This is a genomic window from Stenotrophomonas sp. STEN038, from assembly GCF_056759895.1.
In genome coordinates, this window is sequence record NZ_JBRRDW010000026.1 from 1 (window position 1) to 55,533 (window position 55,533).

The window sequence follows — 55,533 nt, forward strand, 5'->3', positions numbered from 1 at the left end:
AATTTGTAGGCTTGCCGGGTCTTGCTGGTGATCTTGCCTGCAGACATGACTGTCTCCCAATGCTACCCCCAACAGAGGCTAGCTCTGTCTAGGAAATCCTGGGAACTCCAGAGCGGCATTGCTAATATCATCAAGAGTGATGGAATTTAGGTTCGATGGCTACTGCTAATTGCATCTTGGTTAGAAACAAAATTTCGCTTAATCCGCGGGTCTCCAGTGCAATTGTAGTGTTTGATCGTTTGATGTTGGAGTCAATCGAATTTAACACTAGGTCCAGGCGTTCGGCGATTTCATTCTTCTATTTTTTTATGCATTTCATTCTGGGCTTCTTAACCTTGTGGTTGATATTTACCCAGTTCAAGGAGATGCAGCGCAAAGTTCAGCTTGGTCACGAAATGCACGGGTGGATTCTTGACTACAAGGCGGTCTACTCAATGTTGCAAAGAAGCGAATTTGGCGTTAATGCGGCTATAGAGACTTTTTATTTGGTGGTGTGTGTGCTCTGGGGTAGCCTGGGCTGGGATCGCGTTAAAGAGCTTAGAGATGCTGGTGCTGCTGTGGGCTACCAGATGTGGGAGAGCTTTTCTTTTTCCCTCTTCATATTGGCTTTGGCTGTGCAGGTCGTCTGGATCAATAGCTCTGTTTCAGGGAAGATGTTCTCATCGATTCTTTCGTTCACATTGGCTGCGCTGTGTTTCGCTCGCTATTTGTATTTGCTATCCCCCCAGTTTCGGCTGAGATATAGGGCCTTCTGGGGCATGCGGAGCGACACGTTGGCTACGTCGCTGATATGAATTCTTTTGGGGGCAAGCAATTTGTCACCAAGTTGGAAGCAGGAGTTGGAAGCAGGGGCAGAGTGAACCGCCCCGGATTTCACGGATAAGGTAGTCAGGGGACACTCCCGACCTGTTGATATTGCTTCTCGATCTGTAAAGGTGTGGTATAGCCGAGGGCTGTATGGAGCCGGGCTCGGTTATAGATCAGTTCGAAGAAAACAGGTGTCAGAGTCGGGTTTTCGCACTGGCTCTTTGTGATCTTGGCGGCGAGGTAGTGCGGATGTCGACTCCCCGTAAACTCGATCTGTCGATTCTTACGATCTCGGATGCGCCGCGCTTTCCAGTGCTCCCAAAGGTGCGTTTCCCAAGGGCAAAATTGGATATGATCCAGCGCCGGGCACATCTCCAGGCCCTTGGGGAAGGGGTGATGCAGCACCGGCATTCCATTTCAACCAGGGGGATGTATGCGGCATGTTCTTATCGCGCTGTTCGTAGTTTGCATGTTGCCTGCCTGTGTCAGCACAAAAACGGTGAAGGCAGATATGCCAGCGTTGCAGCAGGCTGGGCATCAGACGGTGATCGTCAGCAAGCGGGAGTTGCCATCGTTTGGTGCAATGACTGCCGGCAAAGCGACGTTTGGCTTGATCGGTGCTGCCGCGATGATTTCCGCCGGCAATACGATTGTCAGAGAGAACCAGATCGAAGACCCGGCGGTGGCGATCGCCGATGGGCTCAGTCGGGCGCTGGCGGAGAAATTGTCCGTGCCAGTGCGATTGGCGGATGGCCTGCTGGATTCGACCAACCCTGCTGCCATGGCCAAGCAGTACCCCGGCGCGGGTTTGCTGCTGGATGTCCAGACCGTCAACTGGAGCTTCGCGTACTTCCCGGCCGATTGGAACAACTATCGGGTTATCTACAGCGTGAAACTGCGCTTGATCGACACGCGTACGGGCAAGCTTGTGGCGGAGGGCTTCTGCGCGCGGGTTCCGGAGTACAGCGATGATGCCCCCAGCCACGAGCAGTTGCTTGGAAACAGTGCCGCCGAGCTCAAGGCGCGCTTGAAGCGTTCTGGTGAGCAGTGCCAGGAAGAGCTGAAGTCGCAAACTCTTGGCTTGACCTGATCTAGGTTGATCAGTCGCGGCAATCTGGAGCCAGGGCGAGTTTTTCGCTCTGGCTCAGTTTGAAAAATTGGGATAGGACAGGGGCAGAGTGGCGTTTCCACTGTTTAGCGAGCTTTGAACTTCCAGTAAGAGCTGGGTCAGCTCCAAAGGAAGGCGACAGGACAATTGTTCCGCTCAAGGCAGCACGTAAAGCATCTGCGCCGGATAGTCCGCCACCATCTTCAAACGACCGAACGCGGATCCGCCGATGGCACCTTCCACCGGCGCATCGGTCATCGATGACATGTACTCGGTGAAGTTGCGGTCTGGGCGCGCAGCAAACCACGCTGGGCCGGTATCAGTGCCGGCGATGCGCACATTGGGCACCTGGATCATCGGCATGCCTCCATCGCCCATCAGTGCCACCGGCCAATCCGCGTGTGCGTCGCGCCACTTGCGGTACTGGCGGGCGGTGATGAAGCTGCCTGCCACGCGCGCACCTTCGACATGCCCAAGCGCCTTGGCGCCATCTGGGCCCAGCCGCAGTTCGGCGCCCGTATCGAACAGCATGTCGAGTTGCTCACCATCAATCTCGACCTGGATGCGCGGCCAGTACATGTTGCGGTCTGGCAGCATCGTCAGCGGCGTGCTGCGGGCGCCGGCCGGCGCGGTCCAGCCCTGCAGCAGGCTGAGCGTACCTGCTGGGTAATCGAACTCCCACACGCGCCCGGCAAACCAGCGACTGCCAAGGAAGCCCTCATTGAGCATCGGGCCCTCGCCGAAGCCTTCGGCCGGGACTACCGCCAGCCGCCCTTGCAGGAAGCGGTCGTGATCAGGAGACGGGATGCTGGCGCGATTTGCGAACGCGGGCCATTCGACTGTCTTGATCGGAGCTTGCCCTTCTTCTTCCACGTCGGCGCCGGGGCTGAGGCCAAGCCGCTGCGCGACGTCGTCGCGGACCATGTTCAAGCCACCGCCGCTGTCGGTGTAGAAAAGCATGCTGGCGCCATCGGCGAGGCGAGCCGTAACCAGGATGCGCTGATGCTCGAAGCGGGTAGGGACGAGTATCCGCGCAGTGGTTGGTTGCGACGCCTCAGCCTTGGGCTGCGATGCGCTGACCGCGGGCGGCGCAGTAAGCAGCAATGCAACGACGAGAGTCGTGCAGCTTGAGAACAGCTTCATGCAGAACTTCCTTGTCGACGGTTGTTGGCTGATCCTCGCAGATCCACGCCGACCTGAGAACCGGGGTCGGAGTTGGGTTTCCGCACTGCGCTTTATTCGGTAGAGCAGCCTGGAGCCCCGGGAGTCATTGGTTCTGCTTTACAGGGGGCGGCCGCGCAGGCAGACGCCATAGCGGCCATAACATGAACGCTTCGGATTCGAACTAACGCTGGTGGAACATCACCGTGGCACTATTCTCGGACAACGCAATCCGCTGCTTTGATCTGATGAGAAGGTGGTTCTTCAGTGGTGCTGGTGCATCCTGCCTTCCGCTCAGATGAGCAGCAATCTGATCATTGTGTAGTCGCAGGAACGATCAGAATTTTGCGGTTCTCTGTCGCTCGGCAAAGCCGTTTCATGGCGCGGTGTAGCCCAAGCGTTGAAGGACTGCATGATGTCCCTGAAATGTCCGTGACGCGGTTGCCAATCGTGGCTGTCCTTGATCCGCAGCTGCGCCGTTCCACTGTTTTCACTTGTGCCCGGAAAGGAAGAAACTGATGAAGTGCCCCATCTGCACGGATGTGAATTTGACCATGTCCGACCGGCAAGGAATTGAAATCGACTATTGCCCACAGTGCCGCGGGGTTTGGCTGGACCGGGGCGAGCTGGACAAATTGATCGAGCGATCCGTTGCCGATACGCCCCAGGTCCGTCCACCGGAGCCGCGTAACGTCAGTCCGCCTCAATACGATTCGCGTGACAGTGGCTATTACAAGCACAAGAAGAAGAAAGGCCTGCTCGGCGAGCTTTTCGACTTCTAGCTGGAAAACCGGGGTCAGAACTGGGTTTCCGCCCTGGCCTTGGTTCGTTAGGTGGTCTTGGGTTTCCCCAGATCAACTGGATCTGCAGCAGAGAGCGCGCAGTATCGGGATTAAATCGTAAAGAAATAAACCGGATATGGCGTTCATGTTTTGAACAATACGTATTTAAATCAGTGTATTGCAGTTGTCATTGTCATCTAGTATCGTTTCTTGAATCGTAAATAAATGAGCGCTGGTCATGGCCCGTCCTTCCTCCGCTAGCGTCCTGCAGCTGCTTGATCTGCTTCAGAGCGGCGATCCGGTGCCGGCGGGCGAGTTGGTCGCAAAGCTCGCCGTCTCCCGTCCCGTGCTATCGCGGTTGGTAGCCGAAGCCGGTGATCAGGTACGCCGTGTTGGCAAGGCACGCGCCACGGCCTATGTAGCTACAGCTCTGGTCCGGCCAAACACGTGGCCGCTTTACCGGATGAGCCCGGACGCCAACATGGAAGAGCTGGGCAGCTTGCATGCGCTGCGTGGAGACGGCTTCCTTTTTGAACCTACGGGTGATCATCCGAACCTCATGCGCCAAGTGGATGGCCCGGCGGGCTGCTTCCCGGGGCTGCCCTGGTTTCTGGATGACGTGCGCCCGCAAGGCTTCCTCGGCCGTTCCATGGCCCATCGATTGGGCCGGGCATTGGGTGTGCCGGTGGACCTGAAGCGCTGGCAGTCGCGCGACAACCTGCTCGGCATCCTGCATGGTGGTACCAGTATCGGTGACCTGCTGTTGGGGCAGGCCGCCATCGACCGTGCGCTGCTGGATGTGGATGCGCCACCTGACCAGGTGGACATGGGCAGCCGGCAAGAGGTCTACGCCATACGCGCCAGGGAAGCCCTCGATGGCGAGGACGTGGGCTCATCTCCAGGCGGTGAGCAGCCGAAGTTCACTGCCACCGTGGTTACCGCTACTGGTCGTTACGCTGCATTGGTCAAGTTCGCGCTGCCATCGCAGAGCCCGCTGGGCGCACGTTGGGCAGATCTGCTTACCTGCGAACACCTGGCACTGACCACGCTGCGCGAGGCAGGCTTTCAGGCTGCCCGCACGCAGTTGCTGCGCAGCGACGAACACGTATTCCTTGAAGTGGAAAGGTTTGATCGCACTGCGGACATATTGGGCAGGCGCGGCTTTGTTTCGTTGTTGGCGCTGGATGCGGCCTTCATTGGTGAGGGATCGCGCGACTGGGGTCTGGCCGGAGAACAGCTCGTTGGCGAGCGATTGATCAGCCGCGATACCGCAGAGAACATGGCACGGCTGCACTGGTTCGGCAGATTCATCGGCAATACCGACATGCATCTCGGCAACATCGGTTTCCACCTGATCGACAGCGGCCCGCTCCCCCTGTGCCCGGCTTACGACATGTTGCCGATGTATATGGCCCCATCGGCGCAAACCGGAAATGTTCGTGCACTCGCACCGATAAGCATCAATGCGCCTAGCCGGGCCGGGCAAGCGGCATTCGTTGCGTGGGCCGCACAGTTGGCTGTGCAGTTCTGGCAGCGGGTAGCGGAATCAGAGGTTGCCCCGGACATTCAGGCCGTGGCGCAGCAGAACAGCGATGTAGTCAGCCGCTACGCCCAGCGCTTCGGCAGCTGAAAGAAAACCGGGGTCAGAGTCGGGTTTTGGATGTTGCATAGTTGGCAATGCGAAGTGCATCCACGCCATCAACTCAACTTGCGTACCCGAGTATCCGCAGGTGCCAACAGCACTCCATCCGAACCCTGCAGCCGCATCAACGGAACCGGCTTGCCGGTACGGTTGTCGAGCAGTTGTGAGTGACGTTCGCCGCGTTGGTAGAGATGCTGTTCGCCCCACTGGCGCAGCGCAACCAGGATGGGGAACAGGCTCTCGCCCTTGGGCGTGAGCACGTACTCCTGATAAGCCGTGCCGTCCGATGCGGCATGCAGCTGCAGGATGTCTGCGTCCACCAGCTTGCGCAGGCGGTCGGTGAGGATGTTGCGGGCCACGCCCAGGCCGCGCTGAAAGTCGCCAAAGCGGCGCACGCCGTCGAATGCGTCGCGCAGGATGAGCAGTGACCAGCGATCGCCGACAAGGTCGAGGCTACGCGCCACCGGGCAAGGGGAGTCGTGTTCTGGGCTGCGGCGGGACATGGCGGCTCCTGTGGCTGCGCCCATTGTAGTTGCATTTTAAAACCACTGCCCGCTAGCATCTTACTGGTTGCAATTTGCAACTGGATTGGGTCGGTCGTGAATTTGCCTTTGGAAAGCTCCCTGGAACACCGCGAGGCCACCATGCAGGCGCCGGGCGATGCGCTGCCGGCAGGTCTGGTATGGCTGTTCGCGATCGCCAGCGGGCTGTGCGTGGCCAATGTGTATTACGCGCAGCCCATGTTGGACCTGCTGGCGGCATCACTGGGCATCAGCCTGGCCGCTGTCGGCAGCGTGGTGACTGCAACCCAGATTGGTAGTGCCTTGGCCTTGCTGCTGCTGGTGCCACTGGGTGACAGGATGGAGCGACGCCGCTTGATGCTGGCTCAACTACTGGGTTTGGTGGTTGCGCTGCTGTGGGTCGCCTGGGCGCAATCGCCGTGGCTGTTGTTGACGGGCATGTTGGCGATTGGTTTGCTTGGCACTGCGATGACGCAGGGGCTGATCGCCTATGCCGCGAGTGTTGCTGGCGACAACGAACGCGGACGGGTGGTCGGTGCCGCGCAGGCGGGGGTGTTCATTGGCTTGCTGATGGCGCGGGTGGTCGCTGGCGGTGTCGCCGATCTGGGCGGCTGGCGTAGCGTCTATGTCGTTTCCGCATTGGTGATGGTGCTGCTGGCAGGCTTCCTCTATCGCAGACTCCCGCGTTTGCCCGCGACCGCGGAGACAATGCGTTACGTGCAGCTGATTGCTTCCATGGCTCGGCTATTGCGGCAGGATCGGGTGCTGCAGATCCGTGGAGTATTGGCATTGCTGATGTTCGCGGCGTTCAACATCTTCTGGAGTGCGCTGGTATTGCCGCTGAGTGCGCCGCCTTATGGCTACTCGCATACGGCTATTGGTGCATTCGGGCTGGTTGGCGTGATCGGTGCGCTGGGTGCCACTGGAGCGGGCCGATGGGTCGATCGCGGGCGAGGTCAAACCGTCACCGCGATGGCATTGTTTGTGCTGCTGCTGGCGTGGTGGCCGCTGTCGTTGATGCCTGTGTCACTGTGGGCACTGGCCGCCGGCATCGTGCTGCTGGATCTGGGCGGGCAGGCGCTGCACGTGAGCAACCAGAGCATGATCCTCCGCGAGCAGTCGCAGGCACATAGCCGACTGGTCGGGCTGTACATGCTGTTCTATGCGATAGGTAGCGGGGCGGGTGCGATTGCCACCACGGCAACCTACGCACGAGCAGGCTGGAGTGGTGTCTGCCTGCTGGGTGCGGTGACCTGTGGCGTTGCGGGAGTATTCTGGCTTGTCACTCGGCGCTACATGTCTGAGCAGCTGCGGTAGCGAGCAGCATCACCCGATGGCTGGTTGCAGTGGCCCGGGTGCGCGACGCCTACCCGGGCCACAACAGCGAAGCTTCAGTGCGTAAATCGGTACGTTGGACTGAGCGGTATCGACCTCAGTTGCCAACACCAATCTGCTTCACGAAAGCGGCGTTGTCCCAGTACAGGAATTCCTCGGTCATCTGCCCCTGTGCGTTCCAGTGCCCAATGGTGACCATCGGCAGGCGGTACTTCTTGTTGGTCGGCTGGATCACGGTGCCGTCGGCAAGAACCATCGGTTTGCTGAAGGTGCCTTCGATGAAGCCAGCGACCGCTGTCCACTCTGCATTTGCCGAGCCGAAGCGCACCGGGTGCTCGGTGATCCGGTTGTCGGGTGCGAAGGTCCACATGAAGTCCAGCTCCTTGATGTGGTCGGGCAAGCCGGTGGTGGTGTGGCCGTCCGGGTAGTGCACGACGATGTCCTTGGCATGACTCAGGTGCAGGTCATCCCATTGCTGCTTTGTGTAGACGCGGAAATCCAGGTCATCGAAGGTGGCGAGGTTCCTGGCCAGGGCCGACGGCATTCCCTGCACTGCGGGTGTTGCTTCGCCCACCTTGCTGGCGGGCCAGCTGTTGGTTGGTGGCTCCGCGGCATGTGCGGTCACAATCGTGGTGAGTGCAACGGAAACAGCGAACGCGATTCGTTTAACGGCATTCATTGAACGGCTCCGGCAAGGTGTGTGCTGAGGTAACGACGTTCGTTGTGTTCCAACCACTGCCGCAAAAAGTCGACCGGCCAGGCTGGAAGCAGAGGAAGAATGAGCCGCACATGGTTTTGAGTGTGTGAAGCGGGCGCGGTGCTGGGTTTCGCCTCATCGCCACCTCAAGTATCGGGATGGATGCCAGCCAGCCCCCCATTCAATTTCAGGACCCAGAAGCTACAATCGGCCGATTCCCACTGCGTGACCGGGAACTACATGGATGCAACGAACTGATTGCTTGGGGTGGAACATGAAAGTCCGGATTCTTGGAGTGTCGTTGCTTGTCGGCTTGCTGCTGGGGTGCAAACAGATGCCGGCAGGTGAAGCTGAGGGCATTGCTGCTGCAGCCACGGTGGCCGAGTCGCCCGTCAAGGCCGGTGCAGATCCTGTTGGGGAGATAGTGGACACGGAGTCCTCGCCTTATGAAGAGGGCGACCCCGAGGGTGATGCCTCGACACCGGCGGCTTCCGATCACGAACCCAGCTGCGAGGAGAACCCGCTGGCGACGCACTTCTTTACCCTTGTGGGCGGCAATACCGTGGACAACTGCGGACGTGCCGATCCCAAGGTGACTGCAGCATTCGATGAGCTACTGAAAGAGGCCGCACAGGGCGACATCGCCGATCCGCATGTCCCACCGCAGCGCGAACGGCTGCTCAGTGGCCCCAGCGCACCCGGTATGCCAAAGACCCTGGGTAGCGAGACATGGTGGTTCTACACGGCTTGCCAGGCGCACCAATGCGACACGCAGCAGCTGGCGATGCTTTACCAGCCGCAGCACGCCAGGATGGTTGGCCGTCTGGTGTCGCGCTGCAGGGTGTGGTGGTTGGGTAGCCCGACAGCCGAACAGCGTGCGCTTATCGATGAAACCAAGCCGGTGGATCCTGCGCTGCTAAGTGATGAGCCCTGCGACGAAGAGCTCTGAGTTCGGCTGTAACCACCGGAGCGCCGCATCATGAAGTCGCCATCCTTGCTGTTCTTTGTGCTGATACAGGGCGCTGGCAGCGCCCTTGCCGCCGCGCCTGACCAACAGAGAGAAGCCGGAAATGACGCTCTGTACTCGGTCGCGTTCTTCCTGGTGTTGTTCATCCTGATTGCTTGGCTGGCAACCCATCTTTCACGGGGGAAAAAGCCGAAGCAAGCGCCGGCGCTGCCACGTGTTCCGGTGCGGATGCATTGGTATGACGGTACCCAGCTGCCAATCGCTGACTGGGAGCGGATTGATGAGGACGCGCCGACGCTGATGGATGCCGAGGCCGTGCATATCCATCGCACCTCGGCGGCGAAGGAGTGGCTGGAGGCGCTGAACCATCAGCTTGGCGAGCACTATCGGATCACCGAGTCCACTGACTTCCTGTTGCTTTCAAACCTGATGGATCGGCCCGGGGAGGTGTTCCTCGCCAGCTGCCAGCGCCTGCTGTCGCGTATCAATCGCAGTTTGGGCGAGCTTGCCGTCGCACAGAACCAGGGCAAGCACGTGGTGATGGTGTTTGCAGACGAGGAGGATTATTACGCCTACGTCTCGCACTACTATCCGGATGGCGGCGAGTACGCGATGTCCTCGGGCATGTTCATCAAGGCGGGATACGGGCACTTCGTGATGCCCTTGGAGATCCTTGATTCGATGGAGCCGGTGATCGCCCATGAGCTCACGCATTGCCTGCTGCAACACCTGCCGATTCCGGCGTGGTTGAACGAGGGCCTGGCGGTGAATACCGAGCACACCTTGTATCCACAGCTGGCCGCACCCGGCGCACAGATGTACTTTCCGCACGAAATCGCTGCGCAACACGCGGCTTACTGGAACGAAGAGAGCATCCAGGCGTTCTGGTCCGGGAAGTCATTCCTGGCTGCGGATGATGGCAACCGGCTCTCCTACGATCTGGCCAAGAAGATCACCGCGCTGGCGGCAGGCGATGAGCGTGCATTCCGCAAGTTCGTGGCCGCCGCGCAGATGAGCGACGGCGGTTTGGCAGCGGAGCAGCACCTGGGGTATCCCATCCAGAACCTGCTCGAGGCGGTACTGGGTGAAGGTGAGTGGACACCGCGGCCGGAGTCGTGGAAGCAGGGTGTGGAACGGGGGCAGTTCTAGGTTGGCTGGATAACCGGCCAAGCAATCGCACAAGGTGATGCACGCCTTGTAGGAGCGACGTCAGTCGCGAAGCTGGGTATCGTTGCGCGCCCGTGCACCATGCAATTGCATGGACTTGGCGGCCTTTGGATTTCCAGCTTCGCGGCTTACGCCGCTCCCACAGAAAGAGGGCGGATCAGGCTACGGCGTTGTACGGTGGGTAGTCGATGTAGCCCTTGCTGGTGCCGCCGTAGAACGTGGTCGGATCTGCCTTGGCCAGCGGGTGGCCGTGACGTAGGCGCTCGACCAGATCCGGGTTGCTGATGAACGGTACGCCGAAGCCGGCCATGTCGATCAAGCCCTCATCTATCAACGTCTCCGCTGATTCGCGGTCCAGTCCGCCGGCCAGGATCAAGGTAGTTTCCGGGAGCTTGCCGCGGATGGTCTTGAGCAGGTTGTTGAAGCCGGCTTGGCTTGGCGCGCTGCTTGAGTAGCCGGCCTGGTTCATCAGGTGCACGAAGCTCAGCTTGCGCTTGCCGATGGCGTCGGCGAGCGCGGTGTAGGTTTCATCGGTCTCCGGGTAGGCCGGCATGTCGAAGATGTTGCCGTACGGCGAAAGGCGTATGCCGGTGCGGTCCGCACCGATGCGCGCGACGATGGCGTCGATCACTTCCAGGGTGAAACGGATGCGGTTCTCCAGCGTGGCCGCCGAGTACTGATCGCTGCGGTCATTGACCAGCGGGTTGAGGAACTGCTCGTGCAGGTAGCCGTTGGCGCCATGGATTTCCACGCCGTCAAAACCTGCATCAATCGCGTTCTGCGCGGCCTGCGCAAAGTCGTTGACCACGCGCGCGACTTCCTCGGTGCTCAGCTGGCGCGGCGCGGGTGCATCGACCATGCCTGGCTGACCTTCTTCGTTGTAGCCGAAGGCCTTGGCGTTCGCAGGCTGCTTGCTGCTGGCGCTGACCGGCGTGCGGCCGTCCTGCTGGATCGAGGGATGCGACATGCGGCCGACGTGCCACAGCTGGGCGACGATCTTGCCGCCCAGCGCGTGCACCGAGTTGGTGGTCAGGCGCCAGCCTTCGATCTGCTCGGGAGTGTAGATGCCGGGGTTGAAAAGATATCCCTGGCCTTCGCGCGAGATCGGCGTGCCTTCGCTGACGATCAGACCAGCGGTGGCGCGCTGCGCGTAATAGAGTGCAACGCGCTCGTCGGCGATATCGTTGGGGGCGCGTGCACGGGTCATGGGCGCCATGGCGATGCGGTTGGAGAGGGTGGTTCCAGCAAGATTGTACGTTTCGAAAAGCGAAGTCATTTCGGTGTTCCAGGGAAAGCGATAGGGGGAGTGCATGGCCTGATGGCGGCGCATGAGGGCTGCGGCCCGGCAGCTGCCAGGCCGCTAACCCTGAAGACATGGGCATGCGCGCTGGTGCTCACAACGCGCTGGGATGGAAAGCAGAGTTGCGGTTTGCGGAATGTTCCGGACTTCCGACCGCACCTGTTTGGGGATGAAGCGTGGGTTCAGGTCGGACAGTAGGCAGCTAGAGATGAAGCCGATACCTCTTTTTGTAGGAGCGGCGTAAGCCGCGAAGCCGGTGGCCCGGACATCCCCTCATGTCTGTATCTGGTGGTGGTCAGCGCTTTTGGCTTCGCGGCTTACGCCGCTCCTACAAAAGCCGGGCCACTCACAGCCCGGCAGGTTGCAAGCAACCCTCACCCCGCTTTGAGCTAGCATCAGCGCAACCGGGAGCCAGGGACTGTCAAGCATGAAGATCGCCGTAGTTCGCTGTCTGTTGTTGGTCACGTGGCTGCTGTTGGGCACCACGCCTGCGGTGGCGGCGCCCGGCAAACTGCTGGAGGCAGTTGCTACCGACGGCGCTCCCGCTGGCGCCAAGGCCTGGCGCATCCGTTACGAAACCACCGACGTCGATGGCGACCCTACCCAATCCACCGGGGTGCTGATCGCACCTGAGGGGCCAAGCCCGGTTCAAGGGCGCGACATCGTTGCATGGGCGCACGGCACCGTGGGCATTGATTCGACGTGCACGCCGATTCGTACCCTGGACCAGATCCCGGGGCTGGCCGACATGCTGGCTCGGGGTTGGGTGGTGGTCGCCAGTGACTACCCGGGACTCGGTACGCGCGGTCCGCATGCCTATCTGGCGGGGGACGCCGCCGCGGCAGCGGTGCTGGACTCGGTGCGCGCCGCGACGGCGCTGCCAGCCGCTGGTGCCAGCCACAGCTTCGCGGTCTGGGGGCATTCACAGGGCGGCCATGCGGCGCTGTTCAGCGCGCAACGTGTGCGCAGCTACGCGCCGGATCTGCAGTTGCAGGGCGTGGTTGCGGTGTCGCCGCCCAACGATCTGGCGGCCAATATGCAGCGCGCCGATGCGACGGTACGCGGGTTGTTGACCGCGTTTACCGCCAGGAGTTGGTCCAAGGTCTACGGTGCTGATCTCTCCAGCATCGCCAACAAGACCACGCGTGGCGTGATCGAGCGTGCCACCAGCGGCTGCGAGGGCGACCCGTTCTCGGCGGCGGCGCTGGTCCGCCTTCTGCGCTTGCGCGCGCGCCTCGGCAGTCTGGATCTGAGCGGGCGCGCACCCTGGGATGGCTTGATGGCGCGCAATTCGATCACGGCACTGGCCGCTGGTTCGGCACCGCTGTTACTGGTGCAATCCGATGCAGACGGCCTGGTCGCGACGCCGGTCACTTGGAACTTCTTCGAACGCAGCTGCAAACGCGGTGCTGCGCTGAACTACCTGCGCCTGCCAGACACTGGCCATGCCACCACGGCGATTGCCTCGGCGGATCGTGCCATCGCCTGGATCGCCGAGCGCTTCAGCGGGCAACCGGCTGGCAGCGATTGCGGGCAGGCGATGAGCGCCGGGTCAGCAGCCAGCGGATAGTGCAGGCTGCATGCGGTGAATTGTCTGTCCAGGCAGCGTGGTATCCCGCTGCGATTCCGATAATGGAGACTCGTCATGTCGCTGGTGCTCTACGGTCATCCGTTTTCCTCGTATACGCAGAAGGTGCTGATCGCGCTGTACGAGAACGCCATCGCCTTCGAGTTCCGCGAGCTCGGCCCTGACGCGCCAGAGAACGTTGGCCAGTGGCTGCAGCATTGGCCGCTGGGCAAGTTTCCGCTGCTGCTCGACGGAGAGCGCAGCATCGTGGAAACCAGCATCATCATCGAATACCTGCAGCTGAAGCATGACGGGCCAGTGCGATTGCTGCCCGGGGATCCGATACAGGCGCTGGATGTGCGCTTCCGTGATCGTTTCTTCGACCTGCATGTGATGAGCCCGGTGCAGCACGCAGTGAGCGGCGCGCTCAGTGGCGATGATGGCAAGCGCGACGAAGCCCGCGCCTTCAGCGCGCAGAAGCTGGAGCTTGCCTACGCCTGGTTGGAAAGCCAGCTGCCGGGCCATCGATGGGCTTGTGGTGAGGCCTTTTCGATGGCCGACTGTGCCGCAGCGCCTGCGTTGTTCTACGCCGATTGGACGCATTGCATCAGCGATGACTACCCGCTGCTGCTGGACTACCGCCAGCGCCTGCTGCAGCGCCCGTCCTTTGCGCGCGCGGTGGATGAGGCGCGCGGCTACCGCCATCTGTTTCCCTTGGGGGCGCCTGATCGTGATTGATTCCAAGCACCGAGCTTGGTACTCGCGCTATCCGTGGTCGGTTGTGATCCGCATTGCGGCTTTCGTCACACCCTTGCTGGCGCTGCTGTTGTACACGCGCATGGCCGTCGCGCATGCGTCTGCTCAACAACATCGCGGTGATACCGGCTTGGGTATCGCCCTGCTGTTGGGCGCTGTTACATTGCTGATGCTGGTGGGATTCTTGGTGGACGCGGTGTTGCAGCTGGTGCGCCGACAGCACTGGAACTGGATCACCGATGCGCTGATCCTGGGCTTGCTGTTGATGCCCTTCGGCTGGGTGGCCTGTAACTGGTTCGGCGTGCATGAGTCGCTCGCCTGTCGGGTTCCGATCAGCCTGTTTGGCGGAGTACTGGACCTGCTCTCGCTCTGAATCCGGGCAACGCATGTTGTCAGCCGGCTGGCGGAATCAGGCGCTGCCGAGCTTGGCCCAGCGCCAACCTTCACGCAGCGATACCTCGAAACGTGCCCACTGCCGCAGCTCGGCAGCGGTTGCGTGGCCGATATCGCCAATACCATCGCCTGCCACCACCGCAAACACCAAGCGATCGGCAGAGGGCCCGGAGAGAGGAGGCGTTACGGATACCCGCCGTACGCTCCAGGCCCGCCCCAAGCGGCCATTGCTGTAGCAGCGGCCGGGCTCGATCAGCTCCGGGTGCAAGGCGTCGCGTTCGGCATGCTGTTTGGCGAGTTCCAACAGCTCGGTCAGGTTCTCATCGGTGATGTCGACGAAGGAGTTGAGCTGGCCGATGGCGGCGTGGAAATCTTCCTGGGTCAGATCCACATGGCGTTGCGAGGACGGCACGGTCACGGTTTGCTGGCGGCGCCGGTGCAGATGCACGGGGTAGCGACGCCATGCGAAGCAGGCGTTGAACACAACTCCGGCCAGCAGGATGGCAGCGACATTGATTGCTACCGGAGTTAGCAGGTACTGGTAGCCCAGCGCGTGCACATCGCTGCCACCAATCACCGCTGCAAGCGCGGTAGCGCCGCCCGGTGGGTGGATGCAGCGCAGGTAGTGCATCGCGCCCACCGCCAGACCCACCGCCAGCGCGCCGGTCCATGCCTGCTCGGGGAACATCAGCTGGCAGCTGACGCCGATGAAGGCCGATACCAGATGGCCGGCAATCACCGCCCAAGGCTGAGACAAGGCGCCATGTGGCACCGCGAACACCAGCACCGCGCTTGCCCCCATGGATGCCAGCATGATTGCGCCACCGGCATGGTTGAAGCCGCCAGGGAAGCACCAATGGGTGATCTGGTAGACGACGCTGATACCGATCAGAGCGCCCAGTGCCGAGATCCATTTCTCCCCGTGACTGGTCTGGTTGCGCTCGATGCTCAACCAACTACGGAGCGGATGCAGGGGCTTGCTGCTGGACGTCATGGCGGTGGATGGGCTTGGGGGAGGCCATTTTGACGGGTTTCCCGCTTGCCGCATGAGTCCAGATGAGCTCATTGGCTGTTCGCTGATGTGGATTTGTTTGGTCGTTATGCCTTGGTTGCAGGCGTCGGAGTGCTGAGGCGTTAGGATGCCTTGCCTTCCTTTCCATGTTTGTACTGATGATCTTTGGACCGGTGATCTCGTGGCCATTCCTGCTGCTGGTGTTTGTGCTGCCGTTGGTAGGCGCCGCAGTCGCGATAAGCCTGCTTGTGCAGGCTTGGTATTTCCATAGGCACGGCGAAGGCGGCTGGCGCGCATTCTTCAGCTGGAAGGTACGGATAAGCACCGGATTCGTTGTACTGGTCGCTGCCTGGGTAGGCCTGCTCGGCTACAAAACGGCGCAGTTCAAACGGGAATTCGACATCGAGAGCTGGCAGCGGCAGAGCCGCGCACAGTTCGTGCTGGAGCGGGATTTCCAGTACGGCGAGTTCCTTGTCCCCAAGGGCAGCTTGGTCAACCGCTACGACCCATTCGACAACGGCGATCCGCAACGCACATTGGGCCTGCGTGGCTTGGACGCCCTGCAGTTCAAAGCTCCGGTGCTGTTGGCCGGACTCTGGGTCGAGGCATTGGAGATAGTGCCAGGGCGGATGCGGCTGGCCATCGATCAGCGCATCAGCCCGGTATATCGCACCGACCCGGACACTGGTGATTGGGTCATCGACCAAGCGCGCCCCTTCATTGACTGCAAGGCCGGTGAGAACGTCTGGTTCAATGCGCCGTTGATCGACTATGACATCCAGGCCGAGTTCCTCGTCGGCGAGCCGGACGGCGCGACGGCGCGCTTCAGACCCAGCCAATGGCAGTTCAAGCATTGTGAGAGCGATTGGCTGCCGATGGAGATCAAACCGGCGTTTGCCGAGCCGATGCCGGCGGGGGCGACGCGGAAGGTGTTCCTGGGCGATGACTGAGCGCTACGGTTTTACGTGGATTTGATGCCGGGACCAGCCTGTCGCCATCGTTGGTTTACGCCGGGTAGTTGAACAATTCCGCATCGCCGCGCAGTTCGCGTGGCCGCATTCGGACAGTCCATGAAACGCTCACGTTCTTCGCTGTACTTCGCTGCATTTGTTGCCCTTGCCGCCAGCGCGAATGCATTCGCCATCGACACCAGCGGCAGCGCCGCCTTGACCAGCGACTATGTCTGGCGCGGTTCCACCCAGAGCCAGGGTGACGCCGCCGTGCAGGCTGGCTTCCGCGTTACCGGCGATAGTGGTTTCTACGCCTCCGCCTGGGGGTCCAACGTGGAGTTCGCACCGGAGACACATGCCAGCAGCGAGCTGGACTTCGTCGTTGGTTGGAACGGGAAGCTGGCCGATGACTGGGCATTGGATGCCAACCTGCTGCACTACCGCTACCCGGCAACGACTGTCGATCTGAACTGGACCGAGCTGAACACCACGCTGACCTGGAAGGATAACTACTGGCTGTCGCTGGGTTGGTCGCCGGAGGCGCTGGGCACGACCCAGGATGGCTTGTACACGCAGTTGGGTGCGCGCATGCCGCTATCACCGCAATTGCGCCTTGAGGCCGCTGCTGGTTGGTACCAGTTGCAGGGTGCGGTGGGCGGTGGTTACGCCCACGGGCAGGTCAGCGCGATCTGGGCGGTGGCGGCACCGATCGAACTGCGGTTGAGTGGGCACTTCACCGACCAGCACGCACGTGATCTGTTTGGCGATCAGGCTGCCGGCACACGTTGGGAAGCGGCCGTGCAGGCAGCGTTCTAACAGCCCCAAGCTCTGTGAGCGCACGCCGCTCTTGTAGGAGCGGCGTAAGCCGCGAAGCCGGGGATCGTTGGCAGCCAGTTGCTCTGCGATCTGACGGTGTGTGAGCTTCGCGACTGACGTCGCTCCTACAAGAAGGCGGGGTGCCCTTGTAGGAGCGGCGTCAGCCGCGAAGCCGGGGATCGTTGGCAACCAATTGCTCTGCGATCTGCTGGTGTGTGAGCTTCGCGACTCACGTCGCTCCCACAAGAGAGCGTTGGCTACTACTTTTGTGGGAGCGGCATCAGCCGCGAAGCTGGCATCAATGAGCAGCCATTTCGATTGCGATCTTGTGATCCATCAGCTTCGCGACTTACGTCGCTCCTACAAAACGGCGTTGGTGCCGATCCGTTAGCGGCTTTCGGCTGATGCATGCGCTTTGACGCCGCTTCGGCCTTGCTTCCTGCTGCCGACGAAGGTCAACGTGAGATGGACGCAGGCGATAAGCGCGATGACAACTGCAGCTTCGCCGCTGCTGGCCAGGAACGCCATCAGCAAACAAATGAAACCAAGAATGGAAAGCGCATCGAACAGCAGGCGATTGAAGCGCCATGCCGCAACCAGGATCAGCACATACATCGCCGCTGGTAGTGCTGGCGTCCGGGCCACGAAGTAGAGAATTTCCATCTCGGCAATGCACGCTTGTTGGACTGGTGGCGAATTCTAGGTGCGCCGCATGTGCCAGATATGCGCCCAATGTGAAGCCAATTTGAAGTGGTGAAAGCCTGCTGTTGGCACAAAAAAGTTCTGGAAAACCATCGCCAGCAGCTGTTAGCTTTCGCCATCGAGCACACACTGCCAAGGCGAACTTTGACCTCTTCCGAACAAACCAACTGGTCACGTACAGTGCGCATCGTTCTGCTGTTGCTAGCGCTGGCATTGGCCGGCAGCTGGCTTTGGCGGCAGCCCTTCAGCGTGGTGGCCCGCGAAGGCTGGAAGCTTTCACGTCTGCCAGCACCAACTTCGATAGCCGTACCGGTGCAGGGCATCAAGCCGCGGCAGATCGCCGATACCTTTGGTGCGCCACGCGGACGCGACCGCAAGCACCACGGTGTGGATATCTTCGCCAAACGCGGTACGCCGGTTGTCGCTGCCACCCAGGGCGTGGTGGCTGCGGTGCGCGACAGCGGCCTGGGCGGGCGCCAGGTGTGGGTGATCGGGCCGGCCGGGCAGCGGCACTACTATGCGCATCTGCAGGACTGGGTGCCGGGATTGGCCTACGGGCGCATCGTGCAGGCCGGCGATGTGCTGGGCTTCGTGGGTGACAGCGGCAATGCGCGCGGTACGCCGCCACATCTGCACTATGGCATCTATGGCGGTGACGGCCCCTTCGACCCGCTGCCGCTGATGCATGCAGGGCAGCCGCGCAAGCGGTAAGGTACGCCCCCTGCAAGCCGCCTTCCCGCGGCGAGAGCTGTATTGAACGATGCTGATTGATCAATTCGACCGTGAACACCTGTGGCACCCCTATAGCGCCCTGGGCAGCCCGGTGCCGGTGCTCAAGGTGGCCCGCGCCGATGGCGTGCTGCTGCAGCTGGAAGATGGCACCCAGCTGATCGACGGCATGGCCTCGTGGTGGTGTGCCATCCATGGTTACAACCATCCGCAGCTGAACCAGGCGGTGGTTGACCAGCTGGGCCGCATGTCGCACGTGATGTTCGGCGGACTCACCCACGAGCCGGCCATCGCGCTGGGCAAGCAGCTGTTGCAGATCGTGCCCGAGGGGCTGGATGCGATCTTCTATGCCGACTCCGGTTCGGTGTCGGTGGAAGTAGCGCTGAAGATGGCGATCCAGTACCAGGTGGCGCGCGGCAAGCCGGGCAAATGCAATATCGGCACAACGCGTTCGGGCTATCACGGTGATACCTGGAACGCGATGTCGGTATGCGATCCGGTCACCGGCATGCATGGTTTGTTCGGTACGTCACTGCCGACACGACGTTTCGTACCCGCGCCGCAGACACGCTTCGGCGACGAGTGGAACCCCGCCGATATCGCGCCGCTTGCGCAGCTGTTTGCTGAAAGCGCCGATGAGCTGGCCGCCTTCATCATCGAGCCGGTGGTGCAGGGTGCAGGTGGCATGCGCTTCTACCATCCGCAGTACCTGCGCGAGCTTGCACGCATGTGTCGTGAGCACGATGTACTACTGATCTGCGATGAGATCGCCACCGGCTTTGGCCGCAGCGGGCGATTGTTTGCCTGCGAGCATGCCGGCATCAGTCCCGACATCCTGTGCATCGGCAAGGCATTGACCGGCGGTTACATGACCTTGGCGGCCACGCTGTGCACGCGTGAGCTAGCCGATGTGATCGCCAGTGCCGAGCCGGGCGTGTTCATGCACGGTCCAACCTTCATGGCCAATCCGCTGGCCTGCGCGGTGGCGCTGGCCTCGGTGCAGCTGCTGTTGTCTCAGGATTGGCAGGGCAGGGTGGCAGCAATCGAGCGTCGACTCGAGCAGAGCCTGGCACCTGCGCGCACCTTGCCTCAGGTGGCTGATGTGCGTGTGCTTGGGGCAATCGGTGTGATCGAGTTGAAGGCATCGCTGCGCCTGGAACGCATCCAGCAGCGGATGCTGGGCCACGGCATCTGGATCCGGCCGTTTGGTCGCTTGGTGTATGTGATGCCACCGTTTGTAATCGACGATGCACAGCTGCAGCAGTTGTGCGATGGCATGGTCGCGCTGGTGGCCAGCCTGCAGGAAGAGGATATGCGCGCATGAGCGGCAAGATCGTATTTGTCAGTGGCATCGATACCGAGATCGGCAAGACGGTTGTCACCGGTTGGCTGGCGCAGCAGTGGGCGGCGCAGGGTGAGAATGTCATCACCCAGAAACTGGTGCAGACCGGTTGCGTGGGTGCGTCCGATGACATCCTGCTGCACCGGCGCATCATGGGCACCGGCTTGTTTGATGAGGACCGCGACGGCACCACGATGCCGGCGTTGTTCGCCTATCCAGCATCGCCGCATCTGGCTGCGCGTCTGGAGCAGCGGGTATTGGATCTAGCCGCCATCGAGTCCGCGACCGCGCGTTTGTGCGAGCGCTACGAGACCGTGCTGATCGAAGGTGCCGGTGGTTTGATGGTGCCGCTGACCGAGCAGCTGCTGACGATTGATTACGTCGCGCAGAAGGGTTGGCCGGTGTTGCTGGTGACCTCCGGGCGCTTGGGTTCGATCAATCACACCTTGTTGTCGTTGGAGGCGATTGCCGCGCGTGGGATCGCCTTGGAAGGTGTCGCCTGGAATAGCCGTGATGACAGTGGTGATGAAGTGATTGCGGCCGATAGCCGTGGGTTCATTCGCAACTGGGTAATGGACATTTTCCCTGATGCGGTTTGGTACGATGTGCCTCGGATTGATCTCGGTTGATCGTGCAAAGCCCCGTGCGTAAGGGTTAGGAGCCAGTGTTCCTCACTTCTTCAATGCAAGTGGGGAAGGGCGGCCAGCACTGATTGCGCGGCATAGGTAATCGCCAGCATTCAGCAACAGCGGCTGTCGAAGTGAGCTGGTCGCTGGTCGCTGACCGCGAGGTAGCCAGAACGGAAGTGATGGCTGTAGATATATACCTGCATGAGTTTTCTGTAGGTACAGTGACGAACCTATGTCCTCCATTGCAATAGCGTTGTCACCACCTGCCGCTGAGGTTGCTCCTGTCAGCCACCAGGCTATCGCGGATCTGGAAGAAATGCGTCGGCGCTAGCGGCGTGTGAACAGTTGTGGTCGGCTTATTTCCATACTTATGGATCACCGCTCGGCTTGCCACGACCAGATGGCCTTGCCTGTTTGTGTACGGCAGTTGCGTGATTCGTCAGAACGTTCCTTCCGATCGATTCCATCTGTTGGCATTGAAATAGGGGTCAGGGCTGTCTGCCCTGTAGTGCCGTTGGAGTGTGGCTGGGAGTATTTACGTCCATTGGTTATTTGACAGAACCAAAACCGGTGAGCACTCTCTGCGTGGGGGCGGCGTTCCATTTCCGATCTGTCGGACAAGGAAGTGTTTGTATGGCAAGTTCAATTGCTGAGCGGATTCGAACGGCGCGAAATGATTGCGGTCTATCGCAAACGGAACTTTCCAGGATGCTGGGCGTGAATCGCGCAACAATCGGTCACTGGGAGAGGGATGAAAGTTTCGCGCCGAATATCCAGCATTTGCACTCGCTCAGCCTTTCTCTGAAGGTGACAATAGATTGGCTTATGGGCGGGGATGTGAGGTTGCCGCAAGGCGTCGCGGAGAACAGTTCAAGGGCGTCGCTGGAGAGGAGGATGCTGGCTCTGTCAAAGCATCTCCCTGTCTCCTTTCTAGCAAGCGTCGTGGCGCTTCTGGAGAAAGCAGAGTCTTACCTATAGGGCACGCTGATGGTGCTCATTCAAAAGTGTCCAAGATCAAGGCTGGATGATTCTCCGTGGAGTCTCGGCTGCTCTGCGGATGATGCCTGCGTAGCTCCGTCCAGATGCTGGCCGCACAACGTCATTGGCCGCCGATGTGAAGCGTACTGAGCTGGCGCTGCCACCGCGAATGGTCTGAACGTTGCAAACTCCGGATGCGCACTACTCCCTGCGTTGCAGCGTGGCGCTCAATAAAGTGCCTTGCGGGGCTATCAGGCGCGCTTGCAGATACTTCCAAAGTGGTGGAGTGGGACGGGAATACTGCAGACCTTGGAGAGGTTCAACGCGCAGAGGCCTCTCACGCAACTGATAGCGATAGGAGGCCGTTGTAGGGTTCGACCTCGCGGAAGCTTCTTGTGCCAGCTACGGATGCGATGGTGTCGACATGATGGATCGCCGCTCTCGTTTGGGTATGAAGCGTGCTCCCCCGCGAGGGTGCCAAGCAAGCTACAGCGGTGAACGAAGAGTGCGCGTACCGTCACGGCCAGTCGTCGCCCAACCGGCATGGTCGGTCTGGCCAACCTTCTGTCGACAGATCCGTCGATAGGTGAACAAGCAGTGGCGAGCACTAAGGCGTGGACCACGCTTGGCGCCATCAAGAAGTTTTATAAGCGTTTACCTGGCGCATGTGAGCCATTGCGATTCTTGTTGTGCTCGTCAATGTCGTCAGAGGAGTTGCTGGGGTGATCATGGCCGAGTATCGCGTGGGTTGCGCTGTGGTACGCACAGCAGAGACTTTGACCAGCAGCCCCTTTGGTATTTAGATGAGTTCGCGGGTGGGTTGAAGATCTAAGTGCTCATCGCGCACCCCTCGATGGCAGAGGTCGAATCCACGCGGGAACGCGTGTCCTGGTCGAAGCGCTTCTTGTCGCCCCGGCCATATCCATCGACGAGACGCTCTGTGCATCGAGGAATGGGCTTGTAAAGCGAATGCCCTGGGTTCTCGTTACGACGTTCCATTGGCCAACCATAGACCTCCATCAAAGGATTAGAAGATCGCCATGAATGACAAACGAAACATCACCAAGACCCTGTCAACTCTGACCTTGCTTGTTGTTGGCTCCGCAGCCGGCGCTGCGATGGCTGGCACCTCCACAGATTCAAACGTCAGCGCAGAACTCGACGCAGCTGTGTCCATGACCACCCTCCAGGATCTGGCCTTGGACGGTTTCTACCAGTCAGCCCAAGCGGCCAATCTTCTCGCAGTAGCGGATGGGCATCACGACGACTCGATCTTCTCCCATCACCATCACGCCGTCGTCTCAGAAGACGTCGACACGAATAGCTCCAACGGATCCGGCCGGTTCGACGTTTGAACCAAGTGTTTCGACGCCGAGGAGTCCGACCTGGGCTCCTCGGTTGTGAATACCGTCAATCAGGATGCCCGACGCAATGAATGTCGCATTGAATGGATCCAGTGTTGCAATAGAGCGACCGCTTTGCCTCATGGAGCTTACCACCGCGTCAGCCAGTACGGCTGAGGTAGTGGAGGGAATCATGTGGGCAAGATTGAGCCGTATGCGTATGCGTCTTCAGGATGCGTTGAAGGACTGGCGTGATGAAAAATTTGTTGGGGCGATCTATCACCTCTACATGTCGATGCCATCCAGTCGGCAGGCTCGCGTCCTGCTGAGTTCGGAGTTCTGCGAGTGCTATCTGGCCATCGAGGCGCTTCAGCGAAGGCTGAGTCCAGGCGGGGGCGATGTCCAGGATGAGTTGGATTTGGCGCAACGATTTTCGTTCCTACATGATCTGGTATGCAGAGAGCATGCGATTGGTGAGCTGGAACATGGCCGTGTAAGCAGATATCTGTCGGAGTCACGCCAGTGGCGGGTATACAGCCCGCTCGGGGACAGCTTCGCCAGCAGGTCGAGTACAGGTGGCTGGAGTATTTAAGCCGTAAAAAATGTAGGCGGTTGCATCGCGATTGACTTCGATAGCCCTGTAGCAACAAACCACGAGCCGCGATCCGGTGTGCTTAGTCAGGCCTGTCTGCCGCTTGATGACTTTGAGCGCCGCGCTGTTCTGGCCAAAATCGAAGAAAGCCTGAAGCTGATCGACGAAGTAGAGCCTACTTATGGACTGATAGTTCGAAATTTCGTAAGGCGCATCATCGTGCGAAAGTCTCAGGAACGATCAGATCAAGGTCCACAGCACTACGGATCGGAGCATGTTCCGCGGCAGCCCGGCTCGTTGCGAATCCTAAACATTCATCGGGATGGATTGAGTGTTGAAGCTTGCATGGAAAGCATCATGCATGAGAGCACCCATAACTTTCTGGCGGCGTGGGAGCTCTCCAATGGTTTCTTCGTCGAGAATGATTACAAGCACCGGGTTGTCTCTCCATGGTCGGGTAATCAGATACCGAATTCTTCGTTCATTCACGCCGTATTTGTGTACTACATATGCCACCGGCTGCTGAAGCGTCACTTGTTTGCATCGAAGTGCCTGACTGAAAGCGCCATCCGGCATGTGCACAAGCGGTTGGCAGTGTGCGCGTCTGGGTTTCTGATTCAGCAACCGCTGAGTCATCGTTTGATGGCGGTCGCGCCGCTCAATGAGGACATTGGCGCCATGATCGACATGATGCAATCGGACATGCTGCGTGAGTACGGATGTGGGGAAGCTGCGTGAGCGGGAGAACAGTGGTCATTTACTCTGATCTCAAGGATCCCATTGCACTGCAGGCGTTGAGCTTGCCGCAGTTGGATATCTCCTGTGTTCACGTGGATCAGATGATTCCGCTTCTGACGCGCCGAGACTGGCCGCAGGTTCTCGAACTGGTCCCGACGGTAGAAGTCGAGGAGATGTTCGAGGGCGCCTGGATCATCAATCGCGCCTTTATCCTGGCGGGGACAAAGCTTCTTTCCCGCTTGTGTGAGTGGGAAGTCGATGAGCGCTGGTTCCATATCCGTCTACAGAAGATTCTGAGCTTGGGGGGCGCTGTTTCGTACGACACAGGTGTAAGAGGTGTGTCGCGATCTCTTCTGCCTTTGAACGCCCAATGGTTTGAGATGAAGCGATCGCTGCCTGATCTTGCAACGCCCGCGTTCGAGTATGGATTTGCCTATGAGCGGCCTGATATCTCGAAGCTGTGCAACCCACTCCAAAAATCTGTCTGGTCGCTTTTTGACTGGAAGGTCGAGCGTCAAATGAGTCCCATTGAGGAGCGGCGACATCAGTTCTTCGTCGAAGCTCCGGTAGGTGTGCCGCTGATCGCCTGCTTTGCCGGGAGTGCAATGAAGATATTCTGGCCGCGGGGCTGTGTCGCGGTAGGCAACGGTGAGGTTGGCGCGGTGATCGAGGCTGCCCGATCTGTTTTCCGGGCTGAAGCCGGTGAGGTTCTGCTCTATGCCGAGGGAAGTGGTCTGCGCTTCTACGCGTTCTCGCCGCACCTGCTGACGGTGGCGGACGAGCCTGGATTCAAAACCATGGTTTCGGAGTGGCTTGCTTTGGGAAACTCCGCAAACTCGAGGAGTCACACGGATGCTGCGCATTGGGTCGACCATTGAACCGCTTCTCAGAATTCGCGAAGAGATGGGGTGGCTGTACGGAAGTGAGGACCTTTGCGTGCTGCTTTACAGCCTGGTGAAGCGGGAGCGACCGTCCATCGTTGTCGAGCTTGGGACTGGCCTCGGTGTATCGACAGCTTGGATGGCTGCTGCGATGGAGGAGAACGGACACGGTCGTCTGCATACATATGACAACGGCTCGCATTTTGTCAGTGAGCCTTCACGTAAATTCCTGAGGGACCTGAGTGAGCCCCTCGCATCCTTCTCCCGGCAGAGTGAAGGCCTGAATGGCTTTGACGCGTTCATTCATAGCTTGCTGGAGTGGGTAGGCGTAGGAGATCGTGTAGTCGTTCGTCGGCAAGACATCTCCATGAAGGCCGTGGCCTCAGATCTGGCTCTCAAGGAGGGGATAGACATGGTGTTCTCCGACTTCAATCACTCGCCAGAAAATATTCAGTCACTGCTGGGAGCGTTCATTCCGCAGATGCGCGAGACATCTTCCATCTTCATCGACAGCGCGTCGACACACCGTCTGAGTTATCTGGCCCTTGAACGGATCGTTGACCATCTCAATCAAGGGCGCGTGCCGGCCGGACTCAGCAAAGAGCTGAGCCAGGATGAGGCGGAGCGGCTTCAGTGTCGGGTGAGGAGTTCATCGTTCCGTTTGATGCATCTCATTGAAGCCACGAGCCGTGCGCAGAACAGCACCGCCTGGCTAAGGATCGAGCCGATCGATATCCACGTCGCGGGCGCGACCTTCTTTCACTAGGTACAGGGCAATGTTCAGCTACTACCTCAGCTTGGCGAAGCGCAGTCTGCTGGCATCTAAAGTGATGACGTTGGCGCTGGTTGTCGCCCTCTCTCTGGGCGTGGGTGCGAGCATGACCATGTTCACTGTTGTTCGTGTTCTTTCCTGGGATCCAATGCCAGGTCGAAGTGAACACCTGTTCCATCCGTATATTGATCCACTCCCGCGATCTTATGAAGCCAAGCTTTCGCTTGACCCTAGAAACTCGATGACCTGGGTCGATGCAGCGGAAATCATGCGCAGGCTTCCCGCGCATACGAGCGCAGCCATGGCGACAGGTCGCCTGCTCCTTAGTGTGCAGAGCGGTGTCGACTCACCCTACTTCGTCGATGGCCAGTACGTGACACCCGACGTTTTCAACCTGTTTGGGATAGACCTGAGCGCCGGACGGTACTGGACCGAAGCGGAGGAACGGTCCCGTGCGGATCTGGTGGTCATCAGTGAGTCCTTCAAAAGGCGCCTTGGGCAGGCGGGTGAGGTTGGGCGACAGCTCCAACTGGGCCCAAGGGTTTTCAGGATCATCGGAGTCGCCAATGATTGGTCTCCCATACCTCGCTTTCACACCGATCTACAGAAGGATATCTTCAAGGGACAGGATGATTTCTATATCCCCCTGCACTCTGCGATCGAATCGCGTCTCAGTGTGAGCTCAAGCATGTTCTCCTGGGGCGACAGCGAACAGAAGAACAAGATGGAGAGTCCATCTACAGCGTGGCTTCAACTCTGGATCCTTGCCCAAGGGCCGGATGACCAAGCTCGCTCTGGCGAACTACTTCAGCGCTACGCAGCCGAGCAGGTGGAAAGCGGACGATTCGAGCGAAGCAGCCCTGCACGCTTGGAGGCGCTCGCGGATTTTCTTGTACGCCGACAGATTGTTCCAGACGATGTGAAACTGCAATTCGCTTTGGCAATTGGGTTTCTTGTTGTCTGCATGATCAATATCTGTGCGCTGTTGTTTTCGCGTTTCATCAAGCGAACGCATGAGGTTGCGATCAGGCGTGCGCTAGGCGCTCGCAGGATGGATATCCTGGCTCAGCTTTGCACTGAATCGCTGGTCATCGGCTTTCTTGGCGGGGTTGGCGCACTTGTTGTATGCCAGATTGGGTTGCTGGCAATCCGCCGCCAACCTGAGGACTATTCCACATTGGTCCATATGGATGGGGGCATGTTCGGAGCCACGTTGGCCTTTGCTTGCCTATCCAGCCTGGGGGCAGCCGCGCTTCCTGCATTTCGGACTGCTTCTGCCCGTGTGGCTATGCAGATCAAGGTGGCAGAATGAGCATTTCCCAGATTCCGGTCATCGCGCGGAGCTTGAGGCGCCATCGTTTGATTTCTGCAGTTTTCCTGTTGCAGGTCATCATCACCACGGCGGTCATCAGCAACGTCTCGTCACTGTTGGCCAGCCGGGTTGAACTGCTGACCTATACGACGGGTGTGCGCGAAGAGGGCCTCGGTATCCTTGAAACGGAGTTCCTGGGTGATGGTAGTGAGAACTCGCGAAGCGCGGTTCTGGCTGACCTGAATCGACTGCGCGCGCTTCCTGGAATACAGAATGTTGCAGTTGTTGAATCCCTGCCGCTAAGTCAGAACAACTGGACGGTAGGTGTCACCAACAAGCTAGTGGACCGTTCCGATCTCCGCGGGATGATCGAGGCCGAGCCATCGGTCTACAGCGTCTCTCCTGGGGCGCTGCAAACATTGGGGGTGAATCTGTCCGCTGGCCGGGATTTCTCTGCGGACGCTTTCGTTCCAATGGCTGCGGACGACGACTACTCTGGACTCTATGCTGCAGGGGAGGTCATTGTGTCCACCGGTCTTGCCCATGCCTTGTTTCCAGGGCAGAACGCCTTGGGTAAGGCAATATTCGTGGACGGTGAACATGCCATCCATATTGTAGGCGTCGCCGACAGCCTTGCACGTCCGCTTCTTGGCAGTGGGCAGGGCAATGACGTCTCGATGGTCCTTCCGCTCCTCCCCGATGCAAAGCGCGTCATCTATACAATCCGCGCTGAACCAGGGCGGTTGAATATTCTGTTGAACCAGGCGGAAGCGGCGTTGAGGGCATTGGATCGAAATCGGATAATGTCTAGGGTCATGACCTATGAGGCGCTACGGAAAGGCTATTTCGGCCGTGATCGAGCCATGGCCTACCTTTTCCTGGCGGCGGGTGTTTCACTTTTGACTGTCACCGGCATAGGTATATACGGTTTGGTGAGTTTCTGGATCCGGCAACGTTATCGCTCCATTGGAATACGGCGTTCTTTAGGCGCACGATCGGCCGATATCGTTGGCTACTTCATTGCTGAGAGCATCCTGCTGACGGGGGTTGGTGCACTGATCGGTAGCGCACTAGGAGCAGCGCTGAGCATGTGGATATCATCTGCGTACAATGCGCCGAAGCTTCCGTTCGAGTTCCTATCTGGTGGCTTCGTATTGGTTTTCGCATTGGGTCAGTTTGCTGCTTGGCTTCCAGCATGGCGAGCTGCTCAGACTGCGCCAGTGGTGACGATGAGCGCAGCGTAGTTCCCGCAAACGGCGAGCGATCTTGACCTCGGGGTTTTCGATCAGGCTTGGGTAAAGCGCGTGTTGCAAGGGGTCTGTTCATTGCAGAGTTGCCCGCTATCCGTTGCGTTTCTGGTGCGGCCCGGCATGACATGCCAAGGATTGATCTGGTGTGATGCAAGGGAAATGGGGCCAAGGGTGGTGGTTGCTGGACACGTTGATCGGTACAGGTCACTAACCTGCTGTCGGTGTGTTCCTCGTCGACCTTTTTGGGATCATTCCTGCGCGCCTTGCATCTATCATGAGGTTTCAAGACAGGAAGGGGCCTGACATGACATTTGCTTTTCCCGCGTTCCACGAGATGGTGCTTGAGCGGGCCCACACGGTGGAGAGCATCGAGACTGCAATGCGTCGCAGCGGCTGGAACAGCATCCAGCAAACGCCGACTGGCATGCGCGGTGCGGTTCCGTTCAACGTCTGGTCTTTCGGCGAAAGGGTCGAGGTGACCTGCGATGGCGCGCGCACCGTGCTGCGAAGCAGGTGTGTATGGCCCACCCAATGCCTGGACTGGGGCAAGAATCGGCGGAATTTGCAGAAACTGGTCACTGCGCTGGAGCCTTGAAGCGGCGATTGCGGATTCGGTGATTGGATGCGGCGCTGCCAACCACATGCGATGTGTTGTTGCTTGATCGGGGCTGACTGCATTCCTCGCAAAGGCACCCCTCCCCAACCCTCTCCTGCGCGTTGCGCAAGGGAGGGGGCTGATCATGCAGGATTGAGGCTGTTGCTTGCGCCCCCTCCCTTTGCCGAAGGCAAGGGGAGGGTTGGGGAGGGGTGCTTCTGTTTCTGCTCCTACCTGACTCGCAGAAGCCCTACTTCTTCAACTTGTACGCCAACACATAATCGCCAGCCTTGGTCCCGGTCGAACCATGACCGCCAGCCACCAGCAGCACCATCTGCTCGCCCTGGCTGTTGAGGTAGGTCATTGGCGTGGCCTGGCCGCCAGCTGGAATACGCACATCCCACAGCACCTTGCCGCTGGCCAGGTCGTAGGCGCGGAAGTTGTCGTCGGTGGCTGCACTCATGAAAGCCACGCCGGTCGCGGTCAACATCGGTCCGCCAATGCCGGGCACGCCGATGCGGATCGGCAGTGGCACGGGTGACAGATCACGGATGGTGCCGTTGCGGTGTTGGTAGGCGATCTTGCCGGTGCGCAGGTCGGCAGCGGCAACCGTGCCCCACGGTGGTACCTGGCAGGGCACACCGATTGGCGACATGAAGGGGGTCATTTCCACCGCGTAGTCGGCGCCTTTGTTTTCGTTCAAACCATGCTCGCCCTTGTTCATCTCGCGTCCGCTGGTCTCATGCTTGGGCACCAGCTTGGAGACGAAGGCCAGATAGGTCGGCATGCCGAACATCACCTGCCGCTGTGGATCCACCGCCACGCTGCCCCAGTTGAAGGTACCGAAGTTGCCTGGATAGATCAGGCTGCCCTGCAGCGTTGGCGGCGTGTAGCGGCCTTCGTAACGGAGCTGCCGGAACTGGATGCGGCACAGCATCTGGTCGATCAGGCTTGCCCCCCACATATCGGCTTCGCGTAGCGGTCTGGGTTCGAAGCTCAGCGCGAACGCAGGTTGCGTGGGTGCGGCGAATTGGCCGGGTATGTCCACGTACTGCGGTGCGGTGCGCTGGCTGATCGGCAGCAGGGGCGTGCCGTCGCGACGGTCCAGTACGTAGACGTCACCTTGTTTGGTGGGTTGCACCAGCGCGGGTACGCGGCCCTGCGGTAGATCCAGATCCAGCAGCACCGGTTGCGCCGGGGTGTCCATGTCCCACAGATCGTGGTGCACGAACTGCTGCACCCAGCGCACCTGGCCACTGGCGATATCCAGCGCCACCACCGATGAGGCGTAGGTTTCCTCGGCGGGGCTGCGGTACATGCCGAGCTGGTCCGGGGTGCGGTTGCCCATCGGGAAGTAAGCCAGGCCCAGTGCTTCATCGGCGCTGGCCACCGACCAGCTGTTGGGCGAACTGGGCGTGTAGACCTGGTTGGGGTTGTTCGGGTCCAGTGGCGCGGTCTGGGTGGGGTTGCCCGAGTCCCAGTTCCACAGCAGCTGGCCGCTGTGCACGTCGTAGGCGCGGATCACCCCGGAGGGCGAGTTGATCGCATAGTCGTCGTTCACTGCACCGGCGACGATCACCTTGCCACCTGCTATCAGCGGCGGCGAGGTGGAATAGTAGTAACCGGCCTGCTTGAACGGCATGTTGTGCAGCAGGTCGAGCACGCCCTTGTTGCCGAAGTCCGGGCAGTGTTGGCCGGTCTGCGCATCCAATGCATGCAGCTTGGCGTCGGCGCTGGGCAGGAACACGCGGCTGCTGCACATGGTCGCGCTTGTTGCTGCTACAGCCGGGCTGGCAGCCGGCTCGGTGTAATACGACAGCCCGCGGCAGGTCTGGTGCTGGCGCTGCGGTTCCATGCCTGCACCTGGATCAAACTTCCACAGCACCTTGCCGCTGTCCGCATCCAGTGCGAACGCCAGGCTGTGTGGCGTGCACAGATACAGGGTGTTGCCGATCTTCAGCGGAGTGACTTCGTAGGTGGTCTCGCCCACGTCCTGCGGCAGGCGCACGTCGCCGGTCTGCATCTGCCAGGCCAGTTGCAGTTGGCCGACATTGGCCGGGGTGATCTGCGCCAGCGGCGAGTAGCGTTGGCCGTAGCCGCTGCGGCCGTAGGCCTGCCATTCGCCCTCCGGCTGCTGGGTGTCGCCCAGCGCCGGATTGGCGTTGACGATGTCCATCGGCAGGCGGCCATCGATCTCATACAGATGGCGCGGGATGCCGGCGAAGGCAACCGCCGCCACCCCCAGCGAGGCCAGCAGCACCGGCCAGCCGGCCGGACCGATATAGCCGCGCGGGCTGGAGCGGCGCGAGGTCGGCAAGGCCATCAGCAGGCCAAGCAGGGCCGGTACGCCCAAGCGGGTGGCCAGCGGCCACCAGTACAGGCCGGCCTCCCACAGCGACCAGCCCAGCAGCACCAGCAACCAGCCGGCGTACAGCCAGGTCGGCCAGCGCCGGTGCCGCCACAGGCCCCAGGCCACGGTCAACAGCAGCACGCCGCTGAGCAGGTAGAACGGGCTGCCCTGCAGGGCAAGCAACCAGCCGCCGCCCACCGCCAGGGCCAGCCCGAACAGGCTCGTCAACAACAGGGTCAGAGCACGCATGGCGTCCCCGCAGCATCCAGAAGTTGCGGCCATGCTGCGCCACGGCATGTCTGCATGGCGTCACGCGCGTTCTTAACATTCCCGCCGTAGAATCGGAGCCTTGTCGACTGGGGACTGAGCATGAGCATTCTGGATTTCATCAAGAAGGAACTGATCGAGATCATCGAGTGGACCGATGACTCGCGTGACACGCTGTCCTACCGCTGGCCGGACGATGACCGCCAGATCAAGAACGGCGCGCAGCTGATCGTGCGCGAGTCGCAGATGGTGCAGTTCGTCGCCGCCGGCCAGTACGCCGATCTGTTCGGCCCGGGCAAGCACACGCTGAGCACCCAGAACATCCCGGTGCTGTCGACCATCCTTGGTTGGAAGTACGGCTTTGAATCACCGTTCAAGTGCGACGTCTATTACCTCAATACGCGCCTGTTCACCGGCAACAAGTGGGGCACCTCCAACCCGGTGATGATGCGCGACGCCGATTTCGGCGTGGTCCGCCTGCGCGCGTTTGGTACCTACGATTTCCGCATCGTCGACCCGCCGAAGTTCCTCAAGGAAGTGGCCGGTACCGACCAGAATTTCCGCCTGGATGAGTTCGCCGACACCATGCGTTCGCGCATCGTCAGCGTGTTCACCGAAGCCTTGGCCAAGGCCGGCGTGCCGGCACTGGATGTGGCCTCGCGCTACTCCGAGCTGGGCGAGGCCTTGCTGCCGATCATCAACCCGGCGATGACCGACAAGTACGGCATCGAGATCACCAGCTTCATCCTGGAAAACGTGTCGGTGCCGCCGGAAGTGGAGCAGGCCATCGACAAGCGCTCCAGCATGGGTGTGATCGGCAACCTCAACGACTACGTGAAGTACCAGATGGGCCACGGCATGGGCGAGGGCGGCGAAGGTGCCGCCGCCGCTGCGGTGCCGGCACAGATGGCGATGGGCTTTGGCATGGCGCAGGAAATGATGCGCAACATGCAGACCGGTGCACCGGTGGTGCCCGGCGCGGCGGTGCCACCGCCGTTGCCTGCTGCTGGTGATGCAGTGGCGCTGGACGTACTCACGCCCGAGCAGGCTGCACAGGCCTTGTCGGTATCGGTCGAGGACGTGATGGCGTCGATCGCTTCAGGCGACCTGAAGGCACGCAAGATCGGCAATGCCACGCGCATTGCCCGTTCGGCACTGGAAGAGTTCCTGCGCGGCTGATGAACAACGCAACAGTTGGCAAACATCCCTGCCCGGAATGCGGCGGGGATCTGCAATGGAATGCCTCCAAGCAAGCCTTGGCCTGTCCCTACTGCGGCACAATCGTGCCGCTGTCGGAGGCAGCCGAGGGCATTGGCGATGGCAGTGCCGGCGTGGTCGAGCAGGATCTGCTGGCCGCACTGACGCGGCTGCAGGACGAGGCTGCAATGCCGCCGCCGTTGCCACAGGCGCCGCAGGGCGGTGTAGTCGGCATGCTGCAGAGCATGGCCGCCACCCCGGCCGAGCAACGCGGCTATGGCGCGCAGCCGCGCGAGGTGCAATGCCAAAGCTGCCATGCGATCTCGGTCTTCGTCGATCGCAAGGTGGCCGACCGCTGCGAATTCTGTGGCTCGCCATCGATCATCGACCATGAGTCGCTGGGCGATGCGATTACCCCGCAGAGCGTGCTGCCGTTCAAGATCAGCGACGGCCAGGTCCGCGACATCATCCGCAAGTGGTATGGCACGCGCTGGTTTGCGCCGAGCAAGCTCAAGCGCGCAGCGTTGACCGATACGCTCAAGGGCATGTACCTGCCGTACTGGACGTTCGACGCGCAGGTTGCTGCACGTTGGACGGCCGAGGCCGGTCACTACTACTACGTTACCGTCAGCTACCGCGATTCCAAGGGCAATACCCAGACCCGGCAGGAACAGCGCGTACGCTGGGAACCGGCTTCCGGTTCGCTGCAGCACTTCTTTGACGATGAACTGGTGCCGGGCACGGTTGGTGTGCACCCGGAACTGCTGGCCAAGATCGGCCAGTTCCCGACCACGACTGACCTGAAGCCGTACACGCCCGAGTTCGTGCGCGGCTGGACGGTTGAGCGTTACCAGGTGGATCTGCGCCAGGCCGCGCAGAAGGGTGAGGCGCAGATGCAGGAGCAGACCCGCTACCTGTGTTCCGAGCAGGTGCCCGGTGACACCCAGCGCAACCTGCAGGTGCAGGCCACATACAGCAAGCGCACCTTCAAGCACATCCTGGTACCGGTGTGGCTGGTCAGCTACACCTATGGTTCGCGCAGCTTCCAGGTGCTGGCCAATGGCTACACAGGGCAACTGGCGGGTGAGCGTCCGTATAGCGCCTGGAAGATATTCTTCGCGGTGCTGGCTGGTGTGCTCGCGTTGCTGGTGCTGGTGTACGTGCTGGGGATGGCGCAGTAACGACACGGTTGCTGCTGTCCTCGCTCACCTGGCCCGGCTGCAACTGCCGGGCTTTCTGGCTTCTGGTTTTTGTAGGAGCGGCGTAAGCCGCGAAGCAGGTACATCATCAGTTGGCATGGACGCCGATTGCTCAAACGATGTCAGCTTCGCGGCTTACGCCGCTCCCACAAGCGCGCCGCGATCACGCTCGGCCATTCGGCAAGTCTCATGTGTCCACGCTTACCCGCGTTGCGGAGCTGCACTGCAGGCCTAATCGCCCAGATGCAGCACCGGCATGAAGCCGCCATACACCAGTCGCTTGCCGTCGAATGGCATCGGATTGGTGGCCGGATCCATGCGTGGGTCTTCCATCATCTTGCGCATGCCGATGTCACGGGTGGCCTTGTCCGGCCACTCTATCCACGAGAACACCACCGCTTCATCGTCCTTGGCCTGCACGGCGCGGTAGAAGTCGGTCAGCGTTCCGTGTGGCACGTCGTCGGACCAGCATTCGGTAACGCGCAAGGCACCGAACTCGATGAACAGGGCATCGGCGATATGGGCGTGTTCGATGAATCTGGCTTTGTTGGCCAGCGGCACGGCGGCCAGGAAACCATCTACGTAAGACATGCTGGGCCTCGCAGGGTGGGCGGCGTGGGGCCGCCTTCGGTGAAACAGCGGTAATGCGCAACATCGATTCTGCGCCGGGCAATGTTTCGGCCTTGCAAAAACTCCGTTGCGAACCGCCCCTGCATGCAGCGCAAGCGCGGTTATGTGGCCTGGCGCACAGCTGATTGGCTACGAGCGCCCACGGCATTGATATTGATCAGGGTCGGCTGGCGTCTGCTTGCCGACAATGGCCTTGCTTCGGGTGAGGCAGGAAACATGAACGGGCTTGGCAGAATGGTTTTGCGGGGTAGGCGGGATGGCGTTGCCAGCCGAAGAGGCAGGCGTCGCGATGCCTCTCGGGCCGTTGTGGCTGAAGCGGGCAAGGCGGCAATAGAAGGTTCAATGAATGCGCATCGCTGCCGTTATGGGAAGACGGCGCGTTCAATGGCGGCGCCGGCAAGCTGCCGCGCGCGGCTGAAGGCATCCTTCGTTGATCAGATCGCGCCATTGCTTGTGCACCAGCAGCCGCCGTGAGCGCAGAGGTGTTGGGCGAACCGGCTGCGTCGGGCGAGATTGTCTGCTGCCGCCAGCCACGCAGGAACGCCGCAGGCCAATGACATACCCGAAAGATCGCATACCGCCAGCGTTGGCTGGCACCAGGAGAGTAGTGATGCAGTTTGTTTCCCGTAATGCACTGGCCGCCGCGCTGGCTGCGCTGTGCCTGCCGGCCGTGGCCTGGGCACAGGACGCCGCGCCCGCCACCAAGGTCTCGGCGCAGATATTCATCAACGCCAGCCAGCTGGATCGTGATGGCGTGACCACGGACGATGAAGGCCTGGCGCTGGATCTGAAGCGCACCTTCATCACCGTCGATCACCGCTTCAACCAGCACTGGACAGCGCAAGTGACCACCGATGTGCAGTGGCTGCGCAACAGCGACCCCACCGACGTGTGGCTGCGCCATGCCTACCTGCAGCGCAGCTTCGGCAAGGGCAACTGGCTGCGGCTGGGCAACGCGCCGCTGCCGTGGATCCAGCAGGAGTCGGCGCGTGATGGCTATCGCTATGTCGATGGTGCCTTGATCACCCGCAGCAAGATGGGCAATGCGGCCGATTACGGTGTGCACGGCCAGTACACCCGGGGTGACTTCACCTATGCCGCCTCGGTGGTCACTGGTGGCGGTTACCAGAAGCCGCGTCTGGGCAAGCGCCCGGATGTCGAGGCGCGGCTGGGCTGGGCCCCGGCCAAGGGCGTTGAACTGGCCGTGGGCGGCTATCGCGGTACCCGTGCGCTGGATGCGGGTGACATGCCGCGGCAACACACCGCGCAGCGCTGGAACGCGATGGCCAGCTGGGTCGGTGAGCGTGGCCGGATCGGCGCGCAGTACGTCCGTGCAGAGGACTGGACCCGGGTGGTCAAGCCGGGCAGCGATGACCAGCGTGGTTGGTCGGTATGGGGCAGCTACCAGTTGAGCCCGCAGTACGCGCTGCTCACCCGGCATGAAGAAACCCGGATGAGCCTGGACATCGATCCGCGCACCCGGGAGCGGTATCACCTGGTCGGCGTGGAGTGGAAGCCGAACAAGTACCTGCGATTGGCGGCGGTGGCCAAGCAGCTGAAACAGGAAACGGCGAAGAAATCACAGGAAAGCCACGAAGCTGGCTTGTGGGCGCAGATAGCGTTCTGAGTGTGCTGCGCTGAGCCTGCCTTTGCCCCTCCCCTTTGGCGAAGCCAAGGGGGAGGTTGGGAGGGGGTTGGCTTTTGCTTGAAGCTTTGCGGTTGCCGCCAAGAGCACCCCTCCCCAGCCCTCCCCTTCGCTACGCGAAAGGGAGGGGGCTTGGTGGCTTACTCGCCTTGGTACTGCTTCTCTTCAACCAGTGCCGAACCGGCAACGCGGTTGATTTCGTTCTTCACCACGATGCGCTCGCCATTGGTGCCGTACACGCCGCGCGCCAAGGTGATGAACTCGGCGCCGAAATCCTGTGCGGCTTCTTTCTCGCGCAGGCGGTCCTGGATTTCCCACATGCGCTCGTTGATGGCCTTGAGCTGGTCCTTGAGCGCGGTCAGCGACGGGCGCGCTTCCTGCTGCGACAGCCACAGCGGCCACAGGCCCTGCAGTTCGGTGCGCACGTTGGCCAGCTTGGCGGTATCGGTGATGCGCTCGGCCTTGATTTCGAGGATGGTGATCTTGTCGATCAGTTCGCCAATCGATACCGGGGTGAGTAGGGTCTGCACGTTGTGGCCGCCGTTTATTCCTGTAATGCCGGCAATGATAGCGCTCCGCCAAAGGTTGCCAATGAACCGGTATTGGCGTCCAGGCAGCGGCGATGCGCACAATGCGGGCCCATCCCGACCAGGACTTGCCGATGCTGCTGCGTTCTTTTGCTACCGCTGTATTGATGCTGGGTGCTGCCAGCGCGCACGGCGCCGAGGGCCTGCAGGGCGCCTGGCAACTGCAATCGGGGGAGTTCATCAACCCGGAAGGGGCGGTCGTGGATTACGCCAGCCAGAAGCTGGCCGGCACCAAGATATTGGCCGATGGCCGTTTTGCCTTCACCACTACCAGCGATGGCAAGTTCTGGGCCGGCGGCTCAGGCACCTATCGCAGCGCGGACGGGCAGTATGTGGAAACGCCGTTGATGGCATCGTATCCGCTGGAAAACGGCGGCAGCTACAGCTTCCGCTATACCCTGGAAGGCGATGTGTGGACGCTGGAGCGCTGGGACGGCGAGCGCCGTGTCGAGCGCGAAGTGTGGAAACGCGCGCGCTGAGAGGGGGCGGAGATAGTTGGATTGTAGGAGCGGCGTCAGCCGCGAAGCTGACAGTCCATGGCGGCCCCGGGAATGCCGCGAACTGGTGCAGCACCAGCTTCGCGGCTAACGCCGCTCCTACAGACAAGCATTACTGCGCCGGGAAGCCCGCTTCCGCCAGCACCTTGGTGAAACTTTCCACCGGCTGGCTGGATTCGATCTTCACGTTCCTGCCGGGCAGGTCGATGTCGACCGTGGCGGCCGGGTCCACATCCTTGATGGCGGCCGTCACGCTGCGTGCGCAGCCGCCGCAGGTCATACCTTCGATATGCAATTTCATGGGGTTTCTCCGTTGGGGTGCGGTGAGCTTGCAGCTTGCCATCATGGCAAGGTCAAGCGATAAAGAACGATTGACCCTCCCATCGTTGGAAGCTTTAAGGTGCCTCCAACGATAGAAATGGAGACGTGCCGATGAGCAGCATCGCCAGTCCGGGCAAGCAGAACGCCGGTCCCACCACCGAAGATCTGATGATCGAAGGCATGACCTGCGCCTCCTGCGTGGGCCGGGTCGAGCGTGCGCTGAAGGCCATCCCCGGGGTCAGCCAGGCCAGCGTCAATCTGGCCACTGAACGCGCCAGCGTGCAGACCGACGGCAGCGTGCCGCGCGAGGCGCTGGTGCAGGCGATACACAAGGCCGGCTACGAGGTGACCGCGCCCGCAGCGCAGGAATTGCTGATCGAAGGCATGACCTGCGCTTCCTGCGTGGGCCGCGTCGAGCGCGCGCTGAAGGCGGTGCCGGGCGTGCAGTCGGCCAGCGTCAACCTGGCCACCGAGCGTGCCAGCGTGCAGGGCACAGCCGATCCAGCCGCGCTGTTGGCGGCGATCGAAAAGGCCGGTTACACGGCCAGTGTGATCGGCAGCGCCGGCAGCAATGAGGATCAGCAGGCGCAGCGCCATGCCGACGACCTGCGCGTGCTCACCCGTGATCTGTGGATAGCCGCAGCGTTGAGCCTGCCGGTGTTCCTGCTGGAAATGGGCGGGCACCTGATCCCAGCCTTCCATCACTTCATCGCCGGTACGCTGGGCACCCAGAACAGCTGGCTGCTGCAGTTCGTGCTGGCCACGCTTGTGCTGGTGTTCCCGGGCCGCCGTTTCTACCAGAAGGGCATCCCGGCGCTGCTGCGCGCCGCACCGGACATGAACTCGCTGGTCGCGGTCGGCACGCTGGCGGCCTATGGCTACTCGCTCGTGGCGACCTTCCTGCCACGCTTGCTGCCGGCCGGCACGGTCAACGTCTATTACGAGGCCGCCGCGGTCATCGTCAGCTTGATCCTGCTTGGTCGCGTGTTGGAGGCCAAGGCCAAGGGCCGCACCTCCGAGGCGATCAAGCGCCTGCTCAAGCTGCAGGCCAAGACTGCACGCGTGCGTCGCGATGGCAGCGTGGTTGAACTGCCGTTGGAGCAGATCAGCAGCGGCGATGTGATTGAGGTCCGCCCGGGCGAGCGCATTGCGGTGGATGGCGAGGTTGTCGACGGCGACAGCTATGTCGATGAATCGATGATCAGCGGCGAGCCGGTGCCGGTGCAGAAGGCGCCGGGCAGCAACGTCATTGGCGGCACCGTCAACCAGACCGGCGCACTCGGTGTGCGCGCCACCGCCGTCGGCGGGGCAACGGTGCTGGCGCAGATCATTCGTCTGGTGGAACAGGCGCAGAGCGCCAAGTTGCCGATCCAGGCGCTGGTTGATCGCATTACCCTGGTGTTCGTGCCGATCGTGATGGGTCTGGCGCTGCTGACCTTCGCGGTATGGCTGATCTTCGGCCCGGATCCGGCGCTGACCTTCGGTCTGGTCAACGCGGTGGCGGTGCTGATCATTGCCTGCCCGTGTGCGATGGGCTTGGCGACGCCGACGTCGATCATGGTCGGTACCGGCCGTGGCGCCGAGCTGGGCGTGCTGTTCCGCAAGGGCGAGGCGCTGCAGCTGTTGAAGGAAGCGCAGGTAGTGGCGGTGGACAAGACCGGTACGCTGACCGAAGGCCGTCCGCTGTTGACCGATCTTCAGCTGGCCGAAGGCTTCCAGCGCAGCGAAGTGCTGGCACGCGTGGCGGCGGTGGAGGACCGTTCGGAACATCCGATCGCCCGTGCCATCGTCACCGCCGCGCAGCAGGAAAACCTGCAATTGCCGGCGGTGGATGCCTTCGAATCGGTGACCGGCTACGGCGTGCGTGCAAATGTGGACGGCGTGCGCGTGGAAGTTGGCGCTGATCGCTTCATGCACAAGCTTGGCCTGGACGTGACCGCGTTCGCAGCCGAGGCGCAGCGTCTGGGCGAAGAGGGCAAGAGTCCGCTGTACGCAGCGCTGGATGGCCGCCTGGCGGCGATCATCGCGGTCTCTGACCCGATCAAGTCCGATACCCGCGCCGCCATCGCCAGCCTGCATGCGCTGGGCCTGAAGGTAGCGATGATCACTGGCGACAACCGTCGCACCGCTGAAGCCATCGCGCGCCAGCTCGGCATCGATGAAGTGGTGGCCGAAGTGCTGCCGGAAGGCAAGGTCGATGCGGTACGTCGGCTCAAGGCCGAGCACGGTCGGCTGGCCTATGTCGGCGACGGCATCAATGACGCGCCGGCCTTGGCCGAAGCCGATGTCGGCCTGGCGATTGGCACCGGCACCGACGTGGCGATTGAAGCGGCCGATGTGGTGTTGATGTCCGGCAGCCTGCAGGGCGTGCCCAATGCCATCGCGCTGAGCAAGGCGACGATGGGCAACATCCGCCAGAACCTGTTCTGGGCCTTTGTCTACAACGCCGCCTTGATTCCGGTCGCGGCCGGTGTGTTGTATCCGGTCTGGGGCATCCTGCTGTCGCCGGTGTTCGCGGCCGGTGCGATGGCCTTGTCGTCGGTGTTCGTACTCGGTAACGCGCTGCGTCTGAAGCGCTTCCGCGCCCCGCAGATCGAAGCCTGAGGAGTGATGACGATGGACGAAGGCATGAATATCGGCCAGGCCGCCAAGGCCTCTGGCATCTCCGCCAAGATGATCCGGTACTACGAGGACATCGGCCTGATCGGGCCGGTGGCGCGCACCGATGCCGGTTACCGCCTGTATGCACCGCGCGACATCCACACGCTGGGTTTCATCAAGCGCTCGCGTGACATGGGTTTCAGCGTGGAGCGCATCGGTGAACTGCTGGAGCTGTGGCGCGACCGTTCGCGCCACAGCGGCGACGTCAAGCGCATGGCGCTGGAGCACGTGCAGATACTGCAGCAGCGCATCGCCGAGCTGCAGGGCATGGTGCAGACCGTGCAGGCATTGGCCAATTGCTGTGCCGGTGATGACCGCCCGGATTGCCCGATCCTGCGTGATATCGAGACCGGCGTGCCGCTGCACGATACGGCTTTGCCAACCACATTTGGCGGCGTCTCCGCAGGCAAGCGCGCGCGCTGATTATTGTGCGCAATTGCGAAAATGAACGGGATGCAAAGTGTACGCGCGCCGCGCGTGCCAGAAAACGCCTGAATAAAAGCCAAAAATCGGCGTTTTATTGCAGGCGTGGTTTCAGGGTTTGTTGGGGCGTCTAACGGAAAACTTACATCCGGACGCAGACAGCTGTTTGCTGTCGTGCCATCAAGCTCAGTAATGCAGAGGTAGTACCCCCATGAAGACTTCGTTGATTGCCCTGGCGCTGGTTGCCGCCCTCCCGTTCGCCGCTTCGGCCGCTGACGGCCTGTCCTACAACTATGCGGAAGCCGACTACGCCAAGACCTCGGCCGACGGCAAGGCTGAAGGCTGGGGCGTGAAGGGTTCCTATGCGTTCCTGCCGAACTTCCACGCTTTCGGCGAATACACCCGTCAGGAAATCTCGCGCACCAACCTTGATATCGACCAGTGGCGCGTTGGCGCTGGCTTCAACAAGGAAATCGCGCCGACCACCGATTTCGTTGCTCGCGTGGCTTACGAAAAGTTCGACCCGAAGCACATTGATCTGGACTTCGAAGGCTACAGCGCTGAAGCCGGCATCCGCACCGCATTCGGCAAGCACGCCGAGGTGTATGCCATGGCTGGCTACGAAGACTTCAGCAAGAAGCACGGCGTCAACCCGGATGGCAACTTCTACGGCCGCCTTGGTGGCCAGGTGAAGTTGAACCAGAACTGGGGCATCAATGGCGACATCAAGATGACCGGTGACGGCGACAAGCAGTGGACCGTGGGTCCGCGCTTCAGCTGGTAAGACGTACTGACGCATTGGCGTCATGTAGCGAAGGAGGGCCCGGCTTATGCCGGGCCTTTTTTTTTGCCTGTCGTTTAGGTTTTTAGCTAAGAGCTTGCCCTCACCCCAACCCCTCTCCCGCAGGCGGGAGAGGGGCTAGTGCACTGCGAGCGCAAGCAATCCCGCTTCAGCCCCTCTCCCGCCTGCGGGAGAGGGGTTGGGGTGAGGGCAAGCTTCTAGCAACCAGCCCCAACGTCGCATGTAACACCACTGCAACCAAACTGCAGCAAAGTGCGCCTCAACCGGCATCGGCCGGAAGGATCATGAGAATGAAAACCCGCCTGCTGCTCGCCGCAATGCTGTTGTCGACAACCCCACTGGCCTGGAGCCAACAGCGCGACTACCTGCCGCTGGAGCAGCGCCTGAGCGCCGAGCAGCTGCAGCAGGTCGGTTTGAGCGCACAGCAGCTGCAGCTGCTCAATCGCATGCTCAGCGAAACCACCCCGGTGGTCGCAGCAAACCCACAGCAGCCCGTACCAGCGCCAATGCAGATCGGTCTGGAAGAAGGTCCCGTGCACAGCCGCGTGCAGGGCGCGGTGGAAGGCTGGGAACCGGGCACGGTGTTCGTGCTGGCCAACGGCCAGCAATGGAAGGTGCTCAAAGGCCAGATGCGCCTGCGCACTGCCTTGCAGTCGCCGGAAATCGAAGTGATCCCGGGCATCGCCGGGCGCTGGTTCCTGCAGGTGGATGAAGACCTGCCAAAGGCGCGGGTTTACCGGATTCTGTAAGAGTCAGGCTGTGCGGCTTTTGTAGGAGCGGTGTCAGCCGCGAAACCACCGTTGTTTCCGAAGCAGTGGTCAACGCCATACCGGCCGAGGAGAATCCCCGGCGCGCGCATGCATTGCCAGCTTCGCGGCTGACGCCGCTCCTACAAAGGAGGAGCGGCAGCTGTGGCTTACGCCGGGCGCACGCGCTGGGTCAGGCCCTTGAGGAAGTTGCGCAGGGCCTGGTCGCCGCATTCGCGGTAGTTCTTGTGGTCTGGCTGGCGGAACAATGCCGACAGCTCCGGCTTGGACATCGGGAAGCCAGCGGCCTCGAAGATCGCGTGCATGTCCATGTCCTTCAGCTCGAAGGCCACGCGCAGCTTCTTCAGCACGATGTTGTTGGTGATGCGCTTTTCCGGCGGACGCTGCGGCTGCGACTCATCGCGGCCACGGTAGTGGTAGATCAGGCCGTCCAGGAAACGCGCCAGCACCGCGTCCGGGCAGGCTTCAAACAACGGCTCGTCGTCCTTGCGCAGGAAATCGTGCACCTGAGCGGCATCCACTTCAAAGCTGGAATCGGCCAGGTGAATGGTGTCCACCACCATGCTGTCGCTGAGGTCGAGCATGTAGCGGATGCTGCGCAGTACGTCGTTGTTGATCATTGCCACTCCGGAACCACCGCGGCGGAGATGCCGGCGGGGGCATAGTGTAACGCCGCACCGGCGGGGCCCCAGCCTACAATCGGGGCTGGTTCAGCAAAGTTCGCCCGCATGCTCCCATACGCACCCGTTCCCGCGCGGCCCATCGGGGCCCGGTTTGCCACCTCAGCGTTGGCGGCCCGGCAATGAGTTCACGCGCGATCCTGCACCTGTGCCTGCATGTGGCGGTGCCGGCGCTGCTGGCCTGGCTGTTCTGGCGGCCGCAGTTCGGCAAGGCCTGGCTGTTGCTGCTGCTGGGCTGGGTGATCGACCTGGACCACCTGCTGGCCGACCCGATCTATGCCCCCAACCGCTGCAGCATCGGCTTCCACCCGCTGCACACCGCGCCGGCCATCGTGCTGTACGCGGGGTTGACCCTGCCCAAGCGCACCCGCCTGTTCGGTATCGGTCTGCTGGTGCATATCGCGCTGGATGCGCTGGATTGCCTGTGGATGCACGCCGGCCGCTAAGTGGCCGCTTGGACGGGCTTGTTACCCGCCAGAACCGGGCAACGGCGGGCTCAGCAGTCTCCAGAAGCAGGTGGGGTGGGCTTGCCAGCCACGCCAGAAGTACGCGGGGGCGGGCTTACCAGCCGCCCCAGGGGCCGGGGCCAAAGCCCGGGCCGGGGCCGTAGCCATAGGGGCCGGGGCCGTCGCTCTTGCTCATATGGATGTTCAGGTTCACCCGACGGCTCTTGCCTTCGTCGGTGTTGTAGTTCTTGCCCAGGTTCAGGTCCACGGCCTGCCAATTGCTGTTGCCGTAAGCCTTGGAATAGCCGATGCCGGCGCTGACCGTGCCGTGTATCTGCAGCTTGTCGTCCATCACCTCGGCACCCGGACTGTCTTTTTTGGCCAGCCCGCGCCCGCTGTGGTCGCCGTAATAGGTGCCTGGTGCGTCGCCCTTGTAGGTATCGCCCAGGTAGCGCAGCGGTGCCTGCGGCACGCTCAGGTCCAAGCCGCCCGCAGTGCCGGCGGCATCATCCTGCGCCATGGCAACGGCGGGGGCCAACAACAGGGCGGCGATCAGGGATGTGCGGATCATGTTGCTGGCGCTCCGGAACTGGGACCACGCCGTGCTGGCGGGCAACATGGACGCTAACAGAAAAGCGTTGAACGATGGCTGTCGATCACCGTAGCTGCAGGGGAACTTTCAGGCCAGGCGCCGGAAGGAGAACAGCTCCGCCAAGCGGTGCCGGCGGCGCTCGATGGCGGCGCGGATCAGGCCGGCGCCCAGCATCGAATAGGTGATGCCATTGCCGCCATAAGCCATGGCGAAATGCACCCGCGGTCCCCATTGCCGGTGCATACCGAAGAAGGGCAGGCCGTCCTCGGTTTCGGCGAAGGTGCCTGCCCAGGCGAAGGTCGGCGTCACCGCCAACTGCGGGAACAGCTCGCCGACCTTTGCCGCCAGTCGCTGCGCCTTGCGATCAACCTGTGCATCGCGGCGCAGTGGCAGGTCGACCGCGTCGTCCTCGCCACCGACCAGCAGGCGCTGGTCGGCGGTCGTGCGCAGGTAGAGATAAGGGCGGGCGGTCTCCCACAGCAAGGTGTCACGCAGTTGCGCCAGCGCATCTGCCGGTAACGGGTCGGTGACAAAGGCGTAGCTGCTGCGGTTGCGCGCCACGCGCTGGCGTAACCAGTGTTGGGCCGCGTAGCCGGTGGCGACCACCAGATGCTTGCACTCGATGCGCAGGCCATCCGCCGTGCGCACCTGCACCCGCTGGGTGCTGGTCTCAACCGCGTCGATGCGGCAGCGGTCATGGACCTGCGCACCCCGCGCAAGCAGCCGTATCAGCAGCCGGTAGCTCATGCGGTAGGGGTCCATGCTTGCGGCCGGGGTGCTGAGAATCGCGCCGGGCGCGTTGAAGCCGAAATCCTCGGCGACGCCCGCGGCGTCCAGCCAGTCCACCGCGAAGCCGTGCTGGCTGCGCAGCTCGAACTCCTCCAGCAAAGGCCCCAGATGGCGGCGCCGGCTGGCGTAATACAGGCTGCGCGCGTTGCGGAAATCGACGTCGTCCACCTGCGTGGCAAGCGCCTCCAGCTCCTCGATGGCCTGTGCACAGGCACGGTAGGCCAGCAATGCCGCATCCAGCCCATGGCGCTTGGCGAGCTCGCGCAGGGGCGTGTCTATTTCGTATTGCAGCAATGCGGTGCTGGCGGCAGTGGAGCCCCAGCCGATGTCACGCTGTTCGATGACCGCGACGTCATGGCCATGCTGCACCAGTTCATCGGCGATCAGCGCGGCGGTGATGCCACCGCCAACCACCACCACGTCGCAGCGCAGATCCTGCTGCAACGGCGGGAAGGCATGCATCAGGCCATTCTTGATGGCCCAGAACGGGTAGCCACTCTTCAGGTCCATGCGCGCCTCCGTTCACCGCGGCAGCGGTTGTCAGCCGGTCGGGTGGCCGGTATGCGGGGTGTGGATCAACGGTGCGGTATCGAAACCCTGCTGCTGTGCGTAAGCGATGTAGTGATCGCGGGTGGTGGCATCCATCCGTGGCAGGCGCGCGAGCAACCACAGGTATTTGCGGTCGGGGCTACCCACCAGCGCGGTGGTATAGGCCGAGTCCAGCTGCATGATCCAGTAATCGCCCTTGGTGAAGGGAATCCAGCGCAGGCCCTCGGGCAGGAAGCTGACTTCCAGCTTGCTGTTGCTGTCATCGATCGCAGTTGCCTGACCAATCGATTCTTCCAGTTTGCCTTCATGCAGGCAGCGGTTCTGCACGCGCACGCTGCCGTCTTCGTTGAGGGAATAATGGGCGCTGATGTCGGTGGCATCCTCGGGTTCGTGGCGCATCGGCAGGCGCGCCACTTCATACCAGGTGCCCAGGTAGCGCTGCAGGTCCACGTGCGGGACGGTTGCCAGGGAGGAGGGTTGCGTCATGGTTGACCTCTTCGGCGGTGACGCGGCTTGGCGCGTCGGGGGCAACAGCTATAGGCCACTGCCGGTTAAGGGATTGTGCCGGGTGGGTTGATTTGCCATTCACTGAATCACTGCCATCGACGGCGGCGTTTCTTCGCGCAGGGCAGATCTGGCTGCGCTAGGCTGGCGGCATCCGAAAACAGGAGTCCTCCATGTTTGTCGTGATCCTGCTCAAGGGGCAGAACCGCTATGCACGCGAGCGCTGGGAGCAGTTGCCTGAGGCGGTCGAGTACGAGGGGCTGGGTTTCACCCTGCGTGCCGGCCCACGCCAGCCGCAAGCCACCACCCAGGTGTGGGAGCCGGTGGCGATCTACGCGCCGTGCGAGTTGACCGAGGATGAGTTCAAGGAAATCTACGAGCTCAATCGCCACCACATCGTCGAGCTGTCGCTCGAGTACTGAGGAATGGGCACGGTTTTGCAGGATGTGAACGCGCACTGACATATAGTTCCCGGCAGGCGCGGTGGTCCGCGCGATCCGGTGTCCTGCCTTGCTTGCCCAACGTTTTTCGCATCCGCTGCGCGCGCTGTTGTTCGTCCTGCTGGTTGGCTTGGCTGCCGGCAATGTGGCTTGGGCCGCGCCTGATGGTGCAGCGGCTGACATCAGCCCGCAGACCCGCATCGAACAGGCCTCGCGCACGGTCGCGGCGGTCAAGCGTGCAGTCAACGACGCCGATGCGCCGGAGACTCTGAAAACACTGGCCGAACGTGCCAGCCAGGCGCAGCGCGAGGCCGAGGCCAGCGTTGCCGCGCTGCAGCCTGAGCTGACCCAGCTGGACGCCCGCATCGAACAGCTGGGGCCGGCCCCCGAAGCTGGCGAAGAAGCTGGCATCGCCCGCCAGCGCAAGCTGCTGGACCAGCAGCGCAGCCAGATCGATGCCGACATCAAACGCGGCAAGCTGCTGGCCGAGGACGCCAAGCAGGCCAGCGACTCCATCGAGAAGATGCGGGCCCAGCAGTTCGGTGAGCAGATGGGCCGCAAGGTGGCCTCGCCGCTGTCGCCTGCACTGTGGCGCGAGTTTGGTGAGCATGTGCCTGACGATCTTGCCCGCTTCCGGTCGCTGTACCGGCAGGCCCACGATGCCCTGCTGAAGGCAGCCCGCAAGCAAGGCTGGGGCATGCCGCTGCTGGGCGTTTCGCTGGCCTTGCTGATGCTGTTCCCGCTGCGCATCTGGTTGCGTCACCTTGGTCGCCGCTATGCCGCTTCCGAGCGCGCCCCGGACGGACGCCTGCGTCGCACCGGTCTTGCGGTGTGGCTGCTGCTGGTCGGTACCTTGCTGCCTGGGCTGGCGGCCACGGTACTGGTGGCCAGCCTGCGGGCAATCGATGCAATCGCGCCGCGGTTGGAATCGGTGGCCGACATGTTCGTCGTCGCCACCTTCGTGGGGGCCTTCATCGGTGCGGTGGCGGCCAGCCTGCTGGTGCCGTCGCGGCCGACCTGGCGCCTGCTGGACATCGATGATGTCGCCGCCGCCCGCCTGCGGCGCTTTGCCTGGGGTGCGGCCAGCCTGACCTGGCTGACCATGCTGCTGCGCGACGTCAATCGCGCAGCGCGTACCTCGGCGGTGGGCACGGTGACCTTGGACGGCCTGATAGCACTGACCTACGTGGTGTTGATCATGAGCATGCTGGCGACCTTGGCCGGCCTGCATCGACGCCGCGCCGCACAGGCCGCGCAGGCCGAAGCGGAGAACACCAGCAGTGGCCGCTCGCCGCGTGCACCGCGCAGTGGCTGGCTGATCGTGGCACGCTTGGGCGGCTACCTGAGCATCTTCGCCGCGCTGGTGGCGACCTTGCTCGGCTACCTCAACTTCGCCATGTTCACCGCCCAGCAGATGGTCTGGGGGACGGTGATCGTGCTGGCGACCACCTTGCTGACGCGCTTCGCCGATGATTTCGCGTTGTGGCTGCTGGCACCGGACAGTGCTGCCGGGCGCATGCTGCGGTTGTCGACCGGCTTGTCCGCCAGCCGCCTGGAACAGGCCGGCGTATTGCTGTCGGCCACGTCACGGCTTGCGCTGGTGATGCTGGGCATCACCGCTTTTGTTGCACCGTTCGGCAATGTCAGCGCCCTGTACGGTTGGTTGGAGCGCCTGTCGGCCGGCATCAAGATCGGTGGCAACCTGCTGACACCCGGTTCGATCATCAGCGCGGTGCTGGTGCTGGTATTGGGCCTGGCGCTGATGCGGGTGGTGCAGCGCTGGTTGGTGGATACCTACCTGCCCAAGACCGAACTGGATATCGGCGCGCGTAACTCGATCAGCACCGTTGCCCACTACCTCGGTATCGTGCTGGCTGCGCTGTGGGCTCTGGCCGCACTGGGCATTGGTTTTGAAAAGGTGGCGCTGCTGGCAAGTGCCCTGTCGGTGGGTATTGGTTTTGGTCTGCAGGCGATCACCCAGAACTTCGTTTCCGGCCTGATCCTGCTGGCCGAACGCCCGGTGAAGATTGGTGATTGGATCAAGATTGGTGACCAGGAAGGCGATATACGCCGCATCTCGGTGCGTTCGACAGAGATCCAGGTGGGTGATCGTTCCACGCTGATCGTGCCCAACTCGGAATTGATCACAAAGACCATCCGCAACATGACCATGGCCAATGCGCTGGGCCGCATCCAAGTGCAGTTCTCGGTGCCCCTGGGCACCGACATGGGCAAGCTGCGGACCTTGTTGCTGGGGATCTACGCGGCCAACGAAACGGTACTGATCGATCCGGCACCGTCGTTCTTCATTGATTCGATCAGTGGTGGCCAGGTGGCTGTGAACAGCTTTGCCTACGTGTCATCGTCGCGGAGCGTATACGGCACCCGCAGTGATGTGCTGTTCGCCCTGTTGGAGCAGACCGCTGCTGCCGGCATCGCCCTGTCCACCCCGACCGACATCCACCTGGTACGCGACCCCCCGGAAGCCTAGGTAGTGCCGAGCCATGCTCGGCAGGGGGAGGTCCGCATGTAGTGCCGAGCCATGCTCGGCAGGGTCTTTTCCGGTGATTTGTAGGAGCGGCGTTACGCCCTCGGATGACCGCTGGTCAGCAACAGCGCGTAGTCGTCGACGGCCAACTGCTCGGCATGATTCAACCAGGCGCGGATCTCCAGGTCATCAATCTCCCGGTCCACGCCCAGCGGCATGCGGATGCGGCCTTCGGCATCGGGCTGCACCCATTGCTGTGCCACCACCACATTGCGCTTGGACGCCACCGCTTCCACCCAGAAGCCACGCTCGGGACGCTGTGCCGCGTACAGCTCCAACACGTATTGGCCAGGACTGGTGTGACGCGGCTGGCGGCTGATCATGCGTGACTGGCGCACGCTGGGGCGCGGCCCGCTGAACGCCTGCAACGGCGCATCCACGGCGATGCCACGGCGCAGCTGCGCATCGCGGTACAGGCGCATGCCCTGATCACTGTCGAGCAGCAGCGCACACCATTGGCCATCAGCCGAATCATCTTCAAACGCAGTGCAGCGGTCGACATAGGCAAGACGGTGCTGTGGATCGGCCTCCTCGAACTTGCGCGAGGTGTTCTCCAGGTACACCGACTTCAGGTCCCACTGCTGGTCGTATTCCAGCAGCACCGGTGGCTGTACCCTCTGTACGCCAACCAGTACCTGATCGTCATCCAGCCGCAGCATGCGGGTCTGCTCACCCAGCCACAGCGAGCGTGCGAATGCGCTATAGCGTGCGTAGCCCCTCGTATCACCGTTGGTAGCCGCTACGCTGGCACTGACCGCAGGTGCGGGCTTCAACAGCGAACGGCCAAAGCCGATCGCATCGATCGCCGGATCCAGCAGCTGCAGCGCGGTAGCACCCGAGTCCAGCGTGGTGCCTGCCTGCGCAACGATCTGCCGGGGCTGCAGCTTGTTGCCGAGGAACAGCAACAGGTTCTCGCGTTTCTGCTTCTCAAGCACATGGCTCAGGTCATTGGGCATGGCCAGGTGATCGGAGGCCACCACCACCAGCGTGTTGTCGGCGAACGCGCTGCTGCGGATGCGATCGACCAGACGCGAGATCAAGCGATCACTGCACTTGAGCGCATTGAGCAGGCCGATATTGCCGTGTGCGCTCCGGTAACGGGTGTTCTTGCAGGCCACCGGCAGATGCCCGGCCGGATGATGGGTGTCCATGGTCAGTGCGGTCAGCATGAAAGGCTGGCCGCTCGCGGACAGCTCCAGGAAACGTTCGTAGGCACGTTCCAGCAGCACGTCGTCGTGCACGCCCCAATTGGAGAAATGGCGCTTGGCGATGTTCTGCTGCTGGAACCACTCCAGATCGCGCACGTCGTCAAAGCCGTGCGAGTTGAGGAAGTCCGCCTTGGCAGCGAACTGCCCATTGGCGCCGCCCAGGTAATGGTTGCTATAGCCCTGCTGCTTCAGGTAGTCGCCAAGGCAGAAGGCTTCGGGCAGGAAGCGCCCCATCCGTCCCATGCTGTTCTCATCGCCCTGCGCGGTGGTCAGCGGCACGCCACACATGGATGACACCAGGCCGGCGATGGTCCAGCCACTGCCGTCGGCCGAGGCGATGTTACGGAAATCCAGACCTTCGCCGGCCAGCCGGGTCAGATTGGGCATCAGCCCGGGGAACACGTCCTGGTTGAAATAGGTGCGTTCCAGACTCTCGCCGTAGATCCAGACGATGTTGGGCCGCTGCGCCAGCGGTTTGGAGGGCAACTGGTATTCCGGTGCTACCGCGCTGTAGTCCACCGGCTGCATCTGCTGGTAGATGCGCTTGCCGTCGGTGTACAGCGGGCTGAGCAGCAGTGTTGTCAGCAACAGCGCGGTGAAGCCGCCGAACACCGCCGTGCCATGACGGGGGCGCTGCAGGCGACGCACGCGCAGCAACAGCAGCGGGGTCAGCGAGATGATTACCAGGCCGATGAAGCCGATGATGTAGGCGCTGAAGTCGCCAACGCCGGCGCCTTCCATATCGCTGCGCAGGTGGTACAGCGTGGCCGAGTTGATGCCATCGCCGCTGAGTTTGTCGATCAACCACCAAGCGCTCAGTGCCAGCAACAGCAGTGATAACAGACCTGCCTTCACGCGGGCCAGGGTGGGTGACACCATCAACAGTACGAACAGTGCTGCCAGAGACAGCCAGATGATCCAATGCATGCGGTCACGTGGGTAGCGGAGACAGGGGCGACGGCCGCGGCCGTCATCGCTCTACACACTGTTGTTTCAGTGCTGTGGCAGAAGCATCTGGATCTTGCCTGCCGTAACCTGACTGAAATGTTGGGACAGCGCAGCTGCATTCATCATCAGTTGCGTGCGCTATGCATTGCACACTGAAGGCTGTGAGTTGTGGTGAGAAAGTGTGCTTTTCGGCCTGATTTCAGCTGCTGAAAACTTCTGTTGTCATTGCCTGCGTTGCAATTAATCTGGTCACGTCGCTCGGGTAAGCGCAGCGCAGCCGGGACGGCAGTGACCGAAGCGCTGTACCTGCGCGTGGCGGCACGGCGCAAGGGATGAGTGCATCTGTGTTGACGGTGGCACACCAATTCGGCGGCGCTGTTGTGGCGTTGATGCACGCTGTGCGTGCTCCTGGGTGCGCTGCACTTGCCGCGGCTACAGGTGATGCATCTACGCTCAGCGATGGCCACGCTCTTCGCGGGCGCGTGCTCTGGTGCGGCGATCAAACAGCATTGAGCTGACGATCAGCCCCAAGCCGATGAATACACCCAGCAGGAACAGCAGCATTGCGAAGGCTGGATAGCCAAACAGCGTCCAGTGAGTAGGCACGCGCATCAACAGGGTCGAGGACAGCAGCAAAGCGGCGGTGATCAAGCCGGCGGCGATGCGGTTGGCGACCTTCTGGATGTTCTCCATCAACCGCGATTCGTCCAGGCCGGTGACCTTCATCTGCAGCCGGTTCTCGGCCAGCACGCTGAGGATGTCGGACATGCGACGCGGACCGTTGCGCAGCAGCTGCTGCAGCTCCATCGCCTCGCTGGCCAGGTTTGCTGCCGAGAATGATTTGCGGAAGTGCGCACGCATCACATGCTGCAGCTGCCGTTCGACGACTTTCCGCGTCTCCATCTCCGGTGCCAGGAAGCGGCACACGCCTTCCAGGTTGAGCAGCGCCTTGCCGAGCAGGCTCAGCTCCGGTGGCGTGCGCAGGTTGCTGGAGGTGGCGATGCGTACGATCTCCAGCACCACATGGCCCTCGGACAAGGTGCCGTTGGCGGCGTAGCGGGCAATCATCTGTCCGGTCTCGCGCAGGTAGCGCTCTTCGTCGTAGTCCTCCAGGCGGGTGCTGATGCCGATGATCTCATCGGCCACTTCCTCACCGCGGCCATCCACTGCGGCAAACAGCACCTTGAGCAGGCGCTGGCGTAGCCGCGGTGGCACATGCGCGACCATGCCGAGGTCGAAGATCGCCAGTTTGCCCTCTGGGGTGACGCGCAGGTTGCCGGGATGCGGATCGGCATGGATTTCGCCATGTACGAAGATCTGGTCCAGATAACCGCGTACGAGTGCGGCAGCCAGCGGCACCATCGATTGCTCGGTGCGGCGTACCGGTGGGATCGCATCCACCCGCACGCCTTGCACCAGCTCCATGGTCAGCACGCGGCGGCCGCACAGGTCCCACACCGGCTGCGGGATCCACAGTTCAGGGTACGGCGCCAGGTGCTGGCCGAAGCGGGCCAGATTGGCAGCCTCGGCCTCATAGTCCAGCTCCATGCGCAGCGTCTTGGCGAACTCGCCCAGCCAGTCGGAGAAGCGCACCTTGCGGCCGACCCGGGTCAGGTGATCGGCGGCGGTGGCGAAGCTGCGCAGCACATTGATATCCGAACGCAGCTGGGCGGCGATATCGGGCTTCTGCACCTTGATGGCGACCTGCCGGCCATCGTGCAGCTCGGCCTGGTGGACCTGGGCGATGGAGGCGCTGCCCAGCGGCTGCGGGTCGAACCAGGCAAACAGCTTGCTGACCGGCGCGCCCAGCTCGTCCTCGATCACCGCGCGGATCTGCTCCACCGGGATCGGCGCGACTTTCTCCTGCATGCGCTCAAGCGCGGCCACGTACTCGGGCGGGATCATGTCCGGGCGGGTCGACAGCACCTGGCCCAGTTTGACGAAGGTGGTGCCCAACGCTTCAAGGTCGGCGACGAACTGGGTGGGGTTACCGGCGGCCGGTGGCTTGCCCAGGCGGGGAATTTCACCATCCAGCGAGATGCCGGAGAAGACGCCGGAATGGCGGTAGCGCAGCAGCAGGCGCACGATCTGCTGGCGCCGGCTGATACCGCCGACGGTGGTCGGGCTGTCGCTGCTGGTCGGTTCCATCAAACGGGGGTCTTCCTGGCGGCCGAAGCTGCAGTGTGGCCGCAGCCGGGTTGCAGCTGGGTGAATACGTGGCGCCGTGCTCCCGATTGAGCCGCGAATGAGTGAGAATCCTCCCTTCCCCTGTCCTATGACCTTACGGTGACCCATGGCTGGAGCCAGCCTGTTTGCCCTGCTCGACGATATTGCCGCGTTGCTGGATGACGTCTCCATCCTCACCAAGGTCGCCGCCAAGAAGACCGCCGGTGTGCTCGGTGACGATCTGGCCTTGAACGCGCAGCAGGTAACCGGCGTCACTGCCAACCGGGAGTTGCCGGTGGTGTGGGCGGTGGCCAAGGGCTCATTGGTCAACAAGGCGATCCTGGTGCCGGCGGCCTTGGCGATCAGCGCATGGCTGCCGTGGGCGATCACTCCGCTGATGATGATCGGCGGTGCCTTCCTCTGCTACGAAGGCGTGGAGAAGCTGGCGCACAAGTTCCTGCATTCCAAGGATGAGGACGAGGCGCACAAGGCCGCGCGGCTGAAGGCTATGGCCGATGAGAAGGTGGATCTGGTCGCCTTCGAGAAGGACAAGATCAAGGGCGCGGTGCGTACCGATTTCATCCTGTCGGCGGAGATCATCGTGCTGTCGCTGGGGGTGATCTCGCATGCGCCGTTCAGCCAGCAGGTCGTGACCTTGATCGCCATCGCGCTGGGCATGACGGTGTTCGTCTATGGTCTGGTCGCCGGCATCGTCAAACTCGACGACGTGGGCGCCTGGTTGCTGGACAAGGGACGTGCGTTGGCTGCATTCGGACGCGGCCTGCTGTACGCCACGCCGTGGTTGATGCGCGGCCTGTCGGTTGCCGGCACCGCGGCAATGTTCCTGGTTGGCGGCGGCATTCTGGTGCACGCGATTCCAGCCCTGCACCACTTTGTGATCGGGCTGGCCCCGGCCAATCTGGAATGGCTGGCCAATGCATTGGGCAGCATGGTGGTGGGCATCATCATCGGCGCGGTGGTGCTGACCGCGGTGACCATGATCCAGCGTATGCGCGGGGCGAAAGCCGCGCATTGAAGCCGGCTTTGTAGGAGCGGCGTAAGCCGCGAAGCAGAGGATTCTTCAGGCATCAGCAATGCATGCCCGCATGAGAGGTATCTGAAAGATTGTCAGCTTCGCGGCTTACGTCGCTCCTACAACAACCGCCGCGCCACAATCACGCCGCGCTCTGCTCCAACTCCCGCAACTGCTGCTGCGCACGGGCCAGCGATTGCCCGGAAAGGCTGTCCAGCAGCCGCTGTAGGCGATGGTTGGCGGGCAGTCGCCGCATCACCCCGCGTGCAGCCCAGATGCTGGCCAGCATCACCACTACACCAACCCCCAAGGTGCCGAGGAACCACGCAGGCGCCATCGCGTACAGGTCCAGGCCCAGCCATTGCACGCAGGCCCACTGCAGGGCCAGCAGCCATAGGCAGAACCACGGCAGACCCAGGCCAAGTTCGGTGAGCGCGGTAAAACGGCGTAAGCGTGCCAGCCGTCGCTGCTGGGTCAGCACCGGTGCCTCGGCAGCATCTGCATGTACCGCCAACAAGGCACGGGTGATAGATACCCAGATCGCAGAGATACCGTAGAGGTGCAAGGCCAGCCCGGTAAGCAGCAGCTGCGGCAACTGACGGTGTTCAACCCAGAAGCTCGCCGCCAGCACGGTGACTACGATCCACACCAGCAGCCACGTCAGTTGCAGGCCGCTGAACCAGCGCAGGCGACGCTGCACGCTGGCTTGGCGCGGTTGCTGCCATGCCTGCAGGGCCAGAACCTCCAGCTGGTCGATACGTTGCGCCTGCTGTGCCCAGGCGGCTTTGAGTTCGTCGAGTTCCATGCTGTCAGTCTCGCGAGTTGGGGGCGATGGGTGGGGCAGAGGCGGGGTCGAACTGGCTGCGCAGCTGTTGGCGAAGCCGATGCAGACGGGTGGCGGCGTTGCTGGCGCTGATGCCCAGCACCTCGCCGATTTCACGGTGGCTGCAGTCGTCGAGGTGAAGCAACAGCAGGGCCCGATCCAGTGCCGGCAAACGGTGTACCAGCTGGTTGAGCTGGGCCAAGCTGGCGTTGTCCTCAGCGTTATCGGCAGCGCTGGCCAGGTCGTCATCCAACGCGACATCGCTGTGGTATTGCCGGCGTAGCTCGCGGCTGCGCAGCTGCGAGATGGCGGTGTTCAAGGCGATGCGGTACAGCCAGGTGCTGAACTGCGCGCGCTTTGGATCAAAGGCCGCGAAGGCGCGCCAAGCCTGGGTGCTGATTTCCTGGATCAGATCGCTGCGGTCTTCGCGCTGCGCGCAATAGCCACGCGCGACCTTGAGCACGATGCCCTGGTGCTGGGCCAGCAACTGGGCAAAGCGCTGTTGCAGCTCGGCGATGGGGTTGGTCGCGGTGATGTCCATGCCCGGGTGATTCGCACCAGCGCAGCAAATATCACAGCCGTGGGCAGATTGTCGTTGCGGTCGCCGCTCAGGCGGC

General features: G+C 61.9%; 56 protein-coding genes (1 of these 56 only partly in view). 36 read left to right on the forward strand and 20 right to left on the reverse strand.

Annotated features, from left to right (window positions below; genetic code table 11):
• The first annotated feature begins 155 nt into the window (after positions 1-155).
• A complete protein-coding gene (locus ACVOLS_RS12075; RefSeq protein WP_481545770.1) occupies positions 156-794 on the forward strand; it encodes a hypothetical protein in 639 nt (212 codons plus the stop codon).
• A gap of 94 nt (positions 795-888) precedes the next feature.
• Here ACVOLS_RS12075 and ACVOLS_RS12080 read toward each other — a convergent pair whose 3' ends face one another.
• The gene (locus ACVOLS_RS12080) at positions 889-1,218 is read right to left on the reverse strand and encodes a hypothetical protein (protein ID WP_481545771.1); all 330 of its coding nucleotides are present in this window, start codon (positions 1,216-1,218) and stop codon (positions 889-891) included.
• Positions 1,219-1,435: 217 nt separating this feature from the next.
• On the opposite strand from ACVOLS_RS12080, the gene ACVOLS_RS12085 reads away from it, so the two are divergent.
• Positions 1,436-1,897: a hypothetical protein gene (locus tag ACVOLS_RS12085; protein WP_481545772.1), complete on the forward strand. Its 462-nt coding sequence runs from the start codon at positions 1,436-1,438 to the stop codon at positions 1,895-1,897.
• A 174-nt stretch (positions 1,898-2,071) separates the two neighbouring features.
• Here the strand turns inward: ACVOLS_RS12085 and ACVOLS_RS12090 are convergent, their stop codons facing one another.
• The gene (locus tag ACVOLS_RS12090; RefSeq protein WP_481545773.1) at positions 2,072-3,058 is read right to left on the reverse strand and encodes a hypothetical protein; all 987 of its coding nucleotides are present in this window, start codon (positions 3,056-3,058) and stop codon (positions 2,072-2,074) included.
• Positions 3,059-3,594: 536 nt separating this feature from the next.
• Between ACVOLS_RS12090 and ACVOLS_RS12095 the strand changes: the two genes are divergently transcribed.
• Positions 3,595-3,858 (forward strand): TFIIB-type zinc ribbon-containing protein, encoded by a 264-nt coding sequence (locus tag ACVOLS_RS12095; protein ID WP_481545774.1) that lies wholly within the window; start codon positions 3,595-3,597, stop codon positions 3,856-3,858.
• A gap of 238 nt (positions 3,859-4,096) precedes the next feature.
• Positions 4,097-5,488, forward strand: a complete 1,392-nt coding sequence (gene yjjJ / locus ACVOLS_RS12100; RefSeq protein WP_481545775.1) for a type II toxin-antitoxin system HipA family toxin YjjJ — start codon at positions 4,097-4,099, stop codon at positions 5,486-5,488.
• 68 nt (positions 5,489-5,556) lie between these two features.
• Here yjjJ and ACVOLS_RS12105 read toward each other — a convergent pair whose 3' ends face one another.
• Entirely contained in the window at positions 5,557-6,003 is a 447-nt protein-coding gene (locus ACVOLS_RS12105) for a winged helix-turn-helix transcriptional regulator (protein ID WP_481545776.1), read from the reverse strand.
• 96 nt (positions 6,004-6,099) lie between these two features.
• On the opposite strand from ACVOLS_RS12105, the gene ACVOLS_RS12110 reads away from it, so the two are divergent.
• A complete protein-coding gene (locus tag ACVOLS_RS12110) occupies positions 6,100-7,338 on the forward strand; it encodes an MFS transporter (protein WP_481545777.1) in 1,239 nt (412 codons plus the stop codon).
• A 115-nt stretch (positions 7,339-7,453) separates the two neighbouring features.
• Here the strand turns inward: ACVOLS_RS12110 and ACVOLS_RS12115 are convergent, their stop codons facing one another.
• Positions 7,454-8,035 carry an ester cyclase gene (locus ACVOLS_RS12115; protein ID WP_481545778.1) on the reverse strand — a complete coding sequence of 194 codons (582 nt, stop codon included), beginning with the start codon at positions 8,033-8,035 and terminating at the stop codon, positions 7,454-7,456.
• Positions 8,036-8,348: 313 nt separating this feature from the next.
• Here ACVOLS_RS12115 and ACVOLS_RS12120 point away from each other — a divergent pair, with 313 nt between their 5' ends.
• Positions 8,349-9,002: a hypothetical protein gene (locus tag ACVOLS_RS12120; protein ID WP_481545779.1), complete on the forward strand. Its 654-nt coding sequence runs from the start codon at positions 8,349-8,351 to the stop codon at positions 9,000-9,002.
• 30 nt (positions 9,003-9,032) lie between these two features.
• Positions 9,033-10,169, forward strand: coding sequence for a hypothetical protein (locus ACVOLS_RS12125; RefSeq protein WP_481545780.1), 1,137 nt, complete (start codon positions 9,033-9,035; stop codon positions 10,167-10,169).
• Positions 10,170-10,344: 175 nt separating this feature from the next.
• On the opposite strand, the gene ACVOLS_RS12130 is transcribed toward ACVOLS_RS12125, so the two are convergent.
• Positions 10,345-11,463, reverse strand: coding sequence for an alkene reductase (locus ACVOLS_RS12130; protein WP_481545781.1), 1,119 nt, complete (start codon positions 11,461-11,463; stop codon positions 10,345-10,347).
• A gap of 451 nt (positions 11,464-11,914) precedes the next feature.
• Here ACVOLS_RS12130 and ACVOLS_RS12135 point away from each other — a divergent pair, with 451 nt between their 5' ends.
• The 3 genes from ACVOLS_RS12135 to ACVOLS_RS12145 all read left to right on the forward strand — a co-directional run bounded on the left by ACVOLS_RS12135 (position 11,915) and on the right by ACVOLS_RS12145 (position 14,183).
• Positions 11,915-13,057: an alpha/beta fold hydrolase gene (locus tag ACVOLS_RS12135; protein ID WP_481545782.1), complete on the forward strand. Its 1,143-nt coding sequence runs from the start codon at positions 11,915-11,917 to the stop codon at positions 13,055-13,057.
• Positions 13,058-13,132: 75 nt separating this feature from the next.
• Entirely contained in the window at positions 13,133-13,792 is a 660-nt protein-coding gene (locus ACVOLS_RS12140) for a glutathione S-transferase family protein (RefSeq protein ID WP_481545783.1), read from the forward strand.
• The gene (locus ACVOLS_RS12145) at positions 13,785-14,183 is read left to right on the forward strand and encodes a hypothetical protein (RefSeq protein ID WP_481545784.1); all 399 of its coding nucleotides are present in this window, start codon (positions 13,785-13,787) and stop codon (positions 14,181-14,183) included. The genes ACVOLS_RS12140 and ACVOLS_RS12145 overlap by 8 nt, the downstream gene beginning before the upstream one ends.
• Before the next feature lie 36 nt (positions 14,184-14,219).
• On the opposite strand, the gene ACVOLS_RS12150 is transcribed toward ACVOLS_RS12145, so the two are convergent.
• Positions 14,220-15,197: an HPP family protein gene (locus tag ACVOLS_RS12150; RefSeq protein ID WP_481545785.1), complete on the reverse strand. Its 978-nt coding sequence runs from the start codon at positions 15,195-15,197 to the stop codon at positions 14,220-14,222.
• A 176-nt stretch (positions 15,198-15,373) separates the two neighbouring features.
• On the opposite strand from ACVOLS_RS12150, the gene ACVOLS_RS12155 reads away from it, so the two are divergent.
• Both ACVOLS_RS12155 and ACVOLS_RS12160 read left to right on the forward strand, forming a co-directional pair.
• Entirely contained in the window at positions 15,374-16,165 is a 792-nt protein-coding gene (locus tag ACVOLS_RS12155; protein ID WP_481545786.1) for a hypothetical protein, read from the forward strand.
• Positions 16,166-16,285: 120 nt separating this feature from the next.
• A complete protein-coding gene (locus ACVOLS_RS12160; protein WP_481545787.1) occupies positions 16,286-16,981 on the forward strand; it encodes a TorF family putative porin in 696 nt (231 codons plus the stop codon).
• 387 nt (positions 16,982-17,368) lie between these two features.
• Here ACVOLS_RS12160 and ACVOLS_RS12165 read toward each other — a convergent pair whose 3' ends face one another.
• Positions 17,369-17,644, reverse strand: a complete 276-nt coding sequence (locus ACVOLS_RS12165) for a hypothetical protein (RefSeq protein ID WP_481545788.1) — start codon at positions 17,642-17,644, stop codon at positions 17,369-17,371.
• A 168-nt stretch (positions 17,645-17,812) separates the two neighbouring features.
• Here ACVOLS_RS12165 and ACVOLS_RS12170 point away from each other — a divergent pair, with 168 nt between their 5' ends.
• The 12 genes from ACVOLS_RS12170 to ACVOLS_RS12225 all read left to right on the forward strand — a co-directional run bounded on the left by ACVOLS_RS12170 (position 17,813) and on the right by ACVOLS_RS12225 (position 28,844).
• Positions 17,813-18,394 carry a M23 family metallopeptidase gene (locus tag ACVOLS_RS12170; RefSeq protein ID WP_481545830.1) on the forward strand — a complete coding sequence of 194 codons (582 nt, stop codon included), beginning with the start codon at positions 17,813-17,815 and terminating at the stop codon, positions 18,392-18,394.
• Between the two features lie 49 nt (positions 18,395-18,443).
• Positions 18,444-19,736: an adenosylmethionine--8-amino-7-oxononanoate transaminase gene (gene bioA / locus ACVOLS_RS12175; RefSeq protein WP_481545789.1), complete on the forward strand. Its 1,293-nt coding sequence runs from the start codon at positions 18,444-18,446 to the stop codon at positions 19,734-19,736.
• A complete protein-coding gene (gene bioD / locus ACVOLS_RS12180) occupies positions 19,733-20,383 on the forward strand; it encodes a dethiobiotin synthase (RefSeq protein WP_481545790.1) in 651 nt (216 codons plus the stop codon). The genes bioA and bioD overlap by 4 nt, the downstream gene beginning before the upstream one ends.
• Before the next feature lie 633 nt (positions 20,384-21,016).
• Entirely contained in the window at positions 21,017-21,361 is a 345-nt protein-coding gene (locus ACVOLS_RS12185; RefSeq protein WP_481545791.1) for a helix-turn-helix transcriptional regulator, read from the forward strand.
• 1,040 nt (positions 21,362-22,401) lie between these two features.
• Positions 22,402-22,716, forward strand: a complete 315-nt coding sequence (locus ACVOLS_RS12190; protein WP_481545792.1) for a hypothetical protein — start codon at positions 22,402-22,404, stop codon at positions 22,714-22,716.
• Positions 22,717-22,792: 76 nt separating this feature from the next.
• A complete protein-coding gene (locus ACVOLS_RS12195) occupies positions 22,793-23,296 on the forward strand; it encodes a hypothetical protein (protein ID WP_481545793.1) in 504 nt (167 codons plus the stop codon).
• 78 nt (positions 23,297-23,374) lie between these two features.
• The gene (locus ACVOLS_RS12200; RefSeq protein ID WP_481545794.1) at positions 23,375-24,034 is read left to right on the forward strand and encodes a hypothetical protein; all 660 of its coding nucleotides are present in this window, start codon (positions 23,375-23,377) and stop codon (positions 24,032-24,034) included.
• Between the two features lie 11 nt (positions 24,035-24,045).
• Positions 24,046-24,912, forward strand: coding sequence for a hypothetical protein (locus ACVOLS_RS12205; RefSeq protein WP_481545795.1), 867 nt, complete (start codon positions 24,046-24,048; stop codon positions 24,910-24,912).
• Positions 24,887-25,681 carry a class I SAM-dependent methyltransferase gene (locus tag ACVOLS_RS12210; RefSeq protein ID WP_481545796.1) on the forward strand — a complete coding sequence of 265 codons (795 nt, stop codon included), beginning with the start codon at positions 24,887-24,889 and terminating at the stop codon, positions 25,679-25,681. The genes ACVOLS_RS12205 and ACVOLS_RS12210 overlap by 26 nt, the downstream gene beginning before the upstream one ends.
• 10 nt (positions 25,682-25,691) lie before the next feature.
• Complete coding sequence (locus tag ACVOLS_RS12215; protein ID WP_481545797.1) at positions 25,692-26,999, forward strand: ABC transporter permease; 1,308 nt, start codon at positions 25,692-25,694, stop codon at positions 26,997-26,999.
• Positions 26,996-28,243 (forward strand): ABC transporter permease, encoded by a 1,248-nt coding sequence (locus tag ACVOLS_RS12220; protein WP_481545798.1) that lies wholly within the window; start codon positions 26,996-26,998, stop codon positions 28,241-28,243. The genes ACVOLS_RS12215 and ACVOLS_RS12220 overlap by 4 nt, the downstream gene beginning before the upstream one ends.
• A 310-nt stretch (positions 28,244-28,553) precedes the next feature.
• Entirely contained in the window at positions 28,554-28,844 is a 291-nt protein-coding gene (locus tag ACVOLS_RS12225; RefSeq protein WP_481545799.1) for a hypothetical protein, read from the forward strand.
• Between the two features lie 250 nt (positions 28,845-29,094).
• Here ACVOLS_RS12225 and ACVOLS_RS12230 read toward each other — a convergent pair whose 3' ends face one another.
• Complete coding sequence (locus ACVOLS_RS12230; protein ID WP_481545800.1) at positions 29,095-31,443, reverse strand: membrane-bound PQQ-dependent dehydrogenase, glucose/quinate/shikimate family; 2,349 nt, start codon at positions 31,441-31,443, stop codon at positions 29,095-29,097.
• Positions 31,444-31,563: 120 nt separating this feature from the next.
• On the opposite strand from ACVOLS_RS12230, the gene ACVOLS_RS12235 reads away from it, so the two are divergent.
• Together ACVOLS_RS12235 and ACVOLS_RS12240 are read left to right on the forward strand one after the other, a co-directional pair.
• Positions 31,564-32,640: an SPFH domain-containing protein gene (locus ACVOLS_RS12235; RefSeq protein ID WP_481545801.1), complete on the forward strand. Its 1,077-nt coding sequence runs from the start codon at positions 31,564-31,566 to the stop codon at positions 32,638-32,640.
• Positions 32,640-33,839: a TFIIB-type zinc ribbon-containing protein gene (locus ACVOLS_RS12240; RefSeq protein WP_481545802.1), complete on the forward strand. Its 1,200-nt coding sequence runs from the start codon at positions 32,640-32,642 to the stop codon at positions 33,837-33,839. Before ACVOLS_RS12235 ends, ACVOLS_RS12240 begins: the two co-directional genes overlap by 1 nt.
• Before the next feature lie 249 nt (positions 33,840-34,088).
• Here ACVOLS_RS12240 and ACVOLS_RS12245 read toward each other — a convergent pair whose 3' ends face one another.
• Complete coding sequence (locus ACVOLS_RS12245; protein WP_481513337.1) at positions 34,089-34,448, reverse strand: DUF1428 domain-containing protein; 360 nt, start codon at positions 34,446-34,448, stop codon at positions 34,089-34,091.
• A gap of 649 nt (positions 34,449-35,097) precedes the next feature.
• On the opposite strand from ACVOLS_RS12245, the gene ACVOLS_RS12250 reads away from it, so the two are divergent.
• On the forward strand, positions 35,098-36,114 hold the full coding sequence (locus ACVOLS_RS12250) for a hypothetical protein (RefSeq protein WP_481545803.1): 1,017 nt from the start codon (positions 35,098-35,100) through the stop codon (positions 36,112-36,114).
• Positions 36,115-36,272: 158 nt separating this feature from the next.
• On the opposite strand, the gene ACVOLS_RS12255 is transcribed toward ACVOLS_RS12250, so the two are convergent.
• Positions 36,273-36,662, reverse strand: coding sequence for a DUF6165 family protein (locus tag ACVOLS_RS12255; protein ID WP_481517598.1), 390 nt, complete (start codon positions 36,660-36,662; stop codon positions 36,273-36,275).
• Positions 36,663-36,793: 131 nt separating this feature from the next.
• On the opposite strand from ACVOLS_RS12255, the gene ACVOLS_RS12260 reads away from it, so the two are divergent.
• Positions 36,794-37,198, forward strand: a complete 405-nt coding sequence (locus ACVOLS_RS12260) for a hypothetical protein (RefSeq protein ID WP_481513339.1) — start codon at positions 36,794-36,796, stop codon at positions 37,196-37,198.
• 130 nt (positions 37,199-37,328) lie between these two features.
• Here the strand turns inward: ACVOLS_RS12260 and ACVOLS_RS12265 are convergent, their stop codons facing one another.
• The gene (locus tag ACVOLS_RS12265; protein WP_481545804.1) at positions 37,329-37,517 is read right to left on the reverse strand and encodes a heavy-metal-associated domain-containing protein; all 189 of its coding nucleotides are present in this window, start codon (positions 37,515-37,517) and stop codon (positions 37,329-37,331) included.
• A 131-nt stretch (positions 37,518-37,648) separates the two neighbouring features.
• Between ACVOLS_RS12265 and ACVOLS_RS12270 the strand changes: the two genes are divergently transcribed.
• The 4 genes from ACVOLS_RS12270 to ACVOLS_RS12285 all read left to right on the forward strand — a co-directional run bounded on the left by ACVOLS_RS12270 (position 37,649) and on the right by ACVOLS_RS12285 (position 42,172).
• Positions 37,649-40,141, forward strand: coding sequence for a heavy metal translocating P-type ATPase (locus tag ACVOLS_RS12270; protein WP_481545805.1), 2,493 nt, complete (start codon positions 37,649-37,651; stop codon positions 40,139-40,141).
• Positions 40,142-40,165: 24 nt separating this feature from the next.
• Positions 40,166-40,621, forward strand: a complete 456-nt coding sequence (gene cueR / locus ACVOLS_RS12275; protein WP_481545831.1) for a Cu(I)-responsive transcriptional regulator — start codon at positions 40,166-40,168, stop codon at positions 40,619-40,621.
• 211 nt (positions 40,622-40,832) lie between these two features.
• Positions 40,833-41,405, forward strand: coding sequence for an OmpO family porin (locus tag ACVOLS_RS12280; protein WP_481536752.1), 573 nt, complete (start codon positions 40,833-40,835; stop codon positions 41,403-41,405).
• A 308-nt stretch (positions 41,406-41,713) separates the two neighbouring features.
• A complete protein-coding gene (locus ACVOLS_RS12285) occupies positions 41,714-42,172 on the forward strand; it encodes a hypothetical protein (RefSeq protein ID WP_481545806.1) in 459 nt (152 codons plus the stop codon).
• Positions 42,173-42,339: 167 nt separating this feature from the next.
• Here the strand turns inward: ACVOLS_RS12285 and ACVOLS_RS12290 are convergent, their stop codons facing one another.
• Positions 42,340-42,810, reverse strand: a complete 471-nt coding sequence (locus ACVOLS_RS12290; protein WP_481510903.1) for a YehS family protein — start codon at positions 42,808-42,810, stop codon at positions 42,340-42,342.
• Between the two features lie 182 nt (positions 42,811-42,992).
• On the opposite strand from ACVOLS_RS12290, the gene ACVOLS_RS12295 reads away from it, so the two are divergent.
• A complete protein-coding gene (locus ACVOLS_RS12295; RefSeq protein ID WP_282271453.1) occupies positions 42,993-43,316 on the forward strand; it encodes a DUF6122 family protein in 324 nt (107 codons plus the stop codon).
• Positions 43,317-43,431: 115 nt separating this feature from the next.
• On the opposite strand, the gene ACVOLS_RS12300 is transcribed toward ACVOLS_RS12295, so the two are convergent.
• The 3 genes from ACVOLS_RS12300 to ACVOLS_RS12310 all read right to left on the reverse strand — a co-directional run bounded on the left by ACVOLS_RS12300 (position 43,432) and on the right by ACVOLS_RS12310 (position 45,732).
• Positions 43,432-43,887, reverse strand: coding sequence for a hypothetical protein (locus ACVOLS_RS12300; protein ID WP_481545807.1), 456 nt, complete (start codon positions 43,885-43,887; stop codon positions 43,432-43,434).
• A gap of 108 nt (positions 43,888-43,995) precedes the next feature.
• On the reverse strand, positions 43,996-45,207 hold the full coding sequence (locus ACVOLS_RS12305) for an NAD(P)/FAD-dependent oxidoreductase (protein WP_481545808.1): 1,212 nt from the start codon (positions 45,205-45,207) through the stop codon (positions 43,996-43,998).
• A 30-nt stretch (positions 45,208-45,237) separates the two neighbouring features.
• Complete coding sequence (locus ACVOLS_RS12310; protein ID WP_481545809.1) at positions 45,238-45,732, reverse strand: lipocalin family protein; 495 nt, start codon at positions 45,730-45,732, stop codon at positions 45,238-45,240.
• Between the two features lie 191 nt (positions 45,733-45,923).
• Between ACVOLS_RS12310 and ACVOLS_RS12315 the strand changes: the two genes are divergently transcribed.
• Positions 45,924-46,172, forward strand: coding sequence for a hypothetical protein (locus ACVOLS_RS12315; protein WP_481545810.1), 249 nt, complete (start codon positions 45,924-45,926; stop codon positions 46,170-46,172).
• An 88-nt stretch (positions 46,173-46,260) separates the two neighbouring features.
• Positions 46,261-48,681: a DUF3772 domain-containing protein gene (locus ACVOLS_RS12320; RefSeq protein WP_481545811.1), complete on the forward strand. Its 2,421-nt coding sequence runs from the start codon at positions 46,261-46,263 to the stop codon at positions 48,679-48,681.
• A gap of 92 nt (positions 48,682-48,773) precedes the next feature.
• On the opposite strand, the gene ACVOLS_RS12325 is transcribed toward ACVOLS_RS12320, so the two are convergent.
• Positions 48,774-50,873 carry a phosphoglycerol transferase I gene (locus ACVOLS_RS12325; protein ID WP_481545812.1) on the reverse strand — a complete coding sequence of 700 codons (2,100 nt, stop codon included), beginning with the start codon at positions 50,871-50,873 and terminating at the stop codon, positions 48,774-48,776.
• A gap of 474 nt (positions 50,874-51,347) precedes the next feature.
• Positions 51,348-53,042 (reverse strand): ABC1 kinase family protein, encoded by a 1,695-nt coding sequence (locus ACVOLS_RS12330; RefSeq protein ID WP_481545813.1) that lies wholly within the window; start codon positions 53,040-53,042, stop codon positions 51,348-51,350.
• Between the two features lie 145 nt (positions 53,043-53,187).
• On the opposite strand from ACVOLS_RS12330, the gene ACVOLS_RS12335 reads away from it, so the two are divergent.
• A complete protein-coding gene (locus ACVOLS_RS12335) occupies positions 53,188-54,096 on the forward strand; it encodes a DUF808 domain-containing protein (RefSeq protein ID WP_481545814.1) in 909 nt (302 codons plus the stop codon).
• 139 nt (positions 54,097-54,235) lie between these two features.
• Here ACVOLS_RS12335 and ACVOLS_RS12340 read toward each other — a convergent pair whose 3' ends face one another.
• From ACVOLS_RS12340 to ACVOLS_RS12350, 3 genes are all read right to left on the reverse strand, one after another.
• On the reverse strand, positions 54,236-54,898 hold the full coding sequence (locus ACVOLS_RS12340; protein WP_481545815.1) for a hypothetical protein: 663 nt from the start codon (positions 54,896-54,898) through the stop codon (positions 54,236-54,238).
• 4 nt (positions 54,899-54,902) lie between these two features.
• Positions 54,903-55,457: an RNA polymerase sigma factor gene (locus tag ACVOLS_RS12345; RefSeq protein WP_481545816.1), complete on the reverse strand. Its 555-nt coding sequence runs from the start codon at positions 55,455-55,457 to the stop codon at positions 54,903-54,905.
• Positions 55,458-55,524: 67 nt separating this feature from the next.
• Positions 55,525-55,533: the 3' portion of a GGDEF domain-containing protein gene (locus tag ACVOLS_RS12350; RefSeq protein ID WP_481545817.1), read on the reverse strand. 1,533 nt of this gene lie beyond the right edge of the window; the window shows 9 of its 1,542 coding nt (coding positions 1,534-1,542); its start codon lies beyond the right edge, outside the window; it ends in the stop codon at positions 55,525-55,527.

Bases quoted from the DNA above. Each gene is read 5' to 3' on its own strand.
- ACVOLS_RS12095 (WP_481545774.1), top strand. From the start codon at position 3,595: ATGAAGTGCCCCATCTGCACGGATGTGAATTTGACCATGTCCGACCGG.
- ACVOLS_RS12090 (WP_481545773.1), bottom strand. From the start codon at position 3,058: ATGAAGCTGTTCTCAAGCTGCACGACTCTCGTCGTTGCATTGCTGCTT.
- bioA (WP_481545789.1), top strand. From the start codon at position 18,444: ATGCTGATTGATCAATTCGACCGTGAACACCTGTGGCACCCCTATAGC.
- ACVOLS_RS12340 (WP_481545815.1), bottom strand. From the start codon at position 54,898: ATGGAACTCGACGAACTCAAAGCCGCCTGGGCACAGCAGGCGCAACGT.
- ACVOLS_RS12270 (WP_481545805.1), top strand. From the start codon at position 37,649: ATGAGCAGCATCGCCAGTCCGGGCAAGCAGAACGCCGGTCCCACCACC.
- ACVOLS_RS12250 (WP_481545803.1), top strand. From the start codon at position 35,098: ATGCAGTTTGTTTCCCGTAATGCACTGGCCGCCGCGCTGGCTGCGCTG.
- ACVOLS_RS12300 (WP_481545807.1), bottom strand. From the start codon at position 43,887: ATGATCCGCACATCCCTGATCGCCGCCCTGTTGTTGGCCCCCGCCGTT.
- ACVOLS_RS12260 (WP_481513339.1), top strand. From the start codon at position 36,794: ATGCTGCTGCGTTCTTTTGCTACCGCTGTATTGATGCTGGGTGCTGCC.
- cueR (WP_481545831.1), top strand. From the start codon at position 40,166: ATGAATATCGGCCAGGCCGCCAAGGCCTCTGGCATCTCCGCCAAGATG.
- ACVOLS_RS12160 (WP_481545787.1), top strand. From the start codon at position 16,286: ATGAAACGCTCACGTTCTTCGCTGTACTTCGCTGCATTTGTTGCCCTT.
- ACVOLS_RS12225 (WP_481545799.1), top strand. From the start codon at position 28,554: ATGACATTTGCTTTTCCCGCGTTCCACGAGATGGTGCTTGAGCGGGCC.
- ACVOLS_RS12150 (WP_481545785.1), bottom strand. From the start codon at position 15,197: ATGACGTCCAGCAGCAAGCCCCTGCATCCGCTCCGTAGTTGGTTGAGC.
- ACVOLS_RS12345 (WP_481545816.1), bottom strand. From the start codon at position 55,457: ATGGACATCACCGCGACCAACCCCATCGCCGAGCTGCAACAGCGCTTT.
- ACVOLS_RS12245 (WP_481513337.1), bottom strand. From the start codon at position 34,448: ATGTCTTACGTAGATGGTTTCCTGGCCGCCGTGCCGCTGGCCAACAAA.
- ACVOLS_RS12135 (WP_481545782.1), top strand. From the start codon at position 11,915: ATGAAGATCGCCGTAGTTCGCTGTCTGTTGTTGGTCACGTGGCTGCTG.
- ACVOLS_RS12075 (WP_481545770.1), top strand. From the start codon at position 156: ATGGCTACTGCTAATTGCATCTTGGTTAGAAACAAAATTTCGCTTAAT.
- ACVOLS_RS12215 (WP_481545797.1), top strand. From the start codon at position 25,692: ATGTTCAGCTACTACCTCAGCTTGGCGAAGCGCAGTCTGCTGGCATCT.
- ACVOLS_RS12315 (WP_481545810.1), top strand. From the start codon at position 45,924: ATGTTTGTCGTGATCCTGCTCAAGGGGCAGAACCGCTATGCACGCGAG.
- ACVOLS_RS12125 (WP_481545780.1), top strand. From the start codon at position 9,033: ATGAAGTCGCCATCCTTGCTGTTCTTTGTGCTGATACAGGGCGCTGGC.
- ACVOLS_RS12140 (WP_481545783.1), top strand. From the start codon at position 13,133: ATGTCGCTGGTGCTCTACGGTCATCCGTTTTCCTCGTATACGCAGAAG.
- ACVOLS_RS12240 (WP_481545802.1), top strand. From the start codon at position 32,640: ATGAACAACGCAACAGTTGGCAAACATCCCTGCCCGGAATGCGGCGGG.
- ACVOLS_RS12130 (WP_481545781.1), bottom strand. From the start codon at position 11,463: ATGACTTCGCTTTTCGAAACGTACAATCTTGCTGGAACCACCCTCTCC.
- ACVOLS_RS12105 (WP_481545776.1), bottom strand. From the start codon at position 6,003: ATGTCCCGCCGCAGCCCAGAACACGACTCCCCTTGCCCGGTGGCGCGT.
- ACVOLS_RS12115 (WP_481545778.1), bottom strand. From the start codon at position 8,035: ATGAATGCCGTTAAACGAATCGCGTTCGCTGTTTCCGTTGCACTCACC.
- ACVOLS_RS12305 (WP_481545808.1), bottom strand. From the start codon at position 45,207: ATGGACCTGAAGAGTGGCTACCCGTTCTGGGCCATCAAGAATGGCCTG.
- ACVOLS_RS12185 (WP_481545791.1), top strand. From the start codon at position 21,017: ATGGCAAGTTCAATTGCTGAGCGGATTCGAACGGCGCGAAATGATTGC.
- ACVOLS_RS12280 (WP_481536752.1), top strand. From the start codon at position 40,833: ATGAAGACTTCGTTGATTGCCCTGGCGCTGGTTGCCGCCCTCCCGTTC.
- ACVOLS_RS12085 (WP_481545772.1), top strand. From the start codon at position 1,436: ATGATTTCCGCCGGCAATACGATTGTCAGAGAGAACCAGATCGAAGAC.
- ACVOLS_RS12325 (WP_481545812.1), bottom strand. From the start codon at position 50,873: ATGCATTGGATCATCTGGCTGTCTCTGGCAGCACTGTTCGTACTGTTG.
- ACVOLS_RS12220 (WP_481545798.1), top strand. From the start codon at position 26,996: ATGAGCATTTCCCAGATTCCGGTCATCGCGCGGAGCTTGAGGCGCCAT.
- ACVOLS_RS12330 (WP_481545813.1), bottom strand. From the start codon at position 53,042: ATGGAACCGACCAGCAGCGACAGCCCGACCACCGTCGGCGGTATCAGC.
- ACVOLS_RS12235 (WP_481545801.1), top strand. From the start codon at position 31,564: ATGAGCATTCTGGATTTCATCAAGAAGGAACTGATCGAGATCATCGAG.
- bioD (WP_481545790.1), top strand. From the start codon at position 19,733: ATGAGCGGCAAGATCGTATTTGTCAGTGGCATCGATACCGAGATCGGC.
- ACVOLS_RS12165 (WP_481545788.1), bottom strand. From the start codon at position 17,644: ATGGAAATTCTCTACTTCGTGGCCCGGACGCCAGCACTACCAGCGGCG.
- ACVOLS_RS12310 (WP_481545809.1), bottom strand. From the start codon at position 45,732: ATGACGCAACCCTCCTCCCTGGCAACCGTCCCGCACGTGGACCTGCAG.
- ACVOLS_RS12290 (WP_481510903.1), bottom strand. From the start codon at position 42,810: ATGATCAACAACGACGTACTGCGCAGCATCCGCTACATGCTCGACCTC.
- ACVOLS_RS12335 (WP_481545814.1), top strand. From the start codon at position 53,188: ATGGCTGGAGCCAGCCTGTTTGCCCTGCTCGACGATATTGCCGCGTTG.
- ACVOLS_RS12155 (WP_481545786.1), top strand. From the start codon at position 15,374: ATGATCTTTGGACCGGTGATCTCGTGGCCATTCCTGCTGCTGGTGTTT.
- yjjJ (WP_481545775.1), top strand. From the start codon at position 4,097: ATGGCCCGTCCTTCCTCCGCTAGCGTCCTGCAGCTGCTTGATCTGCTT.
- ACVOLS_RS12295 (WP_282271453.1), top strand. From the start codon at position 42,993: ATGAGTTCACGCGCGATCCTGCACCTGTGCCTGCATGTGGCGGTGCCG.
- ACVOLS_RS12230 (WP_481545800.1), bottom strand. From the start codon at position 31,443: ATGCGTGCTCTGACCCTGTTGTTGACGAGCCTGTTCGGGCTGGCCCTG.
- ACVOLS_RS12190 (WP_481545792.1), top strand. From the start codon at position 22,402: ATGAATGACAAACGAAACATCACCAAGACCCTGTCAACTCTGACCTTG.
- ACVOLS_RS12265 (WP_481545804.1), bottom strand. From the start codon at position 37,517: ATGAAATTGCATATCGAAGGTATGACCTGCGGCGGCTGCGCACGCAGC.
- ACVOLS_RS12080 (WP_481545771.1), bottom strand. From the start codon at position 1,218: ATGCCGGTGCTGCATCACCCCTTCCCCAAGGGCCTGGAGATGTGCCCG.
- ACVOLS_RS12285 (WP_481545806.1), top strand. From the start codon at position 41,714: ATGAAAACCCGCCTGCTGCTCGCCGCAATGCTGTTGTCGACAACCCCA.
- ACVOLS_RS12195 (WP_481545793.1), top strand. From the start codon at position 22,793: ATGAATGTCGCATTGAATGGATCCAGTGTTGCAATAGAGCGACCGCTT.
- ACVOLS_RS12210 (WP_481545796.1), top strand. From the start codon at position 24,887: ATGCTGCGCATTGGGTCGACCATTGAACCGCTTCTCAGAATTCGCGAA.